The 57,671-nt window shown below is 64.0% G+C and carries 39 protein-coding genes and 2 pseudogenes (1 of these 41 running past the window's edge); 16 read left to right on the forward strand and 25 right to left on the reverse strand.

The genetic code is table 11. The features are described from left to right. Positions 1–55 precede the first annotated feature (55 nt). The 3 genes from Pla123a_RS03465 to Pla123a_RS03475 all read left to right on the forward strand — a co-directional run bounded on the left by Pla123a_RS03465 (position 56) and on the right by Pla123a_RS03475 (position 5,454). Positions 56–1,198, forward strand: coding sequence for a hypothetical protein (locus Pla123a_RS03465; protein ID WP_146584122.1), 1,143 nt, complete (start codon positions 56–58; stop codon positions 1,196–1,198). Positions 1,199–1,488: 290 nt separating this feature from the next. Continuing rightward, the gene (locus Pla123a_RS03470; protein ID WP_197527635.1) at positions 1,489–3,657 is read left to right on the forward strand and encodes a hypothetical protein; all 2,169 of its coding nucleotides are present in this window, start codon (positions 1,489–1,491) and stop codon (positions 3,655–3,657) included. Between the two features lie 126 nt (positions 3,658–3,783). Then, positions 3,784–5,454: an alpha-L-fucosidase gene (locus tag Pla123a_RS03475; protein ID WP_197527636.1), complete on the forward strand. Its 1,671-nt coding sequence runs from the start codon at positions 3,784–3,786 to the stop codon at positions 5,452–5,454. An 86-nt stretch (positions 5,455–5,540) separates the two neighbouring features. Here the strand turns inward: Pla123a_RS03475 and Pla123a_RS03480 are convergent, their stop codons facing one another. Beyond that, entirely contained in the window at positions 5,541–9,284 is a 3,744-nt protein-coding gene (locus Pla123a_RS03480) for a CotH kinase family protein (protein WP_146584124.1), read from the reverse strand. Between the two features lie 389 nt (positions 9,285–9,673). Here Pla123a_RS03480 and Pla123a_RS03485 point away from each other — a divergent pair. The 3 genes and pseudogenes from Pla123a_RS03485 to Pla123a_RS03495 all read left to right on the forward strand — a co-directional run. Then, positions 9,674–10,759, forward strand: a pseudogene (locus Pla123a_RS03485) (IS3 family transposase); the annotation flags it as partial. 1,575 nt (positions 10,760–12,334) lie between these two features. After that, complete coding sequence (locus tag Pla123a_RS03490; protein ID WP_197527637.1) at positions 12,335–13,417, forward strand: polysaccharide biosynthesis/export family protein; 1,083 nt, start codon at positions 12,335–12,337, stop codon at positions 13,415–13,417. Between the two features lie 68 nt (positions 13,418–13,485). Further along, entirely contained in the window at positions 13,486–14,055 is a 570-nt protein-coding gene (locus tag Pla123a_RS03495) for a hypothetical protein (RefSeq protein WP_146584126.1), read from the forward strand. 30 nt (positions 14,056–14,085) lie between these two features. Here the strand turns inward: Pla123a_RS03495 and Pla123a_RS03500 are convergent, their stop codons facing one another. From Pla123a_RS03500 to rfbB, 4 genes are all read right to left on the reverse strand, one after another. Then, positions 14,086–14,436, reverse strand: coding sequence for an ArsC/Spx/MgsR family protein (locus Pla123a_RS03500; RefSeq protein WP_197527638.1), 351 nt, complete (start codon positions 14,434–14,436; stop codon positions 14,086–14,088). A gap of 308 nt (positions 14,437–14,744) precedes the next feature. Continuing rightward, entirely contained in the window at positions 14,745–15,644 is a 900-nt protein-coding gene (gene rfbD, locus Pla123a_RS03505) for a dTDP-4-dehydrorhamnose reductase (protein WP_146584128.1), read from the reverse strand. 7 nt (positions 15,645–15,651) lie between these two features. Continuing rightward, positions 15,652–16,533: a glucose-1-phosphate thymidylyltransferase RfbA gene (rfbA, locus tag Pla123a_RS03510; RefSeq protein ID WP_146584129.1), complete on the reverse strand. Its 882-nt coding sequence runs from the start codon at positions 16,531–16,533 to the stop codon at positions 15,652–15,654. Positions 16,534–16,536: 3 nt separating this feature from the next. Further along, positions 16,537–18,141 (reverse strand): dTDP-glucose 4,6-dehydratase, encoded by a 1,605-nt coding sequence (gene rfbB, locus Pla123a_RS25220; RefSeq protein ID WP_315852872.1) that lies wholly within the window; start codon positions 18,139–18,141, stop codon positions 16,537–16,539. A 901-nt stretch (positions 18,142–19,042) separates the two neighbouring features. Here rfbB and Pla123a_RS03520 point away from each other — a divergent pair. From Pla123a_RS03520 to Pla123a_RS03550, 7 genes are all read left to right on the forward strand, one after another. Beyond that, positions 19,043–20,452: a sigma-54-dependent transcriptional regulator gene (locus tag Pla123a_RS03520; RefSeq protein WP_197527639.1), complete on the forward strand. Its 1,410-nt coding sequence runs from the start codon at positions 19,043–19,045 to the stop codon at positions 20,450–20,452. 34 nt (positions 20,453–20,486) lie between these two features. Beyond that, entirely contained in the window at positions 20,487–21,413 is a 927-nt protein-coding gene (locus Pla123a_RS03525; RefSeq protein ID WP_197527640.1) for an ABC transporter permease, read from the forward strand. A 50-nt stretch (positions 21,414–21,463) separates the two neighbouring features. Further along, on the forward strand, positions 21,464–22,705 hold the full coding sequence (locus tag Pla123a_RS03530; RefSeq protein ID WP_146584133.1) for an ABC transporter ATP-binding protein: 1,242 nt from the start codon (positions 21,464–21,466) through the stop codon (positions 22,703–22,705). Positions 22,706–22,843: 138 nt separating this feature from the next. Continuing rightward, entirely contained in the window at positions 22,844–23,905 is a 1,062-nt protein-coding gene (locus Pla123a_RS03535; protein WP_146584134.1) for a glycosyltransferase family 2 protein, read from the forward strand. 83 nt (positions 23,906–23,988) lie between these two features. Further along, complete coding sequence (locus tag Pla123a_RS03540; protein WP_146584135.1) at positions 23,989–25,272, forward strand: hypothetical protein; 1,284 nt, start codon at positions 23,989–23,991, stop codon at positions 25,270–25,272. Between the two features lie 289 nt (positions 25,273–25,561). After that, positions 25,562–27,595, forward strand: a complete 2,034-nt coding sequence (locus Pla123a_RS03545) for a hypothetical protein (protein WP_146584136.1) — start codon at positions 25,562–25,564, stop codon at positions 27,593–27,595. A gap of 58 nt (positions 27,596–27,653) precedes the next feature. Further along, the gene (locus Pla123a_RS03550) at positions 27,654–28,871 is read left to right on the forward strand and encodes a glycosyltransferase family 2 protein (protein WP_146584137.1); all 1,218 of its coding nucleotides are present in this window, start codon (positions 27,654–27,656) and stop codon (positions 28,869–28,871) included. A gap of 110 nt (positions 28,872–28,981) precedes the next feature. Here Pla123a_RS03550 and Pla123a_RS24900 read toward each other — a convergent pair. The 5 genes and pseudogenes from Pla123a_RS24900 to Pla123a_RS03575 form a co-directional block, all read right to left on the reverse strand. Then, positions 28,982–29,305, reverse strand: a pseudogene (locus Pla123a_RS24900) (transposase); the annotation flags it as partial. Positions 29,306–29,467: 162 nt separating this feature from the next. Then, a complete protein-coding gene (locus Pla123a_RS03560) occupies positions 29,468–30,643 on the reverse strand; it encodes a glycosyltransferase family 4 protein (RefSeq protein WP_146584138.1) in 1,176 nt (391 codons plus the stop codon). Then, positions 30,640–31,704 carry a glycosyltransferase gene (locus tag Pla123a_RS03565; protein WP_146584139.1) on the reverse strand — a complete coding sequence of 355 codons (1,065 nt, stop codon included), beginning with the start codon at positions 31,702–31,704 and terminating at the stop codon, positions 30,640–30,642. Before Pla123a_RS03565 ends, Pla123a_RS03560 begins: the two co-directional genes overlap by 4 nt. Continuing rightward, positions 31,701–32,351: a serine O-acetyltransferase gene (locus Pla123a_RS25225; RefSeq protein WP_146584140.1), complete on the reverse strand. Its 651-nt coding sequence runs from the start codon at positions 32,349–32,351 to the stop codon at positions 31,701–31,703. The genes Pla123a_RS03565 and Pla123a_RS25225 overlap by 4 nt, the downstream gene beginning before the upstream one ends. A 33-nt stretch (positions 32,352–32,384) precedes the next feature. Beyond that, positions 32,385–33,332, reverse strand: coding sequence for a glycosyltransferase family 2 protein (locus tag Pla123a_RS03575; protein ID WP_197527641.1), 948 nt, complete (start codon positions 33,330–33,332; stop codon positions 32,385–32,387). Positions 33,333–33,890: 558 nt separating this feature from the next. Between Pla123a_RS03575 and Pla123a_RS03580 the strand changes: the two genes are divergently transcribed. From Pla123a_RS03580 to Pla123a_RS03590, 3 genes are all read left to right on the forward strand, one after another. Beyond that, a complete protein-coding gene (locus Pla123a_RS03580; RefSeq protein WP_146584142.1) occupies positions 33,891–34,631 on the forward strand; it encodes a sugar transferase in 741 nt (246 codons plus the stop codon). 84 nt (positions 34,632–34,715) lie between these two features. Next, positions 34,716–35,516 carry a WecB/TagA/CpsF family glycosyltransferase gene (locus Pla123a_RS03585; protein WP_146584143.1) on the forward strand — a complete coding sequence of 267 codons (801 nt, stop codon included), beginning with the start codon at positions 34,716–34,718 and terminating at the stop codon, positions 35,514–35,516. Positions 35,517–35,744: 228 nt separating this feature from the next. Continuing rightward, positions 35,745–36,872 (forward strand): glycosyltransferase, encoded by a 1,128-nt coding sequence (locus tag Pla123a_RS03590; protein WP_197527642.1) that lies wholly within the window; start codon positions 35,745–35,747, stop codon positions 36,870–36,872. A gap of 70 nt (positions 36,873–36,942) precedes the next feature. Here the strand turns inward: Pla123a_RS03590 and Pla123a_RS03595 are convergent, their stop codons facing one another. The 15 genes from Pla123a_RS03595 to Pla123a_RS03665 form a co-directional block, all read right to left on the reverse strand. Next, entirely contained in the window at positions 36,943–40,785 is a 3,843-nt protein-coding gene (locus Pla123a_RS03595; protein ID WP_197527643.1) for a non-ribosomal peptide synthetase, read from the reverse strand. A gap of 1,101 nt (positions 40,786–41,886) precedes the next feature. Continuing rightward, positions 41,887–42,819, reverse strand: coding sequence for a lactate/malate dehydrogenase family protein (locus Pla123a_RS03600; protein ID WP_146584146.1), 933 nt, complete (start codon positions 42,817–42,819; stop codon positions 41,887–41,889). A gap of 58 nt (positions 42,820–42,877) precedes the next feature. Further along, on the reverse strand, positions 42,878–43,741 hold the full coding sequence (locus Pla123a_RS03605) for a class II aldolase/adducin family protein (protein WP_146584147.1): 864 nt from the start codon (positions 43,739–43,741) through the stop codon (positions 42,878–42,880). Positions 43,742–43,793: 52 nt separating this feature from the next. Then, positions 43,794–44,081 (reverse strand): EutN/CcmL family microcompartment protein, encoded by a 288-nt coding sequence (locus tag Pla123a_RS03610; RefSeq protein WP_146584148.1) that lies wholly within the window; start codon positions 44,079–44,081, stop codon positions 43,794–43,796. 20 nt (positions 44,082–44,101) lie between these two features. Further along, positions 44,102–44,356 carry a hypothetical protein gene (locus tag Pla123a_RS03615; RefSeq protein WP_146584149.1) on the reverse strand — a complete coding sequence of 85 codons (255 nt, stop codon included), beginning with the start codon at positions 44,354–44,356 and terminating at the stop codon, positions 44,102–44,104. Between the two features lie 29 nt (positions 44,357–44,385). Continuing rightward, a complete protein-coding gene (locus Pla123a_RS03620) occupies positions 44,386–44,646 on the reverse strand; it encodes a EutN/CcmL family microcompartment protein (RefSeq protein ID WP_146584150.1) in 261 nt (86 codons plus the stop codon). Between the two features lie 17 nt (positions 44,647–44,663). Beyond that, positions 44,664–46,100, reverse strand: a complete 1,437-nt coding sequence (locus Pla123a_RS03625) for an aldehyde dehydrogenase family protein (protein WP_146584276.1) — start codon at positions 46,098–46,100, stop codon at positions 44,664–44,666. 39 nt (positions 46,101–46,139) lie between these two features. Beyond that, entirely contained in the window at positions 46,140–46,451 is a 312-nt protein-coding gene (locus tag Pla123a_RS03630; protein ID WP_146584151.1) for a EutN/CcmL family microcompartment protein, read from the reverse strand. Positions 46,452–46,473: 22 nt separating this feature from the next. Beyond that, positions 46,474–47,661, reverse strand: coding sequence for an acetate/propionate family kinase (locus Pla123a_RS03635; protein ID WP_146584152.1), 1,188 nt, complete (start codon positions 47,659–47,661; stop codon positions 46,474–46,476). A 40-nt stretch (positions 47,662–47,701) separates the two neighbouring features. Next, positions 47,702–47,971, reverse strand: a complete 270-nt coding sequence (locus Pla123a_RS03640) for a BMC domain-containing protein (RefSeq protein ID WP_146584153.1) — start codon at positions 47,969–47,971, stop codon at positions 47,702–47,704. A 43-nt stretch (positions 47,972–48,014) separates the two neighbouring features. Continuing rightward, the gene (locus Pla123a_RS03645; protein ID WP_146584154.1) at positions 48,015–48,314 is read right to left on the reverse strand and encodes a BMC domain-containing protein; all 300 of its coding nucleotides are present in this window, start codon (positions 48,312–48,314) and stop codon (positions 48,015–48,017) included. Positions 48,315–48,444: 130 nt separating this feature from the next. Further along, entirely contained in the window at positions 48,445–49,164 is a 720-nt protein-coding gene (pduL, locus tag Pla123a_RS03650) for a phosphate propanoyltransferase (RefSeq protein WP_146584155.1), read from the reverse strand. Positions 49,165–49,304: 140 nt separating this feature from the next. Continuing rightward, a complete protein-coding gene (locus tag Pla123a_RS03655) occupies positions 49,305–50,135 on the reverse strand; it encodes a DeoR/GlpR family DNA-binding transcription regulator (RefSeq protein ID WP_146584156.1) in 831 nt (276 codons plus the stop codon). 622 nt (positions 50,136–50,757) lie between these two features. Next, a complete protein-coding gene (locus Pla123a_RS03660; RefSeq protein ID WP_146584157.1) occupies positions 50,758–51,549 on the reverse strand; it encodes a PEP-CTERM sorting domain-containing protein in 792 nt (263 codons plus the stop codon). A 56-nt stretch (positions 51,550–51,605) separates the two neighbouring features. Beyond that, positions 51,606–57,671, reverse strand: the 3' portion of a protein-coding gene (locus Pla123a_RS03665) for a cadherin-like domain-containing protein (RefSeq protein ID WP_197527644.1). The gene runs 1,947 nt beyond the window's last position; the window shows 6,066 of its 8,013 coding nt (coding positions 1,948–8,013); the start codon falls outside the window, past its right edge — the gene reads right to left on this strand; its stop codon occupies positions 51,606–51,608.

Genomic DNA, 57,671 nt, shown 5'->3' on the forward strand with positions numbered 1-57,671 from the left:
GTCTTCTGTTATGCATCTCTGAGTCTTCCACTTTGCCTCTTCTGGAGTAAGTATCATGAGAGTAGCGTCCGCGTTCCTGGCGGCCCTAGCCGGTCTGGGCCTTGTCGCCCAGCAGGCGATGGCGGTGGCGATCCTGTCGCCGGCCGACACCATTATCGGCGTCGACTTCGACGGCCCCCACTCAAAGAGTTCTTACCCAGGCGGTGAGAACCCGGGCTTTGCTATCGACGGCACCGCGTCGAAGTACTTGAATTTCGCCGGCTCCAACTCGGGCTTTATCGTCACCCCGTCGATTGGTAGCTCGACCGTGCAGAGCATGGTCCTTACCTCGGCCAACGACGACGCGACGCGCGACCCGACATCGTTCCAGCTGTTTGGCACCAACGATCCGATCGTGAGCCTGGACAACTCCTTGGGAATTGACGAATCCTGGACCCCGATCGACGGCTTCGACCTGACGGGCGGGTTCGAGGTTCCCGCGGCGCGTAACACGGTTGGTCCGGTCATCCCGTTGACGAACGCGGCCGGAGCCTTCACCTCGTACAAGTTGCTGTTCCCCACGGTGGGCGGCAGCAACCTGATGCAGATTGGTGAAGTCGATTTCTTCGCGAGCACCGACGGCACGGGATCCGACCTGCTGACCCCGGGCGACCCGATCCTCGCCATCGACGCGGATCTCGCTCCCGATAGTGAGTACCCCGGCGCCGAGTCGCCCGCCAAGCTGATCGACGGAGACGGCGGATCGAAGTACCTGAACTTCGGTAAAGAGAACGCGGGCTTCATTGTGACCCCCGCGATGGGCGCCGAAGTTGTCAAGACGTTCCGCTTGACCACAGCTAACGACGCGGAAGCTCGTGACCCGAGTAGCTGGCAGCTGTACGGCACCAATGATCCGATCCAGAGCCTAGACAACAGCCAGGCCGATGGCGGCGAGGTGTGGACGCTGCTGGACGAGGGCGCCGTCGCCCTGCCGACCGACCGCAACGCGCTTGGTCCGTTTGTGAAGGTCGACAACGACTCTGCCTACGCGTCTTATATGATGGTGTTTCCGACCCTGCGAGATGTGGACGGGGCCAACTCGCTGCAGTTCTCGGAGGTCCAGTTCTTCAGCACCAGCATCCCCGAGCCGACGACCGCGGGCCTAGCTCTGCTGGCCAGCATCTGCGGAATGGGAATTCTACGTGGGCGTCGAGGGTAGTGGCTGAGTTCCGGGAGGGGGCCTGCCAGCCCTTACTGGGAAAAGCCGCTGCAAGAGTTTGACTAGGCGGGCAGCGTGGTTCGCCACGAGCCCTAGTCAATCAAAGTAGAGCCGCTCAACCGGCGAGTCCGGTTGAGCGGCTTTTTTATTGGCATTGATGTCGCCCCGCCGAGTGCGACGGCCATGGACGCGTTCGTTGAATCCGCAGCGACTCTGGCTGCAAAATTCGCGGCGTTGATTCGTCTGCGGTAAGCTCGTAGCAGAATTCTCATCTGTCTGCGGGGTCCACCATGCCGAGACGAATCGATTACTGCCTGCGCAGGGCTCACACGCTCGCGGCGTGGCGCGCGATGCTGGTCGCGCCGGCGGTGCTGTGCCTGCTCTCCCCCACCCCCGCCGCGGCGGCTGGCGGCGAGATCGATCGCCGCGAACTGGTGAGCAGGCACAACATCGTGCTCGACCGGCACACGCCACGGGCGCCTTGTCAGGTCGGCAACGGTCGGTTCGCGTTCGCGTTCGACATGACAGGGCTGCAGACGTTTGCGAGCGAAGAGCCGGACGCGCCGCCGCTCGGAACGATGTCCGACTGGTCGTGGCACTCGTTCCCAGAGAGGCAGGCCTACGCCTACGAAGACACGCTGCGTGAGTTCGACGTCCACGGCCGATCGGTGACCTACGCCACCGAAATGAAGAGCGACGCCGCGGTCGCGCTGCGGAGCAACCCCCACCGATTCAACCTGGCGCGGGTTTCGCTACGGCTCTCTCGCGATGACGGCACGTCGGCAGAGGTTGGCGATCTGGGTGGCGCCTCGCAAACGCTCGACTTGTGGACCGGTCAGGCAACAAGCCGATTTGAGTTTGCCGGCCAGCCGGTTGAGGTCCGCACGGCCGCCCACCCCGACCAGGACGCGATCGGGGTCTCGGTGTCCTCACCGCTGATCGCCACTGGGCAGATTGCCATTGAGGTCGACTTCGCCTACCCGGCAGGCGTTTGGGGGCCGCGTGTCGACAGTGAATCATGCGATCAGCGGCACACGACGCAATTGGTTCAGGCTGAGCGAGGCGGGCGGCTGCTGCGGACCATCGATGCAACCAAGTATGCCGTCGACGTCAGCACCAGTGGCGTAGTGCGCGCAACCGAGCGTACGCACCGATACGCGATCGAGAACACAGATTCGGAATCGCTGCAGGCGGTTATTCACTTCAAGCAATCAGCCGATCATCCCGTTGTCGCTCTCGACTTTGAGCAACTCTCGAACGCGGCGGCCAGAAACTGGGAAGCGTTCTGGTCTCGGGGGGGCGCGATCGACCTCTCGCGGAGCAGCGACCCTCGCTGGCGGGAGCTCGAGCGACGGGTCGTGCTGTCGCAGTACCTGACAGCCATTCAGTGCGCCGGCCAGATGCCGCCGCAGGAAACCGGCTTGCTGTGCAACAGCTGGTACGGGAAGAGCCACCTCGAGATGCACTGGTGGCACGCCGCCCACTTTTCGCTGTGGGGACGCCAGGAGCTGTTGGAACGCAGCCTCGGCTGGTACCAGGACATCCTGCCGGCGGCGAGGTCGATTGCCGCCCGGCAAGGCTACCAGGGCGTGCGGTGGCCGAAGATGACGGGTCCCGCCGGCGTGAGCTCACCGAGCGAGGTGGGCGAGTTGCTGATCTGGCAGCAGCCGCACCCCATCTACTTCGCCGAACTCGCCTTTAGGAGTCGTCCCACACGCGAGACGCTCCTGCGCTACCAACAGATCGTCGATCAGACGGCCGACTTCATGGCGTCGTATGCGCACCTCGACCAAGCGACCGAGAAGTACGAGTTGGGGCCGGTACTGATCCCAGCGCAGGAGTGCTACGACGGCCGCTCCCCGTCGGGCGTGCTGAACCCGACGTTCGAGCTCGCCTACTGGCGGTGGGGGCTCGAGGTCGCGAATCGGTGGCGACTGAGGCTCGGCCTGCCGGCAAACGAGGAGTGGTCGCGGGTCGCCGACCAGATCAACCCGCTGCCGATCCGCGCAGGACGCTACGCAGCAATCGAGAACGCCCCCTACCTGCGCCGTCGGGACCACCCTTCGATGCTGGCCGCGTTTGGCGTGCTGCCGGACACCGGGTTGGTAGACCGAGAGGCCATGCGGCGTACGCTGCTGGATGTGCGGCGCGACTGGGACTGGGAGTCGACCTGGGGCTGGGACTACCCCATGATGGCGATGACGGCTGCCCGGCTGGGCGAGCACAAGCAGGCGGTTGATTGCCTGCTGCTTGACACGCCCAAAAACGACTACCTTCAGAACGGCCATTGCTTCCAAGCCGACCGCCTGCCGGTCTATCTCCCCGCCAACGGCGGGCTCCTGACCGCGGTGGCGATGATGGCCGCCGGCTGGGACGGCGGGCCCGAGGGCGACGCCCCCGGCTTCCCGGACGACGGGTCGTGGGTGGTGCTCCACGAGGGGCTGAAGCCGATGCCGTAGTCAGCCGCGGGCCCCGCCATGGGGTCGGTAGTATTTCGAGCAATCCGTTCGCGCTGGTGGGCCTGCCGCGCGGCTCATCCCAGGGGAGTACTCACGGTGATCCACTCGCATCAGTCTTCGAGACGCTTGCGTCGCATCCTGCAAAATCTTGGCCTGGCGATTGTCTGTTGGGCCGCGGTTGGGATCGCCAGCGCCGAGGTCGACGTCGATTCGTTCCCGGTTGAGCACCTCGACTTCAGCATCGCCGAGGGGCCGTTCGAGCCGACCTGGGAGTCGATTGCCGAGCAGCACCCAGGGGCGGCGCCGTGGTTCCGCGACGCGAAGGTCGGCATCTGGATCCACTGGGGGCCGCAGGCCGCGGGAGAGGCGGGCGACTGGTACGCCAAGAAGATGTACCTGGAGGACGACTCCGCGGCGGCCAAGCACCGGGAACGCTTTGGCCACCCTTCGGAGTTCGGCTACAAGGACGTGCTAAATCAGTGGCGCACCCCCGACTTCGACGCCGACGCCCTGATGACGCGGTTCCACGACGCCGGATTCCGCTACGCAATCATCATGGGCGTTCACCACGACAACTTCGACCTGTGGGATTCTCGCCACCAGCCGTGGAACTCGACCCGCGTGGGGCCGCGGCGAAACTTCCTGAAGGAGTGGCTCACCGCGGCCAAGCGGCACGGCGTCCGCTCTGGGGTGAGCTTTCACCACGAGTACACCTGGTGGTGGTGGCAGCCGGCGTTCGGCGCCGACTCGTCCGGCCCCATGGCGGGCGTCCCTTACGACGGCCTGCTGACCGCGGCTGATGGGAAGGCAAAGTGGTGGGACGGCCTCGACCCCCGCGACCTCTACGGCAGTCCCCTGCAGGGCTACCCACAGTACGAACCGGTCCACCTGATCGCCCACGGACGCCAGGGGATCTTCGATCACCACCTCGACTACGCCCGCGAGTACGCGACCAAGTGGGCCGCACGGATCATGGACGTGGTCGATCGGTACGACGTCGACTTCATCTACACCGACGGCAACTCGACGCAGCCGTTCAGCGGCAAGCGGAGCGGGTCCGGCTACAAGTGCGACGCCGCGCAGCGGGTTGTGGCCCACTACTTCAATCGGACCCTCGAACGCCGTGGCAAGGTCGATGCGTTTGCGGTCGTGAAGTTTAGCAAGCCGCAGAACGGCCTGGCGTCGACCAGCGAGAGCCGGATCGGGGGCGGCATCAACACCGAGCGGATGTGGATGGGCGAGCGGGCCGTGGGGAGCTGGTTCTACGCGCCGGGCTTTGTCTACGATTGCAAGTCCGCCGTCCAGTCGCTGCTCGAGTACGCGTCGCGCGACGGCAACTTCGCGCTCTCGGTGCCGATCACGCCCTCGGGCGGTCTGACGCCCGATGCGGTGGAAATGCTCGAAGGGTTCGGCCGCTGGATGAAGATCAACGGCCGCGGCATCTACGGTTCAACCGCGTGGCGAGTTTTTAGCGAGGGGACCGGCAAGCTGCCCGGCGGCGCCATCGGCGCCCGGACCGCCGACTATCAATTCTCGAACGAGGACTTCCGATTCACCGTGGGCGCCGACGGCGCACTCTACGTCTGGTGCATGGCGACGCCGGAGAGCGGCGCTACGCTGCTGGTGCGTTCCCTCGCGTCCTCGTCAGCCAACGCCAAGGAGACAATCGAATCGGTCGAGCTGCTCGGGTCCGAATTGGAGGTCGTGTGGGAGCGGCTTGAGGAGGGGCTCCGGATAACGTGCCCCGACATGTCGGCGCTCCGGCACGCGGTTGGCTTCCGGGTGGTCCTCGAGTAGCCGCCCTGCGCCGCCACTGCCTAGGCGTGCCTGTCCCAGTCGCTTCGGTTCGTAGTCGCGTCGGTTCGCAGTCGCGTCGGTCGAGATCAGCCCTCGCCGGTGAGCCGACGACGGGGCACGTGTGCCGCGTTGCCGCCAAGAGAAGCGAAGGCCTGATCAACCGACGCGACCATGGTGTTCCGGGCGCTGGGGCTGTGGTCTTCAGTCGCCCCCGGTTCATTAGGCAGCGACTCGTCGGCAACAATCGATCGCGACAAACTTCTGGCGACGTGGCCTCGCGCGAGCAGACGCTCGGCGTGCGCGGCGTCCAGCCGGGCCTCGCCAGACACCAGGCGATCGCCGGTCGCCATCGCGGCGACGCCAGGCGATTTTTTTGCGTGCGGGACGCTCGCAAACGGCGTGGCAGGCAGACTCCAGAATCTAAAGAAGGGCGTCGCCGCTGCCGAGGCAAACTCAGCCGTCGGCTCTCCGTACGCATGCAGGATCGGCTCGTTAGAGGCGTCTACTGGCGCCCGGGCGGCGAGTGGCTCGCTTGGCGCCGCGGCCGCGGGCTCGACGAAGTTCGCTTCGGCGGAATCGGCCGGAGAAGCGGCCGGCTGTGCGAGGGCGTCTCGCCAGATCGCGTAGTCGGCGGCGTTGACCACTTGGTCGTGGTTGCCGTCGGCGCGGAGGTCGGAGGTCGATCCGTAAGTGCTTCGCCAGAGGTCGTAGTCGGCCTGTTCGACCAGTCCGTTGTCGTCGTAGTCTCCGGGCCGGCTGTCGACGGTGTAGGAAGCTTGCACCAGTCCGGTCCAGTAGCCGCTCGCCGCGAGCGTCCTGGAGAAGACGACCGTGTCCTCGACGAGCACGATGGGACCACTTCCCGACAGGACGTTGGCCGACTGGTTGATTCCGCCGTTGGCGCCGCGTGGATCCTGCCCGTCAGTGGTGTAGTAGACCGTGCCTCCTCGGACGCCGTTCGCCAAGGTTATGGAGAGGCCATAGGGGACGGCGCCGCTCGGTTGGCTGGGGGTGGGGGCCGGTAGGTAGAGCCCGTCTTGCAGCAACTGACCCAGCACCATGTCGTGGCGGGCGGGGAAGTAGACATCCAACAGCCACTCGACCTCGTTGTCCCAGTCGGTCTTGTTGTAGGGGGTGAACCGCTTGGCATCCCCCCACCGGGCCGCCTCGGCGATGATGGCGCCGGCGACTTGGTCTGCCCGCTCGGCCATTCGGGCGATGTTGGCGTCGGGTGTGAGGACGCCGTCGTCGAACATCAGCTCCTGCACCCGGTCGATAATCCGCTGGACGTAGGCGGGGTGGCTGAGCAGGTCCTGGTGCAAGTAGACCGGGTTGAAGAAGTCGTAGTTGTCGTCGAGCGCGTTGCGGAACGGGCCGGTGCGGTCGATGTCGAATGTCCCGTGCAGCGTCCCGGTAAGCTCCCCCGAGCCGAGAGAGTGTTCGTTGTCGTGCAGGAAGAACTGGAAGCCCTGGTCAGCGGTCTCGCGGTTGCGGATGCTAAACCAGTTGTTGGCTCGGTCGTTCCCGAGGAACGCCGAGATGCCGGTGTCGTGGCCCCCGGTGTAGATGATGATCATCATGTAGTCGACCAGGTTGTCGACGTCGAGCAGCACCTCAAGCTGTTCGTCCCGCACGCCTTCGGGAGTGAGCCCCTGCATGGCCCAGAAGTTGTCGGCGTTGGCGGTTGGGTTGTCGTCGAGGTCCTGCGCGAGGTCGAACAACTGCCGCCAGGCGACGTCGTTGCCGTCGGAGATCTCGAAGGTGTAGGCCTCGGTCGAGTCCGCTTTGAGGACGTCGTAGTCGCTCTCGTCGCCGCCGAAATACGCCTCTGCGAACTGCTCCTGCACGCGTTCCTGCGTCTGGTACAGCCCCCAGTACTGCCCGTTGAGATAGAGGTGGTAGTAGTTGCTGCGGGTGGTGGGGTGACCCATGTCCGCCTGGGTGTCGCGGGAGAACACCTCGCGGAGGTAGGTGTTCTGCTGCCCGTTCACCGAGTCGCCCCACGCGGCCCACGAGTAGTTCGAGGCGGTGCGCAGGTCGAGCACGTCAAACTCGTCGGCCCCGTCCTCCCCGAACAACGGGTAGTCGAGCAGACCGTCGCCGTAGTCGCCGCGGAAGTAGAGCCGGAAGGCGTGCTTCGGGTTGTAGTCGTTGCGGCCGGCCCCGCCTCGGATCCGCAGGCCGGCGTTCGTGGAGAACCCCTCCGAGCCGTCGGGGTTGATCAGCTCGACCGACGCCAGCCGCTCCCAATCGAATCCGCGGTTCAGCGCGTTGACATAGATGCCCGTAGCCGGGTCAAACAGGTTCTCTACATCGGTAGTGAGTGTGAGCGACGGGATCGCGGCCAGCGAGTCCTTCACCGCCTGCTCGCCGTACAGCGAGAGGATGGCGGGGTCGACGCCGTAATCCAAAAACTGCCCATTGACGTTGTAGCCGGGCCACCCGGACGGAGCCTGACCGGCGGGGGATTGATCGACGACGTCGTCCAGAAACAGGTAGCTGGCCGCCTGCACGAACGACGGCCGATAGTCCTGCTTGAACGTGGTCGCGCGGATCGTCGTCGTGCCGGTCACCACGATCGGTCCGGAGTAGACCGAGCCGTTGACCGGGTTGAGGTTAGCGTCGACCGCGGGCGTTGAGCCATCGGTCGTGTAAACGATCTGAGACCCGGCGGTTGCCGAGCTGAGCTGCACCAATTGAGGCGAGTCGTAGAAGCCGTGGGGGACGTTAAACTCGGCGGCGGCCGCGAACCCCGCGAACCCGTCACCATTGCCGAACCCAGGCGTGGGCGCGTCGAAGTAGTTGTAGGCGTCGGGGGCGACAATCGCCGCTTGGGAAGTTATCAGTTCCGGCGCAACGAGGAAGTCGGAGCTGCCCGACGAGCGGTTCAAGGCGTGGATCGCCAGCACGTTATCGCCACTAATCAGCAACGGGATCGCCGACGACACGTCGAAATCTTGAAAGGAGATTGCGTCGAAATCGTCGTGGCTGCTCGTGGCGGTCGAGTTCCATCTCGTCGCGTTCGGTGCGTTGGCCGCAGCAATCTGCACGCCATTCAGGTAGGCGACGAAGCCGTCGTCGTACTTCATCCGCAGCGTTAGCTGAGTGACTCCGGTCGTCGAATCGACGGTGAACGGCGTCCGCACGTACAGCGATGAGGTTCCGTTCGGGACCGCCGTGTTGTACTCGCCCACAAAAGTCGGCCACGGGTTGAAGGAGTCCTCGTACCCGAAGCCTGTGGGGCCCTGGATGTTGAACACGTTGTCGTTGAACCCAAGGCTGGTCCAGACGGCGTCGTGAACGCCGCTGGTCGGAACCCAAGCCCGCGCAATCGCGCCCTCGGCCACCAGAGTGTTCGGCGAGCTGGACATCGTGAGCCCGTAGGAGACGTCTTTCTCCTGGGCTGGGAATTCGGGCGAAAACGCGTCGATGACCGACTGCCCGTCGACGTCCACCAGGCCAAGGTACTCACCGTCCGCCGAGAGCCTGAAGCTGGTGTGGTACTCACCATTGGGGGCCACGACGTCCTTGCCCGAAGCAAATACCACAAGGTAGCCGCCCGCGTCGATCGCGGCGCCCGATGGGAACTGCCACTGGGTGAGTTCGTCGCTGTCGTCGGTCAGGTAGAGCCCGGCGAGCGACACCTCGCTCGCCAACGGGTTGAACAACTCGATCCAGTCGGAAGAGTCCCCCTCGAAGTCCTGAAGGGTGTCGTCGTTGGACGCCATGAACTCAGAGATCCGCAGCCCGGACGCGTCCAGCACGCACCGCGCTTCCAACTGCTGGAATTTGAGGTGTCGCGAGGAGTGGCACGAGTGATTGCGGGGCATTATCGTCGCTATTCGAGCCGCTGAAGCCGCGGCAAAAGATCAGGGCAGGGCGAGGCAGAACCAGGGGCCGAGGGCCCGGGCGACGCCTAGCGGGGGCGCGGGAGAAGCGCCCCACTTCCAGACTATCTGGCGCTTGGCTGTCTGTCGAGGAATTCAACCGCCGCGGTCGCCCGCGGCGCCGATCGCCGAGTGCATTCGAATGTCCGACCGTTGCATGCCAGGGCAGCACCGGGCCCTCTGGCTGCAAGGCGTTCGCGCAGGCGAGCGGTACTCATTGGCTCTTGCGCCGCCAATGAGCCGAAGCCGATCAGCGGGAGTGGCCTGCTATCGAAAATCTGATCCACCGGTTATGAAGGTCTCACCCGCCGCTTAGGCCAGGAGACCGCAGGATGAGTTCGAAGCGAAGAAGGCGACACAGCCCGGAGCAGATCGTTAAGAAGCTGCGTGACGCGGACGCGATGCTGAACGCCGGTAAGGACCTGGCGGCGGTGCTGCAGGCGTTGGAAGTCAGCGAGTCGACGCTAGAGCGCTGGCGTAAGCAGTACGGCGGGATGAAGTCGGAGGAGGCGGTTCGGCTGAAGAAGCTGGAGGACGAGAACCGCCGCCTGAAGCAGCTGGTGGCGGATCTCTCGCTCGACAACCAGGCGCTCAAGATCGTCGCGGAGGGAAACTTCTGAGCCCTTCCCGGAAACGAGCGGCGGTGGCCAAGCTGCGTGAGCAGTTGGGCCTCTCCGAGCGGAGGGCGTGCCGAGCAATCGGCCAGCCGCGGTCGAGCCAGCGTTACGAGTCGAAGCCACGGAGCGACGAGCCCCGGCTGCTGAAGCGGATGCTGCAGCTGGCGCGGAGGCGGCCGCGGTTCGGCTACCGCCGCATCGCGGCGTTGTTGCGAGCGGACGGCTTCCGGGCGAGTGCATCGCGCATCCTCCGTCTCTGGCGCCGTGAGGGGCTGAAAGTGCCGCAGAAGAAGCAAAAACGCCGCCGATTGGGAGTTGCGGAGAACGGCTGCGACCGCCAGCAGGCGACGCACAAGAACCACGTCTGGGCGTGGGACGACCTTGCATGGGACGCAGCTGAAGTGGCTGTCGATCGTCGATGAGCACACGCGGGAGTGCCTGACTCTCAAGTGCGATCGGAGCATCACGAGCGAGGACGTCATCGACACGCTGGCGGAGCTGTTCGCGATGCGGGGCGTGCCCGCGCACATCCGCTCGGACAACGGCCCGGAGTTCACCGCCAACGCGATCCAGCGCTGGCTCGAGCAGCTGGATGTCGGCGTGCTGTACATCGAGCCGGGCAGCCCGTGGCAGAACGGCTACGCGGAGAGCTTCCACAGCCGCCTGCGTGACGAGTTCCTGGCCGTCGAAGAGTTCGAGACCATGGTCGCAGCGAGGAAGCTCACGGCCGCCTGGCGAGACGACTACAACCACTACCGGCCGCACAGCTCATTGGGCTACCAGACCCCGGCCGAGTACGCGGCGAGCAGCCCCCACTCCGCTCCGGAGCTTGCTTCGGCTACGCCTCAGCAAGCTCCTCCGCTGCGCGGGGGCTGCCAGATTAACCAACCCGTACCTTCATAACGGGTGGTACAGGAAATCGATGCTGGTCAGGAGGTCGGTTCTCGTGCGTATAGGCCCAACGCGCCCGGCTCATCCGCCGCGCAATTGACTATTACGCAGGGAGAGTAGCCGCAGTCATTCCCAATGACACTCCTGCACGGTGGGCACGCGCCGGCGTGGGACTCATCGGTGGCGCTTGGTGCACGGAGAAGGTAGTGAATTGCGGCCACGGCTTGATGCGTCTGGATTCGGAATCGGTCGATTCTCCAGTCGACTTCGTTTCCGTGGACGTGTGCTAGGTGTGGAGTTTGGTAGGCTGAGGCCCCCAGCCAGCGACGTGGGCAGCAGGACCGCTGGTCTTGCAATGCAGTCGCTTGGAAAGTTGCGTCGCTGCTAGTGCGTCGCGGCGGGTTAAAGCCCTAGAGTTCCTTGGTCTGAACGCCTCATGCGGTTGGCGATCTCTTGACAGCTGGTAGGGGCCGGGGCGTGTGATTAGTATGGGTCGGGGATCCGACGCAGTCTCAGCCGATTAACCCGCCCTTCGATTTCCGCGATGAAAATCCTGTCACAATTCTGGACGATGCTCCGCGGGCCCTGGCTGAGAGAGACGCACGTCACCCTGAACGGCTACTGCGAGCAGTGCGGCGGGACCACGCTGCTGCGTTCTGAACGCTCTGGCCGTATCACTTGCCCCCAGTGTCGCGACTGATTCGAGGCCCGCGACTGAGTCGGGGTTTCGGACGACGCGGACCCTGCGAGCGCCGTGGCGCGACACCGACTGCGCACCACGCCCGGTGAAGTCGCGAGGTCGATCGAACCTTCGCGGACCTTCGCGCGCAGGGACGCCTTGCGTCTAACGCCGGCGCTGGCGAGTGATCTGGGGGGCAGGGTAGAAGTGGGAGTAGTTCTGGTAGGTACCCGATGCACTCGGGACCATGAACCCGGCAGCGGTTCCAGTCACTGGTGTTTGGGGCTGCAAAAACCGCTGTTCGATCTCCGCGTTCTCTAGCGTCTGGCGCCTCGCGAAGTCTTGCACTTGGCGGTTGAATTCAATCTGCCGCTGCTGCGGCCGCACTAGGGAGAAGTAGTTGGTCAGCGCCCCGCCGTTTGGTCTCAGGAGGTTGAGGTACGGGCTGGTCGTTGGGGTCGCGGGTTGGTACCGCGGGACTGACTGTCCGCCGATCTGCGCAGACGCGTCGGAGCAGCAAACCGTTAGCCCGATCGCGGTCGTTAAGGCTGCTAGCAATGTCTTCTGCACGTTGGTTCTCCGTTAAGTGTCGCGCTGCAATTGTCGGTCGTGGCGCGCCCGCGACGCTAGCACTGCGTGCGTCAAGCTTCGCCACGAACTGTCTAAGTTTTCGGCAGATTGGCGGGGAAATCGTTCAGGATTTTACCCTGTTTGTCGATTCTACCAGGGCGCCCAGTGCTAAGCCAAATCCTCATTGTACCGAATGTGTCGCTCTAACCGCTGAGTACCCGTCGGCGAAAGTACCCATGACAAACCGCTCGAAACACGTGTCGAACCTGGTCGTCTTGTCACTGCTGGTCACTTGTTGTGGGTGCCACGTTATACGCTGGAAGACGCCGGAGCCGCTGCCGCCTTGCGGCGTCCCAGCGTCTATCCCGAAGGAACTGTCGAAGGCAAGCCTTCCCGAATACGTGATTGAGCCGCCCGATGTCTTGACGGTCTCCGCGGTCGACCTTGTTCCGCGTCAGCCCTACCGTCTGCGTCCGCTCGACACCGTGCAGATCCAAGCGTCAGGCGTGCCGGAGGATACACCGCTCGGCGGCGCGCCGCAGGGCTACACCATTGGTTTCGACGGCACGATCGTTGTGGGCTTCGACTACGACAAGGTCGGCGAGGAGTACCACCCGATTCAGGCAGCCGGCCTCACGCTCGCTGAGCTCCGCGCAGAGCTAGAGCAACGGGCCCGAAGCGTGGCCCGGGCCCCGCAGGTCTGGGTTACGCTTGTAAGCATCGCGTCGCAGCAAGACGTCGCCGGCGAGCACCTCGTGGCGCCGGACGGGAAGGTGACGCTGGGGGCGTACGGACGGGTCTGTGTGGTCGGGATGACAATTCCAGAAGCTCGCGCCGCGATCGAAGCGCACCTGATGCCACACTTCGAGAACCCGAAGGTTTCCGTCGACGTGTTCGGGTTCAACAGCAAGGTCTATTACGTGGTTACCCAGGGCGCCGGGCTGGGGGACGGAGTCTTTAGGCTCCCGGTGAAAGGGTCCGAAACGGTCCTCGACGCCGTGGCGGAGCTGCAGGGGCTGACCGCAACGTCGTCGCTGCGGATGTGGGTCGCCAGGCCTGGCTTCAACCAGTCTGGCGGCGACCAGGTGATGCCAGTCGACTGGCTCGGGATCACCCAACGCGGCGACGTCCGCACCAACTACCAACTGATGCCCGGTGACCGACTCTACGTGGCCGAAGACAAGCTCGTCTCCTTCGATACGCGACTCGCAAAGATCTTCTCGCCTGTCGAACGGATCTTCGGCGTCACCCTGCTTGGCACTCAGACCGGCAACTCCATGGCGACCTACGGCTCGCTCCAAGGCGGCATCGTTCGCTAAGACGCAAACAACTTCCCCGACCACGCTACCCACACTCAACGCGACGACTCTAACCCACGGACCCTTCCATGCAATTCAGTAGCCGCGCGAGCGCCATGAGGCTGGTGATAGTTGCGACCCTGGGCCTCCCCCTGACCGGCTGCGCCTACTGGCGCGCCGAGTGTGAGTGCCCGACCGATATCCGATACACCTACGATGTTTGCGGGCACGAGGCCGTGCGCTGCGGCCCGTGCGGCGTCGATCGCTGCTGCTACGGCTACAAGCCAACGCATTGGCGTTGCCTTAACTGCCCGTGCACCCACCCTAGCCCTTGCCCATGCAACGAGGTCTACGAGATCGAGTACCCGAGTGCGGCCGCGGTTCCTACCGCGGCGTCCTTCGACGCTGATCGATCGATCGCGGACCTCCCACGGCGACTGCCGCGGGTCGAGGAGCTCCCTGCCGCTGATTCGGGCCGCTTCAACGTTGCCCCACAATCGCCGCCGAACTACGGCGGGGTATTCGACTTGGCTCCTGCGACGGAGCAGCCCGAGGCCGCGGAGAGCGACACCGGGGCGGGTCACGAAATTCTGTTGAAAACGCAGTACATCCCGCCGCCATTGGTGGCACAGTCCGACACCCCGCAATTTCTCTACTAGTCGATGAAATCGAGAGCGGCGCGCCGCGCGTCACGCGTGGATGATACTGTCCACTGCTTGGGCCGGCCTAGCGATGCAGACCCGATCTCCGACGACAACAATCGGCCGTTGCAGCAACATCGGGTGTTCCGCGATCATCGAGAAGAGCACCTCAGGGTCGCTTGATGGCTGCAGATTCAGTCGGCGAAATTCCGCGGGGCGGATCAGGCTGCTCGGTGAGACGCCAAGCTTCCACGCCAACTCCTTCAGCCAGTCGATGCTAGGAGGGTGTTGGACGTAGTCCCACACGTGTGGTTGCAGCCCCTTCTTGTAGAGGTAGTCGAGGGCCTCGCGGCTCTTTGAGCAGTCGGAGTTGTGAAGGATTGTGACCTGTACGTCCACGCTTGTCGGGCTCGTGGGGGATTCGATCGCTCGCCGTTGCACGCTGCTGGCGGGCTGAACTTTTCAGTGTAATTCGAGTTCGCCCGGAGTCGAGCAGCACGCCTAGCGGGCGGGTGCGGTCGACGGAGATAGTAGTGGTCTCCACCGTGGATAAGCGGACTTGCGGCTTGCTGAACCGGGGCCAGATTGCCTCAAATTGCGAAGAGAATCGCCGCCGGACGCCGGAGGTGCTCGTCCGTTGCGTCAGAGCGCACTGCTGGTGTCGGGAGCTTCGGTCGCTACCAGCAGCAAGCGGTAGAGGGGGCGTGCTAATCCGCCTCGGTTCGCGAGGCGGCTAGATACGGCCTCAGCGAGCTGCTCCAGTCGGGGCGTTTGCTACCGATCGCGGCCTCGAGTCGAGCGCCGTCGAGAACAGAATATCGCGGGCGAGCAGCGGGCGTGGGGTATTCGCTGGTGGGGATCGCTTCGAGGTCGCCCTCCAAGCCGGCGGCCTCGAACAGCGCCTTGGCGAGCCCGTGCCAGGTGGTCTGGCCGGCGGCGGTGATGTGGTACAGCCCCTGGCCGCCCACCGATATCAGCCGCAGCAGCAGGTCGGTCAGCAGCGGCACGTAGGTGGGCGTGCAGTGCTGGTCGTTGACTACCCGCAGCGGTTTCCCCTCTCTTCCCAAGGAGAGCATCGTGTCGCAGAAGTTCCGCCCCCGCACCGGTCCGGACGGCGACGCGGTGTAGAGGCCGCAGCTCCGCGCGACGACATGCCGGCTGGCGAGCACGGCCGCCTGCTCGCCGGCCAGTTTGCTGTGTCCGTAGACGCTTACTGGGCCTGTCTGGTCCTGCTCGGTGTACGGTGTGGTCCGGGAGGCGTCGGCGCCAAACACGTAGTCGGTGCTGATGTGCACCAGTGGTGCCGCGTGTTCGTTGGCGAGCTGCGCGAGCGTCTCGACCGCGTCGGCGTTCGTGGCGAAGCAAGCCTTTTCGTCCGACTCGGCCTTGTCGACCGCGGTGTAGGCGGCGCAATTAATGATTAGGTCGGGCGAGATGCGGTGCAGGGCCTCGCGCACGGCGGCCGCGTCGGTCAGCCCACAGATCTCCTGGGTGAGCGGCCGGGCGAACTCCCCGAGCCGCCGTGTCACCTCGGCCCCCAATTGACCATTTGCGCCGGTGACGACTACTCGCTGGAAACCCCATGGTGGGGGGAGTGGTGGCGTCATGGGGCTTTCAGAGTAGGGGCGACTTGCGCCGGAGGTCGCGTAGGTAGTCGCCGTACTTATTCTTCATCGACTCGGCGCACTCGTCGAACGCGGCGTCGGTGATGAAGCCGTTGCGCCACGCGATCTCCTCGGGGCAGGCGACCTTCAGGCCCTGCCGGCGCTCGATCACCGCAACGAACTCGGCCGCTTCCAGCAGCGAGTCGGGCGTCCCGGTATCGAGCCACGCGAAACCGCGGCTGAAGGGCTCGACTTGCAGGTCACCCCGCTGGAGGTAGCAGAGATTGAGGTCGGTGATCTCGAGTTCACCTCGCGGCGACGGAGACAGACCGGCGGCCAGCTTGCAGACGTCGGCGTCGTAGAAGTACAGCCCCGGCACCGCGTAGTTCGAGCGTGGGGTCTTCGGCTTCTCCTCGATCGAGGTCGCCTTGCCGGACGCGTCGAAGTCGATCACGCCGTAGCGTTCTGGATCCTGCACCGGGTAGGCAAAAACCGTCGCCCCCGACTCTTGCGCAGATGCCCGCCTCAGCATCTGCTGAAAACCCTGGCCGTAGAAGATGTTGTCGCCCAGGACCAGCGCCGCGGGGCAGCCGTCGAGAAACTCCCGGCCGAGGATGAACGCTTGGGCCAGGCCGTTGGGCTCTGGCTGCACGACGTACTCGAACGTGAGACCGAAACGGGAGCCGTCTCCCAGCAGCCGCTGGAACTGAGGCGTGTCTTCGGGGGTCGAGATGATCAGGATCTCTCGCAGGCCGGCCAGCATCAGCACCGACAGCGGGTAGTAGATCATCGGCTTGTCGTAGACCGGCAGCAGCTGCTTGCTGACCGCCTGGGTCATTGGGTGCAGCCGCGAGCCAGCGCCGCCCGCCAGAATGATTCCTTTGCGTTGCATGACTCAATCGATCTTGTATGGGCTGTTCGTCTGGTCTTCGTGCCGGATCTCGTCTACCGGTTCTGCGCGGTTCCTGCCGGCGTACAGCCGGTTGGGGCCGTTAAAGACCCAGCCGGAATGGTCGCTGACATTCTTGTAGGCGTGGACCACGCCGACCGGCACGATCACGCCGGCCGGGTTGGACTCGCCGTACACGATCGTGGAGCAGTTGCCGTAGGTCGGCGAATCGGGACGCGAGTCCCACAGGTAGAGCTTGAAGTCGCCAGGCCCGATAAACGCGAAGTAGTCCGCCTGGTCGACGTGCTCGTGCGGGCCACGCGTGACGCCGGGCTCTGTCTGGCTGAAGTAGGCCATCACCGGACGATTGTCCGGATCCATGTCGTCCTCCCGGAACAACTCCATCAGCCACCCCCGCGAGTCGCTGAATCGCTTGATCGGACGCGTGACGACGCCGTCGATCGGCCCGTCGGTGTAGCGGTCGGCGGCTCGCGTCTGGGGCCGCGTCGCACCATCGGTGGACGCCCCGCCGAGACCCCGCCGGCTCCGCGTCGCGTCGTTGACGGTTGACTTCAACCAGTCGCCGTTTTCAAGGTACCACCGGACCGTCTCGCGGATGCCTTGCTCGAAGGTCACCGTCGGACTCCAACCCAGCTCCGACTTGATCTTGCTGGCGTCGATCGCGTACCGGCGGTCGTGCCCCGGGCGGTCCTTCACGAAGCGGATGAGCTGCTCGGACGGGCCGTGGGGCAGGGCCGGGCAGAGCTCGTCGACCACCTTGCAGATGGTCTTCACGACATCGATGTTCTTCTGCTCGGCGTCACCACCGATGTTGTAGACCTCTCCCGGACGACCCCCGGCAAGCACCCGCAGCAGTGCGTGGCAGTGGTCCGTGACAAACAGCCAATCCCGGATGTTGAGCCCGTCGCCGTAGACCGGGATCTCTTTCCCCTCGATGGCGTTGAGCGTAACCAGCGGGATCAGTTTCTCCGGGAATTGGTACGGGCCGTAGTTGTTGGAGCAGTTGCTGATGACGGTCGGTAGACCGAACGTTTCGTGGTAGGCTCGGGCCAGGTGGTCCGACGCCGCCTTCGAGGCCGAGTAGGGCGAGTTGGGCTCGTAGCGAGAGTCCTCGGTGAAGTACCCCTCGGCTCCCAGAGACCCATAAACCTCGTCGGTAGAAACATGCAAGAACCGAAAGGCCCGCTGGTCGTCCTGCGAGAGCGACTCCCAGTACGCCTGGCACTGCTGCAGCAGCCGGGCTGTCCCCACCACGTTGGTTTGAATGAAGTCGTCCGGGCAGTCGATCGAGCGGTCGACATGCGACTCGGCAGCAAAATTGATGACGGCGCTTGGCTGGTGCTCTCGCAACAGGCTCTGCACTAGCGTCCCGTCGCCGATGTTGCCCTGCACGAATCTGTACCGGTCAGACGCTTCTAAGTCTTGTAGTGACTTGGGGTTACCGGCGTAGGTTAAGAGGTCCAGATTGACGACCGTCGCGTTGGTGGTCTCAAGCACAACCCGGACAAAGTTGGATCCAATAAAGCCTGCGCCACCGGTAATCAGCAGCACGGGAGACGCGTTGGTAGAAAGCGATGGGATCGAAGTCACTAGTGGAAACCTACTGTCGTGGGGCGCATGGAGCTCAGCCTATGCTGATGTGCGGTTTCAGCACCGTCAATGCTCGAGCTCTCGTTGGCCTAAAAAATGCTGGCTCCGCGAGAATTATCGGTTTGGAATAATTATCGTGAAAAATGGAACAGGGATAGTTGACTACTTGGCCTCATAGGTAGACGATGTTGGGCGACGCTGACTGAGCTTCGTCGGGAACGCTTCTGCGTGCCGCTCGTAGCTCAGTACCCGCGACGCAGGCTTGTGAGAACTTCGCGAGGCTAAGCTTTGCTGAGAGATTGCTCGCTCACATGGAGAGCACGTGCGTCGGCTGTCGGTTGGAACCGCAAGGCGAATAAATAATTACTCGTAGAACGCACACCACTGATTTCTTCACCCAGAGTATCTCGCACCTTATAGCAGGTTGAACTGACGGATTCGGTGGACGGGCGTGTATCCCGTCCACCAATTCTAACTCGCAGCAAACCTGTTCCCACCTTTTTCCAACCACTCTCTTCCCGCCGCCTCGGGTAGAGGGTCACGTTCCTAGCCCGCCCCCGGAAACCTTCACGCTAAGGTCCTGCGCGAGTGGGCCAGGCTCCCCGCGTGGCCTCGGCTTTCTGGTGCATGCGCGGTCTCCGAGAATCTGCTTGGAGGCGGCGACGCCAGCGGTGACAGAGTGAGTGGGATCGCGATCAGCGGTAACGAAGCTATGCGCACCTCAACGGCACCCATGACCAGGAGCCCCGACCTAGAACGGGCCCCGCTGCGCGCTATGCTTGCGATCGACCATCCGGTTGCCGCCCGCTCACTTCAGCACGGTTTGGAGTCCCTAGGCTGGGGGTGTCGAACGGTCCACTCTCGCCGAGAGTTTGCCGCGTGTGAAGCCGAGGTCGAGCGCTTGCTGACGATTATCGCGCTCGATTTCGACGGCGGATGTGGGGTTCAACTCGCCGAGAAGCTGTCTGAACAGTCGCGGGAGCGGGGCATCGCGTTCTGGTCCCCAGATTCCCACCTGCCTGCCAGCCGGCTTGCCGAGGTCGTGCGCTTTGGCGGGGCGGAGCTGCTCATCGGTGACGTCTGCTCGGACCAGTTGGCGTCAATGGCTAGCGAGTCTCTCCGCAAGATCGAGCAAGGGCGGACGGCCCGCGCCATGCTCCGCACTCGCCGAGGCCCCGAGGCTGTGTCTTCAAGCACGCCGACGCATTTGCAGGGCGGCGCCAAGGCCGCGGCGCCCGGCTACTGCGTGCCCATACGTAGCTCTAGCGGGGCCTACGCCGGTGTTACCGAGGTCGAGGACGCGCGTTCGCCGCTGCGGGGGGTGATCCTCGGGAGCAGCCAAGTGATGCGAGAGGTCCGTCGCACGATTGCCGATGTCGCGCCGACCCGGGCAACCGTGCTGATCAGCGGGCCGAGCGGCACCGGTAAGGAACTCGTCGCCCGTTCGATACACAACCTGAGCCGTAGGAACGACGGTCCTTTTGTGCCTGTGAACCTGGCGGCGATCGCCGAAGGGCTGGCCGAGAGCCAGCTGTTTGGGCACGAGAAGGGCGCCTTTACTAACGCGCTCGAGCGGCACGACGGCTTCTGCCGGGCCGCCCACAACGGCACGCTGTTTCTCGACGAGATCAGCGAGATGCCGGTTGCGCTGCAACCGAAGCTGCTGCGATTCATGCAGGAGAAGAAAGTGCAGACCCTTGGGCTTACGGCCGAGCACGCGGTCGACGCCCGCATCGTTGCGGCGATGAACCGCGCCCCGGATGAAGTCGTCCGTCAGGGGCAGCTCCGCGAGGACCTGTATTTCCGTCTGAACGTCGTACCGATCAGGCTCCCTCCGCTGCGAGAGCGACGCGACGATATCGAGGATCTCGCCAAGGCGTTCCTCCGGGCCATGGCCGAGTACCACGAGCGTGACGTCCGCGATTTCACTGCGGAGGCGATTGACGTGCTCTGCAAGTTCGACTGGCCAGGCAATGTCCGTCAGCTAGAGAATGCGATCGAACGGATTGTCATCTTCTGCCGCGGCGAGACTGTCGACGCCTTCGACATCCCCGGCGAGTTCCACGGGGCGTCTTTCGCCGACTGGGGCCCGACCGCTGCGGACGCGACCCCGGACCAGTGGTCGGAGGAACTCACGCCGATGCAGAAACGGGAGCGGGCCGCGTTGGTTGAGGCGCTGCAGCGGACCGGCGGGCACGTCGTCGAAGCGGCGGCCCTGCTTGGCATCGGCCAGGCGACGCTTTACCGGAAGATCAAGCAATTCGATATTTCTCGGGGCCCACGTCGCCGGCGACGAAATGCTCCCCGCTGACCAAGATTCATACCCTCACACTCCCCGCATTCGTATGAGCCAAGCGAGTTTCGCTACTACCTCGAGCGCCACCGTCCCAGACCCCGGGATCGAGAACGCGACGCCGCAAGGCGACGCGGCTCATCCAGGCCTGCAGGAGATGATCATCGAGCCGGTGGACGGCTGGGCTCCGGTTGATTTCAAGGAGCTGTTGCGCTACCGCGAACTCCTGTATTTCCTGGTGTGGCGCGATGTCAAGGTCCGCTACAAGCAGACCGTGCTGGGTGTCGCCTGGGCGATCCTGGTCCCGCTCTTCAGCATGGCGATATTCACCGTGATCTTCGGCAACTTTGCGGGGCTGAAGGACACGCTGCCCGAGGGGCTTCGCAACGCCTACCCGGTCTACGTCTACGCGGGCTTGCTTCCGTGGCTCTTCTTCTCCAATGCGGTCTCTCTGGGCGGTATGTCGCTGGTGAATCAGCAGCAGCTGCTCACCAAAATCTACTTCCCGCGACTGTTCGTCCCGACGGCAACCGTCGGCGGGGCACTGGTTGATATGGGGCTCTCTGCGGTCATCTTCTCGGTGCTGATGGCGAGCTACGGTGTGGTCCCGTCGATTCAAATCGCTCTCGTTCCGCTCATGGTCGTGCTGACTTGTGTCGCCTCCCTGGGCGTGGCCTACATGCTCTCGGCCCTGACGGTGAGTTACCGCGACTTCCGGTTTGTTATTCCGTTCATGGTTCAGGCCTGGCAGTTCCTCAGCCCGGTAGTTTACCCGGCTTCGATCGTGCCGGAGCGGTATCAACTGCTGTACGCAATAAACCCAATGGTCGGCCCGATCGAAGGAATCCGAGCCATGGTGTTCGGCTCGGCGATCCCGTGGGGCATGATCGCTGTTTCGACTCTGAGCTCGCTGCTGCTGTTTGGCAGCGGCCTGATGATATTCCGTCGGATTGAAGCCCGCTTCGCCGATATCGCCTAACCCCGCTCCCTTCAACGCCGACGCAACTCCCGGTGCGTCCCCCATTTGCTATGAGCACACCAATGATCGCCGCCGCCGGTATCGGCAAGGCCTACCGCCTGGGCCAGCAGGAGGAGCGTTTCACGACCTTCGGCGACGCGCTTGTCGGGGCGGTGAAGGCGCCGCTGAAGCGCTTCCGGCAGCTCAGTGGCGGTGGGGGAAGCAGCCTGTTCTGGGCGTTGAAGGACGTTTCGTTCGAAGTCCGGCAGGGGGAGGTTGTGGGCATCATTGGGCGGAACGGCGCGGGCAAGAGCACCCTGCTCAAGGTGCTCAGCCGCATCACTAGGCCAACCGCTGGCAGAGCAGTAATGCGGGGCCGGGTTGCCTCGTTGCTGGAAGTCGGCACCGGGTTCCACCCCGAGCTATCCGGCCGCGAGAACATCTACCTCAACGGCTCGATCCTCGGCATGCGGAAGACCGAGATCGACCGCAAGTTCGATGAGATTGTCGACTTCTCCGAGGTTGAAAAATTCCTCGATACCCCAGTCAAACGCTACTCGAGCGGCATGTACGTCCGCCTGGCGTTCGCGGTCGCGGCCCACCTGGAGCCAGAGATCCTGATCGTCGACGAGGTGTTGGCGGTTGGCGACGCCCAGTTCCAGAAAAAGTGCCTGGGCAAGATGCAGGAGGTCTCCCAGGGGGAGGGTCGCACCGTGCTCTTTGTCAGCCACAACATGGCGGCTGTGAAGCGGCTCTGCAATCGCGGGCTGTTTGTCAGCCAGGGGAGCATTCAGGTCGACGGAAACGTCGACGACGCTGTAGACGCCTACAGCAGATTCTTTCAGACGTACGACGACGCGCCGGAGTCGGGTGAGTGCGACGTCGCCGTGGTGGATTCGGTTTCTGTCACCGGGCCTGGTGAAGGCATGGTGGAGTCGGGGAAGCCGTGCCGGTTTCGCGTGCATCAACGGGTGAAGCCCGGCTACGAGAACCTCGCTTTCCGCGTGCGGGTGTTCGATCAACGCGGAGTCAACGCGTTCGGCGTGAGCACCGAAGACATTAGCGCCGACAAGACGCTCGAGGCGGACGAACCGCTGAGTGTGGACCTTTCGATGGACCGGCTTCAGCTCACCCCGGGCAACTACGCCGTGGTCTGCGAGTGGGTTGATCGGGTTACGTGGAAGAACTACACGCTGGATAAGATGTTCCCGTTCACCGTCGAGTCTAGTGGCGAGGTCTACGACATACCTCTCATGTTCGAGAAGCACGGCCTGCTGCTGCCTCAGGCCGAATTCAGCGTGGCCCGAGCGTAGGCGTGGAGAGCATCGCTGAGAGCAAATCGCCTTCGGCAAGACTGAGAACCAAACATCGTTGATTGAGTCGAGCGTACGCGGCGTCCCCTGAATTATTGACTCTGACCTGCGCCAGGAGCCACCGAGAAGAAGACTGTGATGAAAGTCAGTGTTATAACCTGTACCTACAATGGCGCCTGGTGCCTTGAGAGGACGCTGCGCGCGCTCGCCGAGCAGACTCTACCGAAGTCGGAGTGGGAGCTGGTTTTCGTCGACAACGCCAGCACCGACGGATCCGGCGAACTTGCAACGCGTCTGATCGCAGAGTTGGGGATCCGCGGAGCCGTCCTGCACGAACCCCAGCCCGGCAAAACCTTCGCGCTGCAGACCGCGTTCCGCGCCGCACAGGGCGAGTTTTTCTGCACCGTCGACGACGACAACCTGCTGGCGTCGGACTACTTGGCGAACGCAGCGGAGTGCCTTGCCGCCAACCCTGGCTTCGGGCTTATCGGCGGCAAGGTGTTGCCGGTGATGGAGGACCCCGAGGCGAGTCTCGAGGACGCATGCCACTGGACGCGGGCGATGCTCGCGGTTAGGGACTTCGGCGAAGATGTGATTGCCGGAAACGCTCCGATTGGTGCGGGGATGGCCGGCCGTACTGCTGTCATGCGAGGCGTCTACGAGTCGATCGGCACCCACCTTCCAGACCGGATCGGGGATGGGCCGGGCTGCTGCGAAGACCACGAGAAGAGCCAGACTTTCCGCCGGCTGGGCTGGGAGGTGGCTTACGTGCCGTGTCTTTCGCTGGATCACGTTATCCCAGCCAAGCGCCTCGACCCTGAGTACATCTGGAGCATCGCGTGCTCGGCTCAGTGGGCCAAGCCGTGGTTGAGCGTGCTGGCGAACCCGGCCGCGCACCGGAGCCGCGCCCGTCATTTAGTCTCCGCCTCGGCGCTGGCCGCCTGCGCGGCGCGATACCGGCTTGCCGAGCTGGTCGGGTGGCGCGGGGCCATTCAGGGCAAGTCCGCGAACTGCTGGCGCAGGTTCTACGAATCCCGCGCGGCCGGCTATGTGGCGCTGGCCCGACGGTTCCGCGACGTGTCGGGGCACCTTGAGCGAATTGAGATCGCTAAGAAGAGCCTTTCGCCGGACTCGTTCGCCGCGTCGCCGCGGACGGAGTCCTCCCATTCGTCGGCTTCCCGAGCGGAGGTGTGCCGATGAACGCCCTGTCGTACGCCGCGATGCTGACATCGGTCCCGCTAGGGGTCATGGTGTTTACTGTCCTCCCGCCGCGCAGAGCTGCGTTGCTAGTGCTGATCGCGGCCTGGATGTTTCTGCCTGTGGCGGAGATTCCACTCCCCGGCTTCCTGGACCTGTCGAAACAGATGGCGGCATGCGGCGCGACCATGCTGGGGGTGCTGGCGTTCGACGCCAAGAGCCTCGCGTCGCTCCGCTTGCGTTGGTTTGACGCGACGATCCTGTTCTATTGCTGCTGGCCAGGCGTGTGCGCCGTCGCCAACGGCTTTGGCTTGTGGGACGGCGTGAGCGCCACGATCGAGTACATGTGCACCTGGGGAATCCCGTATTTTGTCGGCCGCGTCTACTTCGCCGACGAGAGCGGCCAGACCGAACTCCTCAAGGGACTATTCATTGCCGGTCTGCTCTACGTCCCCCTGTGCCTGATCGAGATGCGGATAAGTCCGCAACTCCACTCGATTTTCTACGGCTATCACCCTTCGGCGTTCGATCAGACGTTCCGCCTTGGGGGGTGGAGACCGGTCGTCTTTATGCAGCACGGGCTGGCTGTCGCGCTCTGGATGTGTGTCTGCTCGCTCGCGGGGTTCTGGTTGTGGAAGTCGAAACAACTGGTTCCGGTGGCAGGCATGCGGTACTTGCCCCTGCTGGCGCTCTGGGCCACGACTTTGTTCACCCGCTCGATGGGGGCGTTGGCGCTCACGAGCTTCATCACGTTGACGCTGGTTAGCTCAGAATTGCTACGCACGCGGATTCTGCTAATCCTCTTGTTGCTGATCGCCCCAGCGTGGGTCACGGTTCGCTCTGCGGGCCTGTTCGATGGGGCCGTGATTGGCGAGCTGGCCGAGTCACTCACCGGCGATCCCGAAAGACGGAATTCCTTCGACGTGCGACTGGACCAGGAGAACGCGGTCCGTGACTTGGCTCTCAGTAGCCCGGTCTTTGGCCACGGCCGCTGGGGTCTGGGGCTCGACCAGCGGTGGTTGCTTGAGTTCCGCAATCATGGCGCGCCGCAGCTCGCGGCGTTGGTGCTGCTCCTGCAACAGCCGCTGATCGCGATGTGCATCAAGTTCCGCCCGGGTAAGGGGGGCGACTGGGATTCGCCGGGAATCGTGCTCGCGGCAATCCCAACGCTGTTCATGTTGGACAACCTGCTGAACGGTATGGAAAATCCTGTTTTCCCCTTCATTTGTGGCGCAACCACGCACTACTGGGCACTTAAGGGGCAGGCCAGTGATTCGACGGCGTCCGAGGACAATCTCGAATCGCAAGGCGGCTGGATTGATCCCCGACCGGCCTTGCAGCGGAGGTTGCACCGGGGGCACGCCATCTAAGCGAGCGACTGCTAGCCGTAAGACATCTGACGAGAGATTCCTACCTGAACCTAACGCCGCCAGCACCGCCCCACCGATTGGGGCGGGCCTGAAACGGCGGACCTGCGAGGCAAACCTGAACACCGCAATGGACACGAAAAAGCAACAGTACCTGGAGATCCCTGCCAACGGCCACAGCGCCGTCGCACGGCCTGCAACACAGCGACCTCTCGCCGCTCAGGCAGACTCGTCGCCTCCGCTGCTGCTGGCTGTGATTAAGCGACACTGGGGGCTGCTGGCTCTTAGCGCCGTGGCGGCGCTCGCGGCTGCGTATTGGGGGGCTACGAGTTTCGGGAGTCCGACCGCAGAGGCGACCGCCCAACTCATCTACAAGGGCCTTCCGATGCCGCCGGGGCCACGAGTTTACGAGCCGCCAACGCTGACGACCTACCGGGAGATCGCGTTCTCAAACCCGCTCATGCAGAAGGTCACCGACCACTTTGGGCTAGCGGTGCCCGCCTCGGAGATGCCCAAATTCTACGAGTGCGCCGTAACGCAGAACTCCAGCATCCTCCGGTTCAGCATCAATTGGGGCGACGAGCAGGACGCCATCGCGATACTGAATTACACGCTTGGCCTCTTGATTGACCAAGCGCGGACCGACCGGGTTAGCCTGCTGCGTGCGCACATGACGCACTACCAGCAGCAGCAGGCAGCGGCCCAGCAGGAGGCGGTGCGGACACTCGAACAGCTCCACGCGGCGCGGCAGCGTGAGGCGGAAGAGATGAGCTCGGGAAACCTCGTCAACAGCATGCACAACAGCACGGTGCAGCTGGCGATCGCATCTCAGGCTGCGATGGACGGAAAGCGGGTCGAGATGATGGGCATCGACGAGCAAGTTGCGGAGCTTGACACGCGGATTTTCGAGCTGACCAACCAACTAATGCTACAGCTCATTGGAACGGCGAAGAACGAAATTGAGAACAAAGGCGCACGGTACACTCAGGGGTCCCGGCGCTGGGAGGAAGTCCAGTCGGTGCGCGAAGCGCTCGATGATATGGCCGATCGCATCGCCGACGGCCACCCTTCTGACCGGTCCTCGTACTCCGAATGGAAGGCTGAATTCGTCCAGTTGATCTCGCCCGAGGTCGATCCCGGTCTGGTGGCAACTGATGACGTTAGAACGCAAGAAGCCCTGATCCGTCAGACGACCGAAGGCCGCGCGGCGCTGGCGCTGTCCAGAATCCCAATCACGAAGCAGGTGGAGCTGTTCGAGCAGCAGAGACTAAAGTACGAGCAGAACGCAGTGAAACTGGCGGGCAGCGTAACCGCCACCGCCGCGAACGACGTCCTCGACCTGGAGGCCAAGCTCCAGAGGACGCAGAGCAAACTGGCGGGTATCGAGTCCCAGCTAGAGAACATGCGTCAGCTCGTTGAGTGTGACACGCCAGAGTTTGAGGTCTTTATTCCGGCGTCGGAGGATACTACGGAACTTGGATCCAACAAGAAGAAGCTATTCGTACTCATCTTCGCGCTCGCGAGCGTGTTGATGGCGACGCCGATTGTCGGCTACGAGGCGCTGCAGCAGCGTGACGCGCCGGTGACAGCCTTTGCGAACCGATTCTCGATCCCGGTAATCGCCGAGCGGATGCTGAAGAACTTCCAGACACCTTCGCTGAGCCGGGAGGTCGCCGTGGACGACGACGTCCGGATGCTCGCGCTCCGGATCCAGCAGACGGTTGGAAAGCCCAATGGGGTGATCATGTTCACCTCACTCGGCGAGACGCCTCCGCCGGTCGCGTTGATTTCGTCGCTCGCCGAGTGCCTTGCAAACCGTGAGGAGCGGGTCCTCCTGATCGACGCCGTCGACCCGGTTCGCAATAACAGCCTGCTGGCTGTCACGCCGTCCGCCGGTCGTGGCGACATGCTTCTGCTCGGCGAGTCTCAGGGACAGGAACCCGAAGAGCCGACCCCCGAGAACAGCAGCCCGCGCTTCGGGCTCTCGGACTTCTTGTCTCGAGAGTGTGAAGGGGTGCAGAGTCTAATCCAACCGACGCTCTGCCCGGGCGTCGACTTGATCTCGCGAGGCAACGCCGCGTTCCCGCGTGAAGCGATGGCTTCGAGCTGCATGACCGAACTGCTGAACCACTGCCGCCACGCCTACACCAAGGTTCTGGTGGTCGGCCCCGGCGCTTCTTCCCTCGCCGACGTGGAGATGTTGGCCGCGCGGTCGGATGGCGTCGTCTTGACCGCTGACGACGATTCCCTGAAGTCCCCCAGGGCCGCCACCGCGGTTCGCGAGCTGGTCGAGCTGCAGGCGCCGCTGATCGGTATCGTCTCGTAGCGCAAACCATCGAGGGAACACCGTCGTCCTCATTGAACTACGCCCCCACCCAGCGGCCATGACTCTTACCCTCCTTATCAACACAATGGGCTTTGCCACGGCCTGTGTGACGCTGCTGCCCGCACTCGTGTTTGCCGGCCAGTGCCTGCTCGGCGTGGCAGCCAGTCGGCGCTCGAGCGTGTGGCGGGTAGGGCCGCACCGGGACGCCGTTGCATCGACACGCTTCGCCTACTTGTTGCCTGCGCATGACGAGGAGCAGGTAATCGGGGACACCCTGGCCGCGATCTTCGCGCAAGTAGAGCCGGGTGACGAGGTGGTGGTGGTCGCCGACAACTGCAGCGACGCCACCGCCGAAGTTGCGCGGCGGAGCGGGGCCTCGGTAGTCGAACGCACGGACCTGCAGAGGCGTGGCAAGGGCTGGGCGCTTGCCGCGGGTCGCGACTACCTCAAACAGCAGCCGCCCGATGTGCTGGTGATCGTCGACGCCGACACCCTCATTGGCGCCGGCTTCGCCCGCAGCCTGCGTGCTTGCCCCCAGCTGCGGGAACGGCCTGTGCAATCGACCTATGTTGTTTCCGCCGCCGACGGGGATGAGGTCGCTGGGATCTCGGCGCTTGCGTTCGCCGTCCGCAACGCGGTCCGCCCACTTGGGCTGCGTGCATTGGGGCTTCCTTGCCTGCTCAATGGGTCGGGAATGGCGATTCCCTGGGCGATTGCAGTTGACGCTCCGCTCGCCGGGGGGCACATCGGCGAGGAGTATCGGCTCTCGATCGACCTTGTGCTGGAGGGCCACCCGACTGTCTACTGGCCCAGCGCGATGGTGGCGGGCCCCCTGCCAACGTCGGACGAAGTCTCTGCGGGACAGAGGAGGCGATGGACGCACACCTCGCTTACCGTCATGCGTGATCAGATCCCGCGGTTGCTGTGGGGAGGTTTACGCCGTGGTGAGGTAGCGCCGCTAGCTCTGGCGGCCGACCTGCTGGTGCCGCCCCTAACGCTGCTGTTGCTGGCTCACTTGGCTGCGCTAGTTGTCACCGCTCTGCTCGCGTTGGTGGGCGGGTCCTTCGTGCCGGTGATGCTTGTTTTGACCGGCCTGGCCCTGGTGGTCTCTTCGGTTGCCGCGGCGGCGACACTGTTCAAATTTCCTGCCGCACGCAGGGTCCAGGCGGCGGCGCTAACTCGTTACCTGCGGCGACACCTTGCTCACGGGGTCGAATTCTTCTACCGCCCCCACACGCACTGGAACAAGACCGCACGGGAAGTCGTCAAGGACTAGAAGATTTTCTCAATCGCCTCTCGGTATCCGCTGTGTCGGAATCAGGCGAGCCATTCTTTGCCGGGGAAGTGCTCGCTGGCTTCGGCACTTGCTTGGCCGAGCTATTAAATGGCGCGAGCGGCGCTCTTTCGTAGGAGTGTCTTGAGCGTGGCGAAGGCGAGCTTGATTGGGTTGAGGTCGGGGCTGTAGGGCGGCAGGTACTCCAGGCGGGCTCCGGCCGCCTCGCGGACGCCGGCTCGCTAATGGCTGGAGAGGTTGCCCGTGAAGACCGTGTCACTGAGGCGGAGGGTTGGCGCCAGGTGCTGCTGCTCGTAGGCCAGAAATAGCTCGCCGTTCATCGGGCCGTCGACCACCAGCGGGGCGGTCATGCTGGTCGACCGGAGGGCCACGACGAAGGTCGTTGTCTTCCAGTGGCCGTGTGGGACCTTTACAAGATGTCCTACATGAACCTCCACCGAGTCCCGGAGCTTGCGGATCGAGTCGGGTAACGGCCATTGTCGGCACCCCGGAGCCAAGTAGATCTTACCGCCAAAACATGACGTGATTCAACAATGCCCTTCCTGCTACTCGCTCGCGTTTCGCGGTTCTCGTTGTGCTTAGTCCACAATGTTCAGTGCCCGCTTCGCGGCGGACTTCCAACTGCGTTCAGGATCCATGAACTGCCTGCGCAACCGGTCGCAGGCTGCGACCTTCGAAGAGTAGAGCAATTGGTTGGATACCAGCTTGGCGACCGATTCCCCGAAGCCGGCGCCGCTGTCTCGCGGAGCGGCAATCGCGGCATCTGCCACCACCGAGAGGGCAGGGCAGACATCGGAGGTAACGACCGGCCTGCGCGCGAGCACAGCCTCCGCGACTACTTTGTTGAAGCCCTCAACGAAGTCGGAACGTGTTGGCACGACGAAGCAGTGCGACTCTCCAATCAGTCTACGCATCTTTCCGCGGTCGCAGTGGCCGTGCAGCGTTACCCGACCTGTCAGGCCTTGCTTGGCGACCGCTTTCTGCAGCTCTTCGAGCGCCCCGCCTGCCCCGCATAGGTCGAGCTCCACTTCAGAAAAACCGCGCGACGTTAGGTACCGCATCATATCAAGCAATTCAAACACTCCCTTGTTCCGTTCAACGCGCCCGGCGTACAAGAGACGAAACGGGACGGAGAGAGAGGGCGCGTCGACGCCTTCGAAGATCTCGTCGTCGTAGCTCGGCAGAAACGGATAAACCGGTGAGTGTGAATCTCCGCACAACTGCTCAATCTGATCGGTCACATCCTGGGAAATCGATAGAACGGCGCGAGAAAAACGGCGGTAAACCAGCGCGTCAAGTCGGTAGAACCAACTCGCTGCGTGACCGGGGCGACCGTGCTTTGGCCAGAGCACGCAGTGGCAAGACGGGATCAACCGAGTGCCAAATGCCCTGTTGAGCAGGTAAGGAAAAAGCCGCTCCGTCTGCATAGCCAGGACTACGTCAGCGCGGTAGCGCAATGCCGTTGCCGCTAGCCCAGATGCGTATACAGTCCAGCCCGCGTGGTACGCAATTCCACTACTCGGACGTGGGGGAGGGCGGTGTTCAATAGTAAACCGTCCATCGCGAACCAAAGCTCGGTTGGGGTTGGAAGCAACGACGTAAGCCTCGATGTCCAGCTCGCGGCAGAGGTCAAAGAACTGTGAGGAGTACGTGGTGCTCGTCTGGCTCGGGTCGGGCTTTCCAGCCTTCCAACATTCGTAGGTACCCAGCACGTTTCCCGGGCCGGCCATGTAAAAGATGCGGCGGATGCTCACAGGTCGCTCTGTGGGGACTTCGGAACCAGGATGCTGCCCTCCGAGCGTGGGGCAACGCCGGCCGTCTTGTACTCCATCAAACGCGATTGCGACCCTCGCAGCCAGACGCCCAGCCCCTGGAGGATCCCAAGAAAGATCGGCAGTTTCGAGAGCATCGTCAGAATGCCGTACTCAAATCCCGACCGCCAGTCGGAACCGCGGCGCTTGTCCTTCCAGGCCAGCCGGAAAACCTGCAGCAGCAAGCCGACGCCGCCCGCGATCAAAACCATAGAGGCCGCAAGCGGGCCCGCGACAATGAAGCCGACGCCCGCGGCGGTCAATAGGGCGATCGGCGCTACAACGTTCCAGAAAACGGCGCTCTTGAGCCAGGGGGTAAACAGGTTGAGCCGGAATCGTCGCTCCACGTCCAGCGCCCCGTAACCGGCACGGCGCTGACGCCGCCACCACTCCGAGAAAGAATTCATGTTGGCGTCGTGAAGCGTCATCTCGTGGTCGAGTCGCCAGACCTTGCCGCCGTTCGCGCGGAGGCGGCCGCAGAGTTCCGGCTCTTCGCCTGCGGGCACGCTTGGGTCGAAACCACCGGCCTGCACGTACGCAGCCGCCCGAACCAGGAAGTCGCCGCCGGTGGAGAGCGCCTCGCCGATTGGCGAGTCCCACTCTCGGTCGATGAACCGGTTGTACAGCGACTGCTGTGGGCGGCACTCGCGTCGTCGCCCGGAGACCGCGACAATCTCTGGGTGCTGCGCTAAGAATGAGGCGCCGACCTCCAGCCACGTTGGATTGAGTTCGCAGTCGCCATCGACAAATTGCAGGAGCTCGGTATCCGGGGCCGCTTCAAGCAGCATGGTCGCACCCTCCTGCCGAGCACGGGATGCCGAGAATGGTTTACCCGGGTCCAGCTGGACCACCTTTACCCCCAACGCCCGAGCTGTTGCGACGCTTTGATCGCTGGAGCCGGAGTCGACGTACACTACTCGCGATCGGGGAAGCGGAAGGGATTCTAAGCACGCCGCGAGCCGAGGGCCCTCGTTGCGGCCAATAGCGATGATGCCGACGCTCATGAATCGCTCTCGTCGGCGGGCGGGGTGCGTTGCTTCACCACGACAGCCGGGACGCCAACCGCCACCGCGTAGTCGGGAACGTCCTTGAGCACGACCGCGTTGGCTCCGATCACGGCTCCGCGCCCGACGCGAATTTCGCCCAAGATGCAGGCGCCGACCCCGATGTCGGAGTCGTCTTCGAGGATCGGTAGTTCAAAGTTGTGCTGGGTGCGAACGACGCCGAAGGTGGTGTTCTGACGCACTTGGACCCGATCGCCGATGGCCGCGGCGTTAAGGATCATGCCGCCGTGATGCCACAGCCTCACCTGCCGCCCCACGCGGACCGTGTAGGGAAGGCTTATACCACAGGTCCACTCGACGAACCGGTAGAGGAGCTTGTAGAGAACCGACAGCGGCCAGCGGAGCACGCGATTGTGAATCCCCATCCGCCAGTTGCCAAAGCGGTGGACCGCGATCGCCCAGAAGCCTTGTTCCAGCAGTTTGTTGTCGTGGGTCTGGTAGTCCTCTCGGAGTAGCTGCCACAGCGAAATGCCCGACGGATTTTGGTTCGACGCTCCCGATGGATCTAGCGCAGCGCGGTCGGTAACCGACGATAGCGACGGCGGACAGTGTTCGGTCGGGGCGGTCCCGGCGAGTGAGGTCGACATGGCCGTGGTTAGGCAGTGGGGCGTGAGAAGGGCCTAGTGCACGCGGTTTAGTGGCGAAAGATTGTAGAGGATGAAGTCGGTGACGAGGCGTTTGGGGATCTGGTCGTGTTTGTTTTGGAGCACACGCCGGGCGCGGTACAGCAAGTGTCCCGCAAGCCAGCCAACGTCCGCCAGCACCCGAGCGCCGCGGCCGTAGTTCTTCTCAAAGTACTTCGCCCGGCTCTCGAACCAATACTTGGGGAGCCGCCTGGCAGCGCTAGAACGCTCGGTGACGTTGGAGCTCTGACCCACTAGGTGCACAACGCGGCTGGCCGAGACGTAGCTCGTCTTCCACCCCAGCCGCCTGGCCCGCAAGCAGTAGTCGACCTCCTCGTAGTACAGGAAGTAGTCCTCGTCGAGCAGTCCGACCTGGTCGATCACCTTGCGGTCAATCAGCATACTGGCTCCGGCGACCCAGTCGGCCAGCTCACGGGCGTCGTCCTGAGCCGGGGCAATTTCCGCCGAGGGGAACAAGCGAAACCAGACGCCTAGGTTGAGACCCCGTGCCAGCTCGCTCCCCGCGGTGTGAAACCGGAAGGCTGAAATCTGCGCCGAGCCGTCGGGGTCTTCCAGGCGGCTGCCGACGATCCCTACGCCGCACTCTACGTCGAGTGCATCGACCAGGGCCTTAAGGGCGCCAGGCCTGACGATCGTGTCGGAGTTCAGCAGCCAGTAGGCGTCGAAGGGAGTCTCGTGGTCGTCCTCGGCGGCCGCCATCCCAACGTTGTTGCCGTAGGCGAACCCGCCGTTTCGCTTGGCTTGGACGAGCCGGGCCCACCGCCAATCGTTCTCGCGAATCGCGTTCTCGATCAGTGCTGGCGAATCGTCCCCCGAGGCGTTGTCGACGACGTAGGCAGAAACATAGTCGCACTCATCAAGCACCGGCTGGAGCGACTCCAAGCACTGAATCGTCAATTCGGCGGTTCGGTAGTTGACAATCACTACCGCAATCCTGGCAGCCGCTGCCTTCGGTCCGGCGGGGCTAGCCCGCAGCGGTGAGGCGGTGGGGGTTAGGTGCATCAGCCAGAGGGGAGGGATGGGAGGGGAAGACGGCCTGCAGCCGATAGGCTAACCACCGATAACAACCGCCGCAACAGGTTGAATCCCGCGGCTGAGAATTGGCGGTTTCCTTACTCGGCGGCTGAGCCCCCAGCGAGCCGCAGTCGACGGCGCAAGCGAGTCGAGGGTCACAATTTCCCAAGGATCCGCGACGGACTTATCACGCAATTTATCAGATCGAGAATCGGAGTGGTGGGCAAGAGATAGTGGGCGGAAGACCGTACCGAAAGTCGCGGCCGCTCGTCTCGCCTAGATTGCCCATGCTTTTTGCTCACATGCGTCATGCGGACCTCCGCCTGCGCGAACGCTAAGCCGATTGGCACCAGTTTTGCCTAAAGGGCCGCGATACGCGACAGGCTTTATATCTGTGATCATGCACTTCGAGGTACAGCTTTGACATCCATAGCTTCGGGGCCAGCCCACTGGGCCCCCAGCGTAGACATGGCTGCTCCCGCCATTAATCAGGCAGCCGAAAACCCCCACCAACATCCCCACCGCGACTCGCAGCCCCTTTCCCGTTATGGCGCTAACCTAGCGCTCGATGGGGTCTTTTGGGGTCCCGCTGTCGATCCAAGGCCCGTCTACAGCCTGCTGAAGCGGCTGTTTGACTGCGCGGCTGGCTTGACGATCATTGCGGTCGCGAGCCCGCTGCTCGCATTGATCGCGCTGGTCGTCAAGCTCTGCGACGGCGGGCCCGTCTTCTACTTGCACAAGCGAGTTGGATTGCGCGGCGAAGAGTTCACGTGTCTGAAGTTCCGATCGATGCGGGTCGGGGCGGACGCGGTCAAGGCTCAATTGCAGAGTCAGAGCCAACACACGGACACGCGGTCTTTTAAAATTGCCAAGGACCCCCGCATCACCTTCGTGGGTCAGTTCCTGCGGAAAACGAGCCTCGATGAACTGCCTCAGTTGTTCAACGTGCTGGAGGGATCGATGAGCCTTGTGGGCCCCCGCCCTGCGTTGCCGCACGAGGTAGAGCAGTACTCGGGTGAGGACCTGCGACGCCTGGAAGTGAAGCCAGGCATCACGTGCATTTGGCAGGTGTCCGGAAGGAGTAACCTGCCGTTCCCCAAGCAGCTGGAACTCGACATCGACTACATCGAGCGTCGCAGTTTGGCGTTGGACATGCTGCTGCTGGTCAAAACGGTCCGCGCCGTGGTGAGTGCAGAGGGCGCGTATTAGAGCGTGATCGCCACTCGAGCCTCGCAATCGGCCCGCGCGGGCAGCACTGTCCCAAATGTCCAATCGCAGTCGTCGGGAGGCGTGATGACCGATGGCATCGGGGCGACTAGCGACCAGCCTAGCTTCTCCCCGCCGAGTGCCAACCTCTTCGGTATCGACATCCACCAGGTCGACATGCCCGCCGCGGTTCGGTGGGCGACGGAGCGGATGCTATCCGAATGGACTGGGTGCGAGCTCGTGTTCACTCCAAACGTCGACCATGTGGTTCAGCTGAGCCACAGCCGGGACCTCCGGGACGCCTATCGGTCGGCCGGACTGGTTCTGGCGGACGGCTGGCCAATTGTCACGGCTTCGCGTTGGCTTGGAAAGTCGCTGCCTTGCCGTGTGCCGGGGTCAGAGTTCGTGCCCCAACTGTTGGCCACGTCGCGCAGCGACAGGCCGGCAAGGGTGTTCCTGCTCGGAGGCGCCGAGGGCGTGCCTGAGGTTGCAGCCGAGCGTATCGTTGAGCAGTGGCCCTCGGTCGACATCGTGGGCGTCGACAGCCCGCCGTTTGGGTTCGAGCACGACGATGCCGAGGAGGAGAGGATCGTCGAGCTGGTCGCGGACGCGGAGCCGGACTTGCTGGTGGTTGGGTTCGGCGCGCCAAAGCAGGAGCTGTGGCTCGCCCGGACGCGCCCGAGGCTCCACGCAAAGGTCGCGGTCGCAGCCGGCGCCACCATCGACTTCCTTGCCGGACGGCAAACCCGCGCGCCGCGCTGGGTGCAGCGGTGCCGGATGGAGTGGCTGCACCGGCTTGCGACCAATCCCCGCCGACTTGCCGGCAGGTACCTTCAAGACGCCATCGTCTTCCCGCAGCTGGTCCTCCGAGAGCGTTCACGCCGATAGGCGGATGCGCCAGAACGCCCGTCACCCGTTCGCCGACTCCATTACGGCTGAGTCGGCGAGCCTCTCGCCCGGCAACTGCTCCGTGGTTATCATCGACTAGCTCGGGGCGGCTCTTGTCTGCAGTTTACTCCACGTGGCGATTGACGCATGCGAATCGGCTACCTAGTCAACCGCTACCCAACGACCAGCCACACGTTCATCCGGCGTGAGATCCAGGGCCTGGAATCGTTGGGGGTCGAGGTCCAGCGGTATTCTGTACGCGACACCCGCGAGGAGCTGATCGACCCAGAGGACGAACGCGAGAGCGAGCTGACAAAGATTCTGTTCCGCCCGCGGGCGATGCTCGCGGCGGCGTTGACGGTGGCGGCGACCCGTCCGCTTGCATTCATCTCAGCCTGCCGCCGAATCTGGGGACTGCGGAGCTCATCCAATGCAGGGCTCACAAAGCACGCGGCCTACCTTGCCGAGGCCTGCCTGCTCTTGAGGGACGCCGAGCGGAGTGGCGTCGAGCACCTGCACGCGCACTTTGGCACGAACCCAACCACTGTCTTGATGTACTGTCGTTTCCTCGGCGGCCCAACTTACAGTTTCACGGTTCACGGCCCGGAGGAGTTCGATGGTCCGCTGCTGATTTCGCTGCCTGCGAAGATTGAATCGGCGGCGTTTGTTGTTGCGATTAGCAGTTTCTGCCGCAGTCAACTGCAGCGATGGTGCGGATACGGCGACTGGTCGAAGATTCGAATCGTACGCTGCGGCCTTGATCGACTCTTCCTAGAGCAGCCGGTTCAGCCCATCTTGGAGTCGGATCGGTTTGTGACCGTGGCGCGGCTCGCAGAGCAAAAGGGCCTAATGACCCTGATCGAAGCCTGCGATCTACTGATGCAAGACGGTCAGGATTTTTCACTGCGACTTTTAGGGGACGGGCCTTTTCGCGAATTGCTCGAAGCAGAGATCTCCAGACGCGGTCTTTCCGACCGGATTGCGTTGCTTGGTTGGCAGCCGGGATCGCGAGTCTTGGCCGAGATCCAGCGGGCTAGCTGCATGGTGCTGCCGAGCTTTGCCGAGGGGCTCCCCGTGGTGCTCATGGAAGCCCTAGCGAATGCTCGCCCCGTTATTGCCACCCAGATCGCGGGCGTACCCGAGCTCGTGCGACACCACGAGAGCGGGTGGCTGGTCGCGGCGGGGGACCCGCAGGCGCTTTTCACCGCGATGCGAGACGCGGCAGGCTCCGAGCCAGGACGGCTCGACACGCTAGGGCTCGCGGGCAGAGAAATTGTGCAGCGTCAGCATGACGCGCGGCAAGAAGCGGCTGTTCTGAAGCGAGCCCTGGAGGCCGCGATCGAAAGCGAGGTTTAGAAGCGAGGCTGCACCCAGTGGGGTGCGGCCGCCGGCCCGTGGTCGACTCTGGCAGACCCGCCCAGGTCTGTTAATCGTTGATCTGGTTGCCCGCCGCCCGATTGATCGCCTCGAGCACTGTTTCCGCAATGAGGCTGCTGTTGTCGGGCTGGAACATCTCTAGGTGTTGCCCGGGGACGTGGTGCACCGAGACCTCTTGACTGACGAACTGTCGCCAGCCGTAGTATGTTTCGAAGTCGGTGCCTATCCAGTCAAATGGAATCGCTGCCTTCACCAGCAGCACGGGGGAGTTCAGCTTGTGCGTGGGACGGTACCTCTCGCGAGCCCGCCAGAGCACGATCGCAGTCTCCCTCAACCGCTGATTCAGCTTCTCATCCGCCACTCCGGGGAGGTCAAACAAGCCGTAGCTGTCATCGTCGTCGAAGTGGGCCTGGATCTTGTCGCGGACGTAGTTGTACCGCTTGTTCCACGGCAGGGGACGCAACTGCTTGGCGTGTTCAATCGCCCGCTTGTAGGCCGGCTTCGTCTTAGGGTGCCCGGGCGCTTGGCCGTCGAAAGAGATCAGGACAGGGACCCGGCGCCCCATTCTTTCAAGCCGGATGCCCAACTCCTGCGCGACCAGGACGCCGAAACTGTAGCCGCCCAGCACCACGGGGCCGTCCGGGATCTCTGCGAGGAGCTGAGGGAGGTAAGCCTCGACGACCTCTTCAACGCTGTCGACAAGTTCATCGTCCTTGTGAGTGCCGACCGAGTTAAAGACATAGACAGGATGGTCGCCGAGCAAGTGGGCGACCCGCTCGAATGTAAATCCGTAGCCGCCAATCCCTGGCACCAAGACGATCGGGATGCCCGAGCCGGTTTCGATCGCGACCAGGTGTCGGTGTGGGTTGTCACTAGCCTCGCCAGTGATGAGGCCAGCGATCCCGCGTACGGTTGGCGCCTGCATGACGGCGCCCAGCGGCACGCAATGCCCCAGCTCCTTCTCGATCGCTACCACCAGAGACACCGCGAGCAGGGACTGGCCTCCGAGATCGAAGAAGTTGTCGGTTACCCCGACTTCCCGCCGGAGAAGTCTCTCCCAGATCTGCACCAGGTCATTTTCGAGCTGCGTGGCCGGGGCCACACGGTCTTCGCTACGCTCGTCGGTTGTGCTGAGGAGAGCCATGCGATCGATCTTGCCGTTGCTCGTCACCGGCATCGCGTCGAGCATCACCACGTGCGACGGCGTCATGTAGTCGGGAAGAAAATCGGCCAGGCGTCTCTTGATTTCGTCGGCATCGCAACCCGGACCTACCACGTAGGCCGCCAACGCTTTCTGACCGCCCGCGTCGGTGTGGGCGATGCAGACTGCTTGTTCGACTCCCGGCGCCGAAGAGATCGCCGACTCCACCTCCCCCAACTCGATTCGGTACCCCCGGATCTTGACCTGAAAATCAGAGCGGCCCAAGAACTCCATGCACCCGTCCTCGTTGAAACGAGCCAGGTCGCCGGTCATGTACATCTTCTCACCGGGCACGAACGGATCATCGATGAACCGCTGTTCGGTTAGCTCTGGCCGATTCAGGTAGCCGTTGGCGAGGCACTCGCCCGCGATGTAGAGGTCCCCAGGAGCGTGGTATGGGCAGGGGGAAAGATCCTGGCCCAGCACGTAGTATCGGGTGTTTTGAATCGGGAATCCGTAGGGGATGCTAGTCCAGCGGGGATCGACTTCGCCAACCGGAAAGTAGTTCGACCAGATGGCCGCCTCGGTGGCGCCCCCCAGGCTCATCACCTGAGCATTGGGGAAGGCTTCGCGAACGTCGTCGGGAAGAGTCAGGGGGATGTAGTCCCCGCTCAACATTACGAGCCGCAGGTCCCGAGAGTCAGCGGGGAAGAGGGGGACTAGCCGTTGCAGAGCGGCGGGCGCCGAGTCCCAGATCGTAATCTGAGAGTTGACGAGCGACTCGACGATTGCGTGCGGGGAGTCGAGCGTCTGCTCCGATGCGACGACCACCGTCGCGCCGGCCCCCAAGACGCCGAACACGTCGTACACGGATAGGTCAAAACAAGGGGAGGTCACAAACAGCAGTCTGTCAGACGGCCCCACCTGCATCGTTCGGTTGACCCACTCCAGCGTGTTGACGACCGCTTTGTGGGAGAGCAGCACTCCCTTGGGCTTGCCTGTGCTCCCTGAGGTAAAGATGCAGTAGCAGGCGTCATCGGCACTGACGCCGGCGGCAGGCCTCTGGTGGCTGACGCTGTCGTCGCACGCCGCCTCAATGGTCACGAAGTCGCGGTCTTGAAACTTGACTTCAAGGGCCTCTTCCGTGAGGACTGTTGCTGCTTGGGCGTCCTCCAAGATGAAGTCGATGCGTTCCTGGGGGTAGGTAGGTTCAATCGGAACGTAGGCGGCTCCGGACTTCAGGATGCCCAGCATCGCGACCACTAGGTTGAGGTCGCGCCTCATGCAGAGTCCCACGAATTGCCTCGGTCGCACGCCGCGCGAACGGAGGGAGTTGGCAACCTGATTCGCCTTTTTCTCTAGCTGCCGATAGCTGAGCGACCGGCCGTCACACTCCACGGCGATAGACTCCGGTCGCGCCGCCGCCTGCTGCTCGAACAGCTGCTGTATTAAAGCATCTTCGGTGAAGTCGTGACTGGTTTCGTTGAAATCGTAAACGATCCTGTCTCGCACGTGGTCGGGCAAGACCCGGACCTCCTTGACTTTCTCGGCATCAACGATCGACTCCAACGCAGTCGCTAGGTAGGTAGCCATCTGTTCGGCGACCTCCGGTTCAAAACGTGAGTTGAGAGCTATGGTCCGGATCTCCAACTGCCCTCCCCGCGGGTCGTTCACGACCACGAACGAAAGCGGGACCGTGGGCTGCTCGTGGAGCGAGATCTCGGTGGCGTCCCAGCGGGAGTTGAGGCAGCGCAGGCTGTGGCTCAGGTCCTGCGTCTCGTACATGAGCAGCGTCTCGAAGAGGCTGTGCTGCAGCCCGCAGGCGGTCTTGATATCGGCCAATCGGACGGCGCCGTGCTGGCGCTGCTTCATCGTGGCCAGGCGTGCGCGGTAGGCCACGTCGCTGAATAGATCCTCTTCGTCCACCGTCAGACGCAACGGCAGCGTGTTGATGTACAGGCCCACTTCGTCGATTGCGTTCGCTGGCGCACGGTTGGAAAGCACTTGGCCGAACACGACGTCGCGGTCGCCGGCTAGCCGCTGGAGGAGGATGGCGAGTGCGGCCTGCACGAGCGACGACGCGGCGAGGTCGAGACGCTCGGCCAGGGCATTGAATCTGGCGGTCGCCTCAGGGCTCAGTCGCACGCTTGAGCTCGTCGACCCACCAACCGGTAGCGGGCGGGTGGCCGGTTCGCTGCAGGGCAGAGGAGTAGGGCAGGTCTTGCCTCTTAAATACTCACAGAAATACTCGACACTGCGACCACGCGTCTCGCAAAGCCACTGCAAATAGTTTGCGTGCGCGTTTTTAAATGGAGGGGGTGGAAGGTATTGGCCGGCAAGCAACGTATCGTAGGCGTCGAAAGCCTCGTTTAGCACAGGGGCAAAGCTGCGGCCGTCGACCAGAATGTGGTGTACTGTCCATACAAACGCAGTACTGGTGCGATCAGTCAGTAGCGTTGCGCGCATGAGAGGAGAATTGGTGAGTTTAAACCCACGCGTCCGATCCTCCCGTAGGAATTCTGGCAGGTCTCCCGACGCGGTTTCTACTGTCACCGTCGCGTCTCGGTGGTACGAAACCGAGCCATCGGCGTCAAACGTCGCCGACAGGCCCGCGTGCGTTCGCACGACATGGGTGAACGCCTTGCCTAGCAGTTCGGCGTCCATTTCCGGCAGACCAGAGATGACAATCTGCTCGAGGTCGAATCCAGCACGTGGGTCCAGCATCCAGGTGAAGAGTATGCTTTCCTGCATCGGGCACATCTGGGGGGCGGCGCTGTGGCTGGAGAACCCTGGCTCTGAAATGGGGCAATGTGCAATCGCGTCGATCGGAGGCGACGGGTCTACCCTCGCCGACGACCCGGTTCTCACTGGGAGTTCCTGGGTCGCGTAGGAGAGGCAGCCCAGAGTCCAGCGACGCTCCGACCAAGCCCCGTCAGGTTGAACCTCAGGAACTCGTCGAACCGACGGTGGCTTCCGCACGGGGAGAAGCAGCTGCCTTGGGGGGCACATCCATTCAAAGACGTTACTTCCGGATGAAGGTCGTGATTCTAGCTGGGCGGGCGTCGGAACCGCTTTGGGGCGACCTTCGCGCTGCATTCGGTAGGCAATTCAAGGTGGGTGCCAAGCATCTGCTCACAGCGTCTGTAGGCGCAAGGCGAGCGATTCCAGAGTACTGATTCTGGCGCCGTGGGCCTGCCGCGTCCCGGTCCATCCATTTGCGAACTGCGGCGCCTTCAGCCTGTGCTTAGCTGGTTCTATCGTAGTCTAAAAGGCCGGGGAAACTAGACACGAGTTTGCAGGATTCCGCATGCAGGGAGTGCCCCGCGATTCTTGCGGGACACGTCAGGAAAAATGCGGCTCCGAAGGTCTGAAGAGACTGATTCTAGGGCGCTTTAGTGACGCGGCTCCGGTGTGGAAGGACGCGGGATTCCGGGCGCTTCTGGCGAGCAAAGCCGCGATCCACCCGCCCGCGGTTCGCGGCACGAATCCGGCCGTCTTGCCAATGGTGGACCGTTCAGAGCCGCCAAATAATACGCCGCGTCCTACGGGCAGGACGCAAAGGATCAAGCTAAAAGGGGGCGACCGGTCCAGTCCCCTCCGCGTCAGGCTGACCATTGGTCGGTCCGATGGCCCCGCCCCGGGAATCAGAGCCAAGCACCATCGCCGCGAAGTTCCCGAGTCATCTCCATGCACTCGGCGTATACATACGCGTGTCCGAAGTTGCCGGACTAGAAAGCACCAGCTTGGCGCCGCCAGAAGGTTGGTTCGTACGGCCGCGTCGGGATCTGGCGGCTCGGCGGCTTAGTCATGCGCCCGCAGCTGAGGTCGTGCCAGTCGCGAAGTGCTCTCCCCTCACACGCGGGCGAGTACAGTGTCGAGAGTTTGACGCAGGACGTTGCCGCTGTTGCGGAGGCCCTGCATCTCCTTCGGCCAGAGTTCGATCTCGTGCCGGGCCATCACGCCGTCGCGGCCGACGACCGTGGGGACCGAGAGGGCAACGTTGCGGATGTTGTAGCAGCCGTCCTGCACGCTCGAGACCGGCAGCACCTGGCGGCTGTCGAGGGCGATTGCCTCGATGACGTCCTGGATCGCGACCCCTACGGCGAAGCCGGCGCCCCCCTTGCCGCGGATCACCTCGGCGCCGCTCCCCTTGGTGCGGGTGAAGAGCTGATTTGCAAGGTTGGCGTTCCAGCCAGGGTACTTGTCGATCGGCAGGCCGGCGATCGTGGCGCTCGACCAGATCGGCACCATGCTGTCGCCGTGCTCGCCAAGGATCAGCGACTTGACCTGGGTGGGGGGCGCGCTGAGCTCCGCCGCGATCAGGCTGCGGAAGCGGATGGTGTCGAGCTGGGTGCCGAGCCCGATCACCTGGTTCGTAGGCAGCCCCAGCCGCTGGGCGGCGAGGTATGTAAGCACGTCTACCGGGTTCGAGACCACCAGCACCTTCGCGCACGACTTGGGGCCCGCCTGCTTGACGGCGTCGAGGATTGTCAGGAACAGGTCGACGTTGCGGTTGATTAGGTCGAGGCGGCTTTCGTCCGGCTTGCGGCGGAGGCCGGCCGTGATGCAGATCACATCGCTCGTCGGGATGTGCTCGTAGCCTCCCGAGTTGATGACCTGGTCGGCGATGCTCGGGCCGCCATGCAATAGATCGAGCGCCTGGCCGGCGGCCATATCGGCGTTGGCGTCGATTAGGCTGATCTCGCGGACGATGCCGCCGGCCTGCAGGGCGAAGGCCGCGCACGAGCCAACCAGCCCGCCGCCGCCGATAATGCTAACTTTCATGCTTTGGTGCTCCCTCTAAGTCGTGTGCCGCGTCGCCGGAGTTACGGTTGCTGGGTGCTTACTTCTTCGACAGGGCTTCCACCACGCGTTCGGTGATCAGCTGGACCATGTTCTCCATGTCGCTGCTGGCAGCCGGGGCCGCCGCGGGCGTCGGAACGGCCGGCATGGGGGGCGGGGCGGGGAAGCCCCGGCGCTCGACGCCCGAGTCCTTCCAACTGTCGCGGAAGATGTCGTTGGCGCAGATGTCGCAGTTTTCAAACTCCTTGTGCAGCCGCGGGTCGTCGAAGCCCCACTTCTGCTTCAGGTCTAGCAGCTCCTGCGACTTGTCTTTGCTCAGGAACGACACGTTGCCCACCTGCTTCGCCAGGATCAGGATCCGGCAATAGGCGTCGAGGATCTCGGTCCACCAGTAGGCTCGTTCGACGTTTTCGCCGTAACTCACGGTGCCGTGGTTGGCCAGCACGATGACGTTCGTGTTGTGGACGAACGGGAGGATGGTTTCGGCGAAGGCCTTGTCGCCGGGGGTCTCGTACCTGGTGATCGGCACGTCGCCCAGAAAGACTTCGACCTCCGGCAGGATGCACTGCGGGATCGGCTCCCGCGCGACCGCGAAGGCCGTGGCGTGGGGCGGGTGGCAGTGCACCACGCTCTTGATCTCGGGCCGGGCCTTCATGATCTCCAGGTGCAGCAACGCCTCGCTGGAACGCTTCTTCGACCCGGCGATCTGGTTGCCGTTCATGTCGACCGTGCAGATGTCTTCCGGCTTGAGGAAGCCCTTGGAATGCATGGTCGGGGTGCAGAGCACCTCGTTCTCGCTCACGCGGTAGGTGATGTTGCCGTCGTTCGCGGCGGCGAAGCCCTTCTTGTAGATCCGGTCGCCGATCTCGCAGATCTCTTGCTTCATCCGGTGGACGTTAATCATGGTGGGTCCCTGTCGGTTGACGTTGGTTGCTTGTTCTAGATGAGTGATGAGTCTACTGGTCGAAGAGCGTCAGCTTGTCGAGGATCGCGGAATTGTACGCGTCGACCGGCTTGAGCTCCGGGCGGAAAGGCTGGGCCGCCTCGCCGCTTTCGCTCAGCGCGATCAGCGATCCCTCGCCGGCGCCGTGGTCGTCCCACACCACAAGCGGCTCGCCCGCCGGGTCGCGGTCGTGCGTCAGTTCGTCGAGCGTCATCGGCACAGCCAGACGCAGCGAACCGCCAGCCAGGCTAGGGTGGCTGCGGCTGAGCACGACCGATCCGATGACTTTGGCGATTCTCACTGCTCGGGTTCCTCGGGGCGCTAGCCCTTAACCAGTTGGACTTGGTTGTCTTTCAGCAGGTCGACGACCGCCGGCGTAACGATCGCCCCGGCCTCGACCCGCAGCCGCGACACGCCGGCCAGTCGGCCGCGGAGCGTCTCGAGGGTGACGAGCCGCTCGCTCAGCGCTAGTTCCTGCTTCGGGGCGGCCGCGGCCTGCAGGGTGACGCCGCCGGCCTGCAGACGCCGCACGACCTCGGCGACGATCCATTCGAGTTGTTCTTGGCTGAGAGTCACGTCAGTGCTGTTTTGCCGGAGGCGGCATGCTAGTGGTCGCAGATCCCGATCACGATCCAGCGGACCGGGGTGTTCTCGGCGGCGAGCACCTCGCGGGCGGCGCGGCCGTCGCTGGTGATCATCACGTTGTCGTTCTTGCCCGCGCCCATCGTGTCGACCGCGATCAGGGGGTCGCCGTCGGGGGTCTGGGCGTCGGGGCCGTAGGGCTGCACGACCAGCAGGCGGAAGCCCTCCATTGAGCGGTGCTTCACGGTCGAGGTCGCGCTGCCGACTACGCGGGCGTTGATCATGGCGTTGGGGTTCGTCCCTAGTCCCGTCCGAGGATGTGGAGGTCGTCGACCAGCGAGCACCGCCGCTCGCGGGTGAAGGTGAGCGGCGTCGTCACCCCCTCGCCGGTCGGCGTCGCGATGCTGAAGGACAGGTACCCCTCGCCTCCCAGGCCGAGCGACGCCATGCTCGGGCCATTCTTGACGAACAGCGTGGTGTCCATCGCCCTGCCCATCATCGTCATGTGCCGCACGTTGTTGGTGTGGATGATTGCGGTGTGCCGGAAGCCGTGCTCGTAGTGCTTAGCCTTGGCGATCGCATCGGCGATGTCGGTGCAGCGGACGAACGGGACGAACGGCATCATCTGCTCGACCGGCACGAAGGGGTTGGACTCGGCGGTCTCGCCGAACAGCAGTTCGGTGTCGGCCGGGACCTCGCGGCCTGCCGCCCGTGCCAGCACAGCGGCGTCCTTGCCGATGAACTCTTTGGCCGCGACGTCGTGGCGGTGCTCGCCCTCGCCGACCGTAGTGATCGCGGCCGCGGTCAGACGGTCGATCTCCGTGGAGTTCAGCCGGACCGCGCCGGCCCGCTCCATGGCGGCCAGCATCGGGTCCATCGCCTCGGCGGTGCAGAACACCTCCTTCTCGGCGATGCAGAGCAGGTTGTTGTCGTAGGCGGCGCCCTGGATGATGGACCGCGCGGCGCGGTCGAAGTCGGCCGTCTCATCGACCACGACCGGCGGGTTACCCGGCCCGGCCACCACCGCCCGCTTGCCGCTGTTGAGCGCCGCCCGCGCCACGGCCGGCCCGCCTGTCACGCAGATGCAGGCGATGCCGCGGTGGGCGAACAGGGCGTTGGCCGACTCGAGGGTCGGCTCGGCGATCACGCAGATCAGGTTGTCGATGCCCAGGTCGGCCGCGATCGCGGCGTTGAACCGCCGCACCCCCTCGGCCGCGACCCGCTTGCCGCTCGGGTGGGGGTTTACGACCAGCGTGTTGCCGCCGGCGATCATGCTGACCGCGTTGCCGGTGATGGTTGGCAGCGAGTGGGTGACCGGCGTGATCGCGCCGATCACGCCGTAGGCCGCTCGCTCGATGACCGCCAGGCCGTGGTCGCCGCTGAACACCTCGGACTTGAGGAACTCAACGCCCGGCGTCCGCTCGCCCAGCGTGCGGAGCTTCTCGATCTTGTGCTCAAGGCGGCCCACGCCGGTCTCTTCCATCTCCATCGTGCCGAGCTCGACGCACTGGTCGATCGAGATGCGGCGGATGTGGTCGATAATCCGCTTGCGGTCCTCGATGGTCCGGCGGCTGAGCTGTTCGAACGCTTCACTCGCCGCGGCGACGGCCTCGTCGACGCAGGTGAACACGCCGTTGCGGCCGTGGAAGCCGTTGGTAGGCGAGGAGGGCGGCAGCTGGCCGACCTCGGCGAGCACCTGCTGGATGACGCCGCGTAGCGTCGCTTCGTCGAGTTGCATCATGGTCTGGTTCCGCGCTGGGGCAGCGTCCGCGGGGGACTACTTGCTCGGGTCAAAAATGGTTTTCTTGTCGACGTCCACTCGGTCGATGATGCCGATCACCACCGTGTCGATCGGCAGGTTCTTGGTCTCGGGCGTGAGCCGGGCGCTGGAGCCCTGCGTGATGAGCACGTACTCCCCCTCGCCGACGCCCAGCGTGTCGACCGCCACGAACGTGCGGCCCGCGCTCACCAGCTTCTTGCGGTCCTTAGGGTCCAGCCGGTAGGGCTCGACCACCAACAGCTTGTGCCCGCGCAGGGTCTCGACCTTCTGTGTCGAGACGACCGAGCCAGTTACCTTGGCGACAAACATTTTCTAGTGCTCACAGGGGGCGTTACGACTGTTCGAGGAACTGCTGCGTCTGGCGAGCAACAATCAGCTCTTCGTTCGTGGGGACAATCCAGATCTGGACCCGGCTCTCCTCGGCGTGCAGGGGACCCTCCTCGCGAGCCCCCGCGTTTTTCTCTTCGTCAAGCACCACGCCGAGCTCGCCGAGCCCGCCGCAGATCGCCCGGCGGAGGTCGGCACGGTTCTCACCGATGCCGCCGGCAAAGGCAATCACGTCGGTCCCCCCCAGCTCCACCAGGTAGGCCCCCAGGTAGTGACGCACGCTCGTGGTGTACACGTCCAGCGCCAGCCGGGCCCGCTCGTCACCACGCTCGGCCGCGTCCGCCAGGTCGCGGACGTCGCCGCTGGAGCCCGACAGCCCCTTCAGCCCGCACTCGTTGGCCAACAGCGCGAGCGTCTCGTCGAGCGTCTTGCCGAGGCGGTCCATCAGCACCGGCAGGGCAAACGGGTCGAAGTCGCCGATCCGGTTGTTCTGCGGCAGTCCTGACTGCGGGCTCATGCCCATCGAGGTCGCCACGCTCTCGCCGCCGCGGATCGCGCAGACGCTGCTCGAGCCGCCGAGGTGGCAGGAGATGACCCGCAGGTCGTCCCTGCCGAGCAGTTCGGCGGTGCGTTGCCCCACGTAGCGGTGGCTGGCGCCGTGGAAGCCCCACCGCCGCACGCCGAACGACTCCGCCCACTCGACCGGCGCGGCGTAGTGCTTCAGCCGCGGCGGGTTCGTGAGGTGGAAGCCGGTCTCGAACGCGGCGACCAGCGGGATGTGGGGCAGCTTCTCGTGAACCTGCCGCATCGCCGCCACGTAGGGCGGGTTGTGGGCCGGCGCCACCTTGGCCATCTCCTCCATCGCCGCTAGCAGGTCATTCTCGACCCGCCCCACTCCGCCGACCCGGCCGCCGTGCACCGCCTTGAACCCGATCGCGCTAACCTCGTCGGCCGAGGCCAGGCAGCGGAGCTGCGGATCGGTCAATTCACGCAGGCACTGCTGCACCGCGGCCCCGTGGTCGGGCGCCGACACGGTCGACTCGCGTCGCTGGCCTCCGGCCTCGACAAACGAGTCGCTCTGGTCCGCGCCGATCCGCTCGACGCCGCCGCGGGCGAGCTGACGCTCGTCGCGCATGTCGAACAGCCGGTACTTGAAACTCGTCGAGCCCAGGTTGGCAACCAACACCTTCATGGTGGGGTCCGCTAATAGGGGTGGGGGGAGCGGTTCTCGCCTACTTGAAGTACGCGTCCATCACGCCGTCCGACGGGCGGGCGATGATGTGGCTTGCGATTAACTCGCCAACCTGGCTCGCCGCTGCGGCGCCTGCCTCGACCGCTGCGCGGACGCTGCCGACGTCGCCGCTCACCACGCTGGTGACGAAGCCGCCGCCCAAGTCGACGCGCTTCTCGACCTTCACGTTGGCCGCCTTGGCCATCGCGTCGGTCGCTTCAACCAACGGTACAAGGCCCTTGGTCTCTACTAGTCCGATTGCCTGTTGCATGATTCAGCCTTTCAAATCAATGGGGATTATCTATGGGATTTGCTTAGCTCTTGCGCGGCGGCGCGGCCTTCCTGAACACCGTCTCGACGTCCTCGTGCGGACGCGGGATCACCTGGACGCTAATCACCTCGCCGATCCGGCCGGCGGCGGTCGCCCCAGCGTCGGTGGCCGCCTTCACCGCGGCGACGTCGCCCGTGACGAACACGGCCCCGAGGCCCGCGCCCACCTTGTCCCAAGACAGGAACGTCACGTTCGCCGCCTTCAGCATCGCGTCGGTCGCCTCGACCAGCGGCACGAAGCCCTTGGTCTCGATCATGCCGAGCGCCTCGACTACTTTCGCCATCTTTGAATCCTCGCTGTCAAACCTGGATAAAACGACACATTCCGTTATTCCTGAACCTCAGTGCCTGCGGTCCTCCGAGGCTTGTCTTGTTGCGTGCTTCTCGTGGCGGCCACGCCCCGTGGGGTGGGCCTCACCCCGCCTGGCACTTACAGCCCTCCTGCTTGACCAGCCGAACGCCGGTCGCGTGGTCGAGGTCGGCCGCGTTACCCTCGTCGGTGTCGATGTGCACCTCGAGCTTGCTGGTGGCGTCGGCCCGCACCAGCAGGTCCTTGAACAACACCCCGCTGGACGACTCGACCTCGAGGTCGATGCGGTCCCCGCTCTTGACCCCTAGCCGCTCGGCGTCCCGGTGGTTCATGTGCACGTGGCGCTCGGCGCGGATCACGCCCTCGGCGAGCTCGACCACGCCGGCCGGGCCCACCAGCACGCAGCCGGGCGTCCCCTCGATCTTGCCGCTCGCGCGGACCGGCAGGTCGATCCCCAGCGAGATCCCATCGGTGAACGCCAGTTCGACCTGGCTGAACGACCGCGTCGGGCCGAGCACCCTCACGTTCGGCAGCATCCGCCTCCGCGGGCCGACCACCATTACCGTCTCCTCGGCGGCGTAGAAGCCGTCCTGGTAGAGGTCCTTGCCCGGCGTGAGCGTGCTCCCCGGACCGAACAGCGTCTCGACGTGCTCGTCGGTCAGGTGGACATGCCGCGCCGAGACGCTCACCACCAGCTCCGAGTGCGCCGCCGCGCGGCTCGCTGTGGTCTGCTGTCCCAGGTCGGCGATCGAGAACTGGCGTCGCACAATCTCGCGGACGATCCGCTCGACGTCGCTGCGTTGGAGTACGGCGTTGCTGGTCATGGCTGTGCTGCGACTAGTGCCAGTGGCACGGACAAGGTTTCTGCGGCGTGACCGGTTGGTCGGCACGTTACCGTTCGTAAACGGCGGGGTTCGTGCTCACGCGATGTCGCGTCTCAGGAACGGGGTTTTGGGAATAGCTGCTAGTGATGATTGGGTGTGGGGTCGATCGCGGCGCCTCCGTCCTCCGCCGCGCCGTCGTCGGCGGGGAGGTCGTCGGCCACCACCAAGTTGATCGAGGCGCCGCGAAGCGGCTCAAACCACTTCTTGTCAATCTGGCTGTCGACAACCAAGTGGTCGATCTGGTCGAGGCCGCAGACCTTGGCGATGCTCTGGCGCCCCAACTTGGTGCTGTCGGCGACCAAGATCACCTCGTCGGCCGCCCGGATCATGGCTTGCTGAGTGGACGCGATCATGTGGTTCGTGTTGTACAGCCCGGTCTCGTTAATGCCCGCGGCGCTGATAACCGCCGTCTGGACCCGCAAGGAGCCGAGCATCTCTTCCGCGTAGGCGCCGACCAGCACCCCGGAGGTGCTCTTCAGGTACCCGCCGATCAGGATCAGGTCGACCTCCGGGCGGGAGCTGAACAGGTTGGCGACCGGCAGCGAATTCGTGACGACCTGCAGCGGTCGACTAGTTAGCCGTCGGGCGAGTTCGTAGGTAGTTGTCCCCCCGTCGAGCAGCAGCACGCCGGTGTCGGGCACCAGGGCCTCAGCCGCGTGGGCAATCGCACGCTTCTTGCTCCACTCGGCCGTCTGCCGGTTGCGGAAGTGCGACAAGTGCGGCGACGGCCCAGCGTAAAACGCTCCGCCGTGAGTCCGACGCGTCAGCCCATCCCGCTCCAGGTGCATCAGGTCGCGGCGGACCGTCGACTCAGAGACCTCCAGGCGTTCCGCCAGGGCCGGCAACGAGGCAAATCCGTCCCGCCTGACGAGCTCCAGTAATCGCTTCCTGCGTTCGGTAACCACGGACACACCTGTGACGAGATCTGCTTGCGTTCTCGCCTATTCTGACCAGTACCGGCGTCACAATCAATCACTTATTGCATGTGCAATGACAGAAAATAACCAGAGTATGGAGCGAAGTTGGCGTCCGCCCGTCATTAGGTGGCTGTGATATGCCACTTCCAGCCGAACGGACCTGGGATTGTGTCGTAAGGTGTTTTCTAGAAACGCCTTATGGATTCTCGAAGGACTAGTCCACCATGGGGGCCTGGGGCGGACCTCCGGGCGTCCGTTGACAGCTATCAGTCAGAATGACTTCAGACGCGGTCTGTGGGGATCCGCTTACGCGGCGCCAAGCAAGCGATTGCGGTGCAGAAGAGCCTGCCGATCTTCGTCGTGCCTGCTACCGGGTGGGCTGTGAGCGGACGTAGAGTCATCGCCGCGGCCGAAATCTACGGCCTCGGGGACGATACGGTCCCGAGCAGTTAAGCACAAGACAGCAGGACCGCCCAAACTAGGGCGGGGAGTTGCCAGACACGAGGTCGTCGCCAGCTGCTTAGGCTAGCGCGGCGAACGAGCCGCTGGCGCCAGGTCGTCAACCAGGGCAAGCCGTCCTCTGCTGGATCGACTGGAGACGTTGGCGGCGCAACGCTCAAAAGCAGCCGCGCCGACGCTTACGCCGGCCTGCCACCCACCAGCCACCGAGGCCGACTAGAGCAAGGCTGGCCGCCTCCGGAGCGGCCGTGGCCGCCCCCAGCGAGGGAATCGACGCGCCGTACTGCCCTTTCCACACCAAGAGGTCGTCGTCGTCGATCAGGCCATCGCCATCGCCGTCAGCGGCCGCGTAGGCCGCCACAGGGTCTCCCTGCGAGTCCCGCCAGACAGTGTAGTCGGCCGCGTCAACGCTGCCGTCGCGGTTGAAGTCGCCGCTCAGGAACACCGAGATCGAACCGACATCGGACACGTTCAGCGCGTAGGCGGCGCCCGCATCATCCGCGAGTTCGTTGAGCCCGCCGAACGAGAGCGAGTATTCGCCCACGGTCGGTGTCGCAATCGAGAATGGCACGGACAGCAAGCCCTTCCCGTCTACCAGTGGGGCGGATCCGGGGTTCGAGCTGTATAGGTCCTGGGCCGCCTGGACCGCCTGGCTGCTGTCCGAGAAGTTGAGCAGCGTGCCGCCGGTGAATAGCGGGTTCGCCGGGCCTGTCGCGTCGCCGAGCGTCACGTCGGATGAGCCAACTGAAAGTTCCACGGCGAACGCGCTGGCGGGAAGCCCCACCTCCGCCCCCGAGACCGCCAGACGCACGTCGAATGAACCCGATACCGGGTTGGCGTTGCTTATCGGAACGTTGAGTTCCGGGAGCAGGTATCCGACCTCGGCGGCGGCTGGGCCCGCCGCAACAAAGGCGGCGAGCACGGTCACGATTATCAATGTCAAACGCATAGCCTTCTCTCCGGTGTCATGTACAGTCTTGAGTCGTGGTAGTCAGGGCTGAACCGTTAGAAGGCCGAGCCGAAGAGCTGGCCGATTGCCTCGTCCCGCTGCTCTTGCGTCTCGTTTTCTTCCGTCTCTTCGCCGTCGGTCGCTTCATCATCGTCGTTGGTCTGCGACCCCGACTCCTGCAGGTAGAGCAGCAGCGACTGGTCCTGGTAGCTCACTACTTCCGACTGGCTGTATACCAACTGGGAGCTTGCCTTGGGGACCGAGACGCTCTCGGCGAAGGCGAACAGAACCGGCCGCGAGGCCGGAGCCACTTCGGCCTGTGGGGCGGCGGTCACCGCCGCCGCGGCGGCGGCCGGAGCCGCTACCGGGGCAGGCGCCGGAGCCATCGGGGAGCCGGTGGGCAGCGAACTGAACTGCCGCAGGCGGATGTCGTTGACGTCGGTGCCGGTCACCGTGCCCGAGCCATTCACGTCTGCGTAGATCGAGTAGCCAGTGTCGCCGGCCGCCAGCAGTTTCTTGCCGTTGGCGAACCCAAGGTCCGTGGGCGAGACGATTGTGCTGCGGTTGGCGTCGCCGGGGACGACATCAAACCGCATTGAGTCGCTGCCCGTTCCACCGTCGCCAACGGCATTGCCGGCGTCGTCCTCGACGTCGGAGCCATCGACGTAGACCAGCAGCTTGTCGGGCCCGATCGGATCAAGCAGTGTGATCGTAGCGGTAAAGGTGGCGTTGTCGTAGGTGAAGGAGGCGATGCTCGGCGAGCCGTCCAATCCGACAAGCTGTATATCAGCGGCCGTGATCGTGCCGCCGCCGATCTTCTGCACCTCCTCGCTGAACGTCACGTGGATGACGTCGAGGTTCACCCACGGCAGCGGGGCCTCGCCGTCGGTCACCGAGTAGCCAAGGCCGCCGACCGGATCGACGAAGTCAACAAAGCTGTTGCTCCAGTCCAGCGAGCCGACCTTCACCGAGGCGATCTCGGGAGCGACGTCGTCGATGATGGTCACGCCCGCCGATGCCGAAGCCGATTGGCCGCGGTCAGACACGGTGACCGTCACAGTGTAGCTTCCCTTCTCGGTGTAGGTGTGCGACTCGGACGCGGAGACGCCGAAGACCTGCGTACCGTCACCAAAGTTCCAGTCGTAGGTCAGCGTTGGATCGGAGTCGCCGTCAGAGGCAACCACCGTAAACGATAGGGTGTCACCCTCGCTGCCCGAGGTGGATCCGGAGAGCGAGCTGATGAAGGGAACAACGTCCGCAATATCGTCGACGTCGATCGTCACCGTGGCGGTGTCCGGGGTCGTGCCGTCGGTGATGGTGTAGCTGAACACCTCCTCACTGATTTCTTCGGCAAGGTCGCTCGCGTACTCGAACTGGCCACCCGAGATGTGAGTCAGGGTGCCGCCCGTGAGCGTGCTGCCCGGGGTCGATGGCGTGATGACCATCCCGCTGGAGAACGCCACACCGGCAACTTCCGAGATCGTCGGAGCACCGGACTGGCCGGAGACATCCGCTCCGTTGCCGTTGTCGGCGAACAGGTCGATCGTGGTTGTCCCACCCTCGGTGACGGTCGCGCTGTCGTCCTTGGCGTCCGGAGCGAGGTCTTCGATCGTCACGTTCACTGTAACGGTGGTCGTGTCGGCGCCGCCGTTCGCAACGCCGCCATTATCCTTCACCGTGTAGGTGAACGAGTCGATACCCACGCTTCCGTTCGGCGTGTAGGTGATCATGCCCGTGCCGAGCGCGGCCAGGACTGAGGACCCGCCAACGCTGGTGGACCCGACCCCGATCAGGCTGACCGTCTGGCCGAGCTCAACCGCGTCGATGGTCGCCAGAGCGTCGAAGGTGATGGTGCTGTCCTTGTCGACCGTGATCGACAGCGGGTTCGGGGTAGCCACCGGGGCGTCATTAACCGGGGTGACAGCGATGTCGAAGGTCTGCACCGCGCTCTCGCCACTTTCGGAGTCCACCACCTTGAAGGTGAAGGAGTCGCCAAGCGTCTCGCTGCCGTCGTGCGTGTAGGTGACGACATTGCCGGCGGCAAGGTCGGCCTGCGTGAAGGTCGAGACGTTGAGCGAACCGTTGGCGGGGCCGGTGACGACCATGTAGGTCACGGGGTCGATGTCCTCGTCGTCAGAAGCCGAGAGCTCGGAATCCGTCAGCGACACCGCTCCGCCCTCGAGCACCGACGCCCCCGCGTTGACGTCAACCACCGGCAGGTCGTTGACGTTGTCGATCGTGACGGTCAGCGAAAGCGTGTTTGTCGGGAGGTCGCCGTCGCTGCCGACGATGTCGAAGCTGTAGGGTCCGTCGTTCTCAGCGTCGAAGCTGACGAGGGTCTTGAGCTCGAACACGCCGGGCGATCCGGCCTTCTCGACAATCTCAAACTCGGTGTTGGGCGCCACGAAGACGAGGGTCAGGGTTTCCCCGTCATCAACGTCATCCACGACGATCTCAGCGACGACCGTGCCCACCGGGAGGTTCTCGGCCACGCTGAGCATGCCCGGGTCACCCGGGTTCGGGTCGTTCAGCGTCGGCGCGTCATTGGCGCCGTTGACGGTGATCGTGACCGTCGCGGTTGACAGGGTCGCGTCGGACATCGGCGGGGTCGACGAGTCCTCGACGGTGTAGGTGAACGAGACATCGGCGGAATCGCCGTCGTCGAGGTTCTCGAATTCGCCGGCCGGCTTGTACGAGAACGTTCCGTCGGCGTTCACGGTCAGGAGGCCGCCGCCGGCTACCGGGATCTCGGCGCCCACGTCAGCGGCGACGCCGTTGACAGCGATCACCTTGAGCGGAGCGACGCCGTCAGGATCGGCATCGGGGCCGCTGCCGTTGTCGCTGAACAGGTTGCCGCTGACGTCCGTATCGTCCTCCCCAACGTTGAACGCATCACCCTCGGCAAGCGGCGAATCGTTCTGCGGGGCGAACTCGATCGTGAACGACTGATTGTTCCGCGTCTTCGCGGGCAGGGCGTCGACGGCCTCGTCGATCACCTGGAAGTCGACCGTGATCGGCGCCTGGCCTTCGACCCGGTTGGTGTGGGTGAAGGTCAGCTTTCCAAGGTCGATGTCCGACTGCTTGATGTCCAGGTCGGTGGTGCCGTCGTACTCCACGCCGTTGACGGTCAGGACGCCGTCGGCGAGGTTGCTCACCCCGGTAATGCGGACCGTCAGGTCGCCGGCGGCCGTTTCCTCGTCGGTGTAGTTAAACCCGTCGATCACCTGGGCGACTTCGACGCCGTCAACTTCTTCGTCCAACGTGACCGTGCCCGGTCCGTCGTTGTTGGACGGAGTGTCGTTGACACGTTCGATGTTCACCGTCAGCTCAACCGTAATCGGTGTGTCACTCTGGCTATTGGTGACTTCGAACACCAGGATCGCGACGTCGTTGCCCGGGGTGGCGTCGACGCCGAGCGAACGGACCTGGATGCCGGCGTGCGTGCTGCTGGCCCCGCTGACGTCCGTGTTGTTGACGTCTTCCTGCGTGAAGCTGGTGATGACCGACGTCGATGTGGGCCCTACCTCGCGGAGGCGGAGCTCGACCAGGTCGGAGCCGTCCGTATTGTCTGCACGCTTGACGCCGGTCAGCGTGTAGATGATGTCGGAGGCCGGGATCCCGTCGGCGTCGGTAACCTTGAGGATCGCGTCGGTGATGTAGTTGCCGTCCGCGTTGTTCGACCCTTCGGTGATTGTCAGCGGCGTGTTGGTGTCTTCCACCAACGGGTCGCTCACGGCGACAACCTCAATCGTGGTCGTCAGGGCGTTAGAGGCGTCGTCCCCGTCGCTGACCTCGAGCGTAGCGACGCGGTCCGGCGTTGTGGCCGGGGCATCGCTGGTGTTCTCGAAGGTGATGCTCTGCAGCAAAGCCTCGTAGTCGGCTGCGCCGACGGTCCCCGCGGTGTCCGGGGTGATGGTCACCACCATCGTGCCGGGCGTCGTCGTGTCGTCAAGGACGACGGTCAGGCCGGTAGCCGGGGTGTAGCTCACCACATCCTGGCCAGACTGGAACCCAGTGATGGTCAGGGTGGCGGACTCGAACGTCTCGGTGGCAAGGCCGTCATCGTCTGCGATGCTAAGGTCGCCGAACAGCGTTGTCGGCGCCGGCTGACCTTCGGTGTAGGTCAGGGTCTGGCCGTCGTTGGCGCTGGTGATCACGGGGGCGTCATTCACGGCGACGACATCGACCGTGATGGTCGTGTCGCCGAGGTTGTTCGCAGCCGCACCGTCGTTCACCTGCACGTTGATCGAGCGGGTCGTCTTGGTGTCGTTGACGGTCGGGTCGTTCGTGCTGTTGCTGAACTTCAGCGAATCCAGGATGTCCTGGTACTCGGCCAGCGTGGCGGCGCCGGTGAGCGTGATTACGCCCGTAGTTGCGGCGGCCGAGTCGTCGATTGTGATCGGGCTCATCGCGGGAGCCGCGTCGATTTCGATCAGGTCGCCCGGCTCGAAATCGGTGATGCTGATCGTCGCCGAGACGAGCTCGGTGCTGTCCACGTCAGTGATCGAGAGTGCGTCGGCGATATCGACAGCCGCGCCGCCCTCCGTGAAGGAGTTGTCGGTGGAGCCGCTATTGTCGACGACTGGCGCGTCGTTCACTGGAGTGACGTTCACCACCAGCGAGGCGGTCTGCGCCGGGGTGTCTCCGTCTTCGACGCTGAAGTCGATCGTGGCCGAGCCGATCACGCCGGCTGGATCGAGGTCAACCAGCTTCACCTGGCCGAGCTGCAGCTGCTCGTAGGTGAACGCGGTGATCGCCACTCCCGGATCGCTAGCGAGCTCGAGCTGGAGCCCCGTCGGCACCGATGTGGCGGTAACATCTAGGTTGGCCGCCGCGGTATCGGGGTCGGTGACCGACAGGCTGCTCGAGGTCAGCGTCACCGCGGCGCCCTCGGCCATTGTTAGCGTGTTAGTCGAGACAGTTGGAGCATCGTCGATTCCGGTCAGGGTGATAGTAAAAGTCTTTTCGGTGGTGTCGGTCCCGCCATCCGTGTCGGTGACTGCCACGGTTACAGTTGCAACGCCAAACGCATTGAGGGCCGGCTCAAACGTCAGTTTGCCCGTGTTGGTGTCAATTGAGGGCTGGCCACTCGCCGTGAACAGTGCAGGATTGTCGCTGGAGACATCCACGGAGTACTCTGGTGCGCCATCGACGGTGTCGACGTTGTAGAGGAAGCCATCCACAGACCAAGGGCCGGAGTCCTCGTCACGAGTCACATCTGTTGCCAAGATGTCAAACGTTGGCGGATCGTTGACACCAGCAACTGTGATGTCGAATAACTGCAACGCCGTTGTGCCACCGTCGAGATCCTCAACCGTGAAGGTGAAGGAGTCGGTCGGGTCTTCACCCCCGCCATGGGTGTAGGTTACTTCGTCTGCATCCAGTTGGGCCTGCGTGAAGGTATCCCCTGGATTGAGAGGGGTGCCGAGTAGCGCAAGACTGCCGTCGGCCGGAGCAGTCACTACGGTATAAATCAGGTCTGCTGGTGCGGTCTCTGCGTCATTAGCCTCTAGGGTGCCCTTCAGCGAGACATCAACGTCCCCTTCGGTCACGCTCAGCCCATCATTCGTGTCGACCTCCGGCGGGTCGTTCACCGGTGTGACGCTGATCGAGAAGGTGCTGGAGAGCACCGTCATGCCGTCGGTAACATCGAATGCGAACGAGTCGGACGTCGACTCTCCGGCATCGTGGGTGTAGGTCACGTCGCCCGCGTCGAGCTGTGCCTGGGTGAACGTGCTAAGCGACAGGCTGCCGTTTGCCGGGCCCGAGGTCACGGTGTAGACAATGTCGCCGTCGGCGGTGTCGGCGTCGGTCGTGTCGAGCCGCGTGTCGAGGGACTGGCTGCCGCCCTCTACCACCGTCAGGCCGAGGTTTGTCGTGATTTCAAGCGGATCGTTGACCTCATTGATCGTGATGCTGTAGGTCGCCGATACCGACTTGTCGCCGTCACTGACCGTGAACTCGAACGAGTCCGCCGAGACGTTGGGGGTCGACTGGGTGTACTTGACATCGCCCGCGTCGAGCTGTGCCTGAGTGAACGTGGTCAGCGACAGAGTGCCTGCCGAGGGGCCGGAGGTCACGGTGTAGACGAGGTCGGCATTGACGTTGTCCACGTCGGCGGC

This window comes from Posidoniimonas polymericola (assembly GCF_007859935.1).
In the GTDB taxonomy this organism is placed as follows: domain Bacteria; phylum Planctomycetota; class Planctomycetia; order Pirellulales; family Lacipirellulaceae; genus Posidoniimonas; species Posidoniimonas polymericola.

Coding starts and splice junctions, on each gene's coding strand:
- Pla123a_RS03465 (WP_146584122.1), top strand. CDS start 56: ATGAGAGTAGCGTCCGCGTTCCTGGCGGCCCTAGCCGGTCTGGGCCTT.
- Pla123a_RS03635 (WP_146584152.1), bottom strand. CDS start 47,661: ATGAAGGTGTTGGTTGCCAACCTGGGCTCGACGAGTTTCAAGTACCGG.
- Pla123a_RS03660 (WP_146584157.1), bottom strand. CDS start 51,549: ATGCGTTTGACATTGATAATCGTGACCGTGCTCGCCGCCTTTGTTGCG.
- Pla123a_RS03490 (WP_197527637.1), top strand. CDS start 12,335: ATGACAAACCGCTCGAAACACGTGTCGAACCTGGTCGTCTTGTCACTG.
- Pla123a_RS03470 (WP_197527635.1), top strand. CDS start 1,489: ATGCCGAGACGAATCGATTACTGCCTGCGCAGGGCTCACACGCTCGCG.
- Pla123a_RS03645 (WP_146584154.1), bottom strand. CDS start 48,314: ATGGCGAAAGTAGTCGAGGCGCTCGGCATGATCGAGACCAAGGGCTTC.
- Pla123a_RS03530 (WP_146584133.1), top strand. CDS start 21,464: ATGAGCACACCAATGATCGCCGCCGCCGGTATCGGCAAGGCCTACCGC.
- Pla123a_RS03605 (WP_146584147.1), bottom strand. CDS start 43,741: ATGATTAACGTCCACCGGATGAAGCAAGAGATCTGCGAGATCGGCGAC.
- Pla123a_RS03640 (WP_146584153.1), bottom strand. CDS start 47,971: ATGCAACAGGCAATCGGACTAGTAGAGACCAAGGGCCTTGTACCGTTG.
- Pla123a_RS03630 (WP_146584151.1), bottom strand. CDS start 46,451: ATGTTTGTCGCCAAGGTAACTGGCTCGGTCGTCTCGACACAGAAGGTC.
- Pla123a_RS03580 (WP_146584142.1), top strand. CDS start 33,891: ATGGCTGCTCCCGCCATTAATCAGGCAGCCGAAAACCCCCACCAACAT.
- Pla123a_RS03480 (WP_146584124.1), bottom strand. CDS start 9,284: ATGCCCCGCAATCACTCGTGCCACTCCTCGCGACACCTCAAATTCCAG.
- rfbA (WP_146584129.1), bottom strand. CDS start 16,533: ATGCAACGCAAAGGAATCATTCTGGCGGGCGGCGCTGGCTCGCGGCTG.
- Pla123a_RS03535 (WP_146584134.1), top strand. CDS start 22,844: ATGAAAGTCAGTGTTATAACCTGTACCTACAATGGCGCCTGGTGCCTT.
- Pla123a_RS03550 (WP_146584137.1), top strand. CDS start 27,654: ATGACTCTTACCCTCCTTATCAACACAATGGGCTTTGCCACGGCCTGT.
- Pla123a_RS03625 (WP_146584276.1), bottom strand. CDS start 46,100: ATGCAACTCGACGAAGCGACGCTACGCGGCGTCATCCAGCAGGTGCTC.
- Pla123a_RS03525 (WP_197527640.1), top strand. CDS start 20,487: ATGAGCCAAGCGAGTTTCGCTACTACCTCGAGCGCCACCGTCCCAGAC.
- rfbD (WP_146584128.1), bottom strand. CDS start 15,644: ATGACGCCACCACTCCCCCCACCATGGGGTTTCCAGCGAGTAGTCGTC.
- Pla123a_RS03600 (WP_146584146.1), bottom strand. CDS start 42,819: ATGAAAGTTAGCATTATCGGCGGCGGCGGGCTGGTTGGCTCGTGCGCG.
- Pla123a_RS03595 (WP_197527643.1), bottom strand. CDS start 40,785: ATGCAGGAAAGCATACTCTTCACCTGGATGCTGGACCCACGTGCTGGA.
- Pla123a_RS03565 (WP_146584139.1), bottom strand. CDS start 31,704: ATGAGCGTCGGCATCATCGCTATTGGCCGCAACGAGGGCCCTCGGCTC.
- Pla123a_RS25225 (WP_146584140.1), bottom strand. CDS start 32,351: ATGTCGACCTCACTCGCCGGGACCGCCCCGACCGAACACTGTCCGCCG.
- Pla123a_RS03585 (WP_146584143.1), top strand. CDS start 34,716: ATGACCGATGGCATCGGGGCGACTAGCGACCAGCCTAGCTTCTCCCCG.
- Pla123a_RS03620 (WP_146584150.1), bottom strand. CDS start 44,646: ATGATCAACGCCCGCGTAGTCGGCAGCGCGACCTCGACCGTGAAGCAC.
- Pla123a_RS03495 (WP_146584126.1), top strand. CDS start 13,486: ATGCAATTCAGTAGCCGCGCGAGCGCCATGAGGCTGGTGATAGTTGCG.
- pduL (WP_146584155.1), bottom strand. CDS start 49,164: ATGACCAGCAACGCCGTACTCCAACGCAGCGACGTCGAGCGGATCGTC.